Origin of the sequence: uncultured Porticoccus sp., assembly GCF_963975625.1 — a bacterium.
Lineage (GTDB): Bacteria > Pseudomonadota > Gammaproteobacteria > Pseudomonadales > Porticoccaceae > Porticoccus.
Genome location: NZ_CAXBHS010000009.1, coordinates 57672 through 115079 on the forward strand (window position 1 = coordinate 57672; position 57408 = coordinate 115079).

57 protein-coding genes (2 of these 57 running past the window's edge) are annotated in these 57408 nt (G+C 57.2%); 15 read left to right on the plus strand and 42 right to left on the minus strand.

Going from position 1 to position 57408, the window contains the following annotated elements:
- From AACZ64_RS09390 to AACZ64_RS09400, 3 genes are all read left to right on the plus strand, one after another.
- On the plus strand, positions 1-198 hold the end of the coding sequence (locus tag AACZ64_RS09390) for a site-specific integrase (RefSeq protein ID WP_293614253.1). 999 nt of this gene lie to the left of the window's left edge; 198 of the gene's 1197 nt are visible here — the last part of the coding sequence; its start codon lies beyond the left edge, outside the window; its stop codon occupies positions 196-198.
- Positions 199-329: 131 nt separating this feature from the next.
- Positions 330-926, plus strand: a complete 597-nt coding sequence (locus AACZ64_RS09395; RefSeq protein WP_293614252.1) for a DUF6088 family protein — start codon at positions 330-332, stop codon at positions 924-926.
- Positions 919-1950, plus strand: a complete 1032-nt coding sequence (locus AACZ64_RS09400; RefSeq protein ID WP_293614251.1) for a nucleotidyl transferase AbiEii/AbiGii toxin family protein — start codon at positions 919-921, stop codon at positions 1948-1950. The genes AACZ64_RS09395 and AACZ64_RS09400 overlap by 8 nt, the downstream gene beginning before the upstream one ends.
- Positions 1951-2249: 299 nt before the next feature.
- On the opposite strand, the gene AACZ64_RS09405 is transcribed toward AACZ64_RS09400, so the two are convergent.
- The 25 genes from AACZ64_RS09405 to ilvE form a co-directional block, all read right to left on the minus strand.
- Positions 2250-3098 (minus strand): phospholipase D-like domain-containing protein, encoded by an 849-nt coding sequence (locus AACZ64_RS09405; RefSeq protein ID WP_293614250.1) that lies wholly within the window; start codon positions 3096-3098, stop codon positions 2250-2252.
- Positions 3088-5313, minus strand: a complete 2226-nt coding sequence (locus AACZ64_RS09410; RefSeq protein ID WP_293614249.1) for a hypothetical protein — start codon at positions 5311-5313, stop codon at positions 3088-3090. Before AACZ64_RS09410 ends, AACZ64_RS09405 begins: the two co-directional genes overlap by 11 nt.
- 1 nt (position 5314) lies before the next feature.
- The gene (locus tag AACZ64_RS09415; protein WP_293614248.1) at positions 5315-9520 is read right to left on the minus strand and encodes a DEAD/DEAH box helicase; all 4206 of its coding nucleotides are present in this window, start codon (positions 9518-9520) and stop codon (positions 5315-5317) included.
- A complete protein-coding gene (locus AACZ64_RS09420) occupies positions 9517-12330 on the minus strand; it encodes a hypothetical protein (RefSeq protein ID WP_293614247.1) in 2814 nt (937 codons plus the stop codon). Before AACZ64_RS09420 ends, AACZ64_RS09415 begins: the two co-directional genes overlap by 4 nt.
- 37 nt (positions 12331-12367) lie before the next feature.
- A complete protein-coding gene (locus AACZ64_RS09425) occupies positions 12368-14101 on the minus strand; it encodes an N-6 DNA methylase (protein WP_293614246.1) in 1734 nt (577 codons plus the stop codon).
- An 86-nt stretch (positions 14102-14187) separates the two neighbouring features.
- On the minus strand, positions 14188-14508 hold the full coding sequence (locus AACZ64_RS09430) for a helix-turn-helix transcriptional regulator (protein ID WP_293614245.1): 321 nt from the start codon (positions 14506-14508) through the stop codon (positions 14188-14190).
- A gap of 149 nt (positions 14509-14657) precedes the next feature.
- Positions 14658-14927: a DUF2274 domain-containing protein gene (locus AACZ64_RS09435; RefSeq protein WP_293614244.1), complete on the minus strand. Its 270-nt coding sequence runs from the start codon at positions 14925-14927 to the stop codon at positions 14658-14660.
- Entirely contained in the window at positions 14924-16210 is a 1287-nt protein-coding gene (locus AACZ64_RS09440) for a TrbI/VirB10 family protein (RefSeq protein ID WP_339639925.1), read from the minus strand. The genes AACZ64_RS09435 and AACZ64_RS09440 overlap by 4 nt, the downstream gene beginning before the upstream one ends.
- A 2-nt stretch (positions 16211-16212) precedes the next feature.
- A complete protein-coding gene (gene trbG, locus AACZ64_RS09445; RefSeq protein ID WP_339639926.1) occupies positions 16213-17208 on the minus strand; it encodes a P-type conjugative transfer protein TrbG in 996 nt (331 codons plus the stop codon).
- Positions 17205-17909, minus strand: coding sequence for a conjugal transfer protein TrbF (trbF, locus tag AACZ64_RS09450; RefSeq protein WP_293614242.1), 705 nt, complete (start codon positions 17907-17909; stop codon positions 17205-17207). The genes trbG and trbF overlap by 4 nt, the downstream gene beginning before the upstream one ends.
- Before the next feature lie 12 nt (positions 17910-17921).
- Entirely contained in the window at positions 17922-19100 is a 1179-nt protein-coding gene (gene trbL / locus AACZ64_RS09455; protein ID WP_293614241.1) for a P-type conjugative transfer protein TrbL, read from the minus strand.
- A 46-nt stretch (positions 19101-19146) separates the two neighbouring features.
- Positions 19147-19911, minus strand: coding sequence for a P-type conjugative transfer protein TrbJ (trbJ, locus tag AACZ64_RS09460; protein WP_339639928.1), 765 nt, complete (start codon positions 19909-19911; stop codon positions 19147-19149).
- On the minus strand, positions 19901-22357 hold the full coding sequence (gene trbE / locus AACZ64_RS09465; RefSeq protein ID WP_339639930.1) for a conjugal transfer protein TrbE: 2457 nt from the start codon (positions 22355-22357) through the stop codon (positions 19901-19903). Before trbE ends, trbJ begins: the two co-directional genes overlap by 11 nt.
- 8 nt (positions 22358-22365) lie before the next feature.
- Positions 22366-22638 (minus strand): VirB3 family type IV secretion system protein, encoded by a 273-nt coding sequence (locus AACZ64_RS09470; protein WP_293614239.1) that lies wholly within the window; start codon positions 22636-22638, stop codon positions 22366-22368.
- Positions 22635-22976, minus strand: a complete 342-nt coding sequence (locus tag AACZ64_RS09475) for a TrbC/VirB2 family protein (RefSeq protein ID WP_293614238.1) — start codon at positions 22974-22976, stop codon at positions 22635-22637. Before AACZ64_RS09475 ends, AACZ64_RS09470 begins: the two co-directional genes overlap by 4 nt.
- Complete coding sequence (gene trbB, locus AACZ64_RS09480) at positions 22973-24001, minus strand: P-type conjugative transfer ATPase TrbB (RefSeq protein WP_293614237.1); 1029 nt, start codon at positions 23999-24001, stop codon at positions 22973-22975. Before trbB ends, AACZ64_RS09475 begins: the two co-directional genes overlap by 4 nt.
- Positions 23998-24504: a CopG family transcriptional regulator gene (locus tag AACZ64_RS09485; RefSeq protein WP_293614236.1), complete on the minus strand. Its 507-nt coding sequence runs from the start codon at positions 24502-24504 to the stop codon at positions 23998-24000. Before AACZ64_RS09485 ends, trbB begins: the two co-directional genes overlap by 4 nt.
- Positions 24501-26495: a conjugal transfer protein TraG gene (locus AACZ64_RS09490; RefSeq protein ID WP_293614235.1), complete on the minus strand. Its 1995-nt coding sequence runs from the start codon at positions 26493-26495 to the stop codon at positions 24501-24503. Before AACZ64_RS09490 ends, AACZ64_RS09485 begins: the two co-directional genes overlap by 4 nt.
- A gap of 217 nt (positions 26496-26712) precedes the next feature.
- Complete coding sequence (locus AACZ64_RS09495) at positions 26713-26994, minus strand: EexN family lipoprotein (protein ID WP_293614234.1); 282 nt, start codon at positions 26992-26994, stop codon at positions 26713-26715.
- A gap of 2 nt (positions 26995-26996) precedes the next feature.
- Complete coding sequence (locus tag AACZ64_RS09500; RefSeq protein ID WP_123182321.1) at positions 26997-27932, minus strand: LysR family transcriptional regulator; 936 nt, start codon at positions 27930-27932, stop codon at positions 26997-26999.
- 348 nt (positions 27933-28280) lie between these two features.
- Positions 28281-28592 (minus strand): DUF1330 domain-containing protein, encoded by a 312-nt coding sequence (locus AACZ64_RS09505; RefSeq protein WP_293614233.1) that lies wholly within the window; start codon positions 28590-28592, stop codon positions 28281-28283.
- Between the two features lie 515 nt (positions 28593-29107).
- Complete coding sequence (locus AACZ64_RS09510) at positions 29108-29764, minus strand: isochorismatase family cysteine hydrolase (RefSeq protein ID WP_293614232.1); 657 nt, start codon at positions 29762-29764, stop codon at positions 29108-29110.
- A gap of 13 nt (positions 29765-29777) precedes the next feature.
- A complete protein-coding gene (locus tag AACZ64_RS09515) occupies positions 29778-30224 on the minus strand; it encodes a PaaI family thioesterase (RefSeq protein ID WP_293614231.1) in 447 nt (148 codons plus the stop codon).
- 107 nt (positions 30225-30331) lie between these two features.
- Positions 30332-30838: a DinB family protein gene (locus AACZ64_RS09520; protein WP_293614230.1), complete on the minus strand. Its 507-nt coding sequence runs from the start codon at positions 30836-30838 to the stop codon at positions 30332-30334.
- Positions 30835-31764: a branched-chain-amino-acid transaminase gene (gene ilvE, locus AACZ64_RS09525; RefSeq protein ID WP_339639940.1), complete on the minus strand. Its 930-nt coding sequence runs from the start codon at positions 31762-31764 to the stop codon at positions 30835-30837. The genes AACZ64_RS09520 and ilvE overlap by 4 nt, the downstream gene beginning before the upstream one ends.
- A gap of 164 nt (positions 31765-31928) precedes the next feature.
- On the opposite strand from ilvE, the gene AACZ64_RS09530 reads away from it, so the two are divergent.
- The 6 genes from AACZ64_RS09530 to AACZ64_RS09555 all read left to right on the plus strand — a co-directional run bounded on the left by AACZ64_RS09530 (position 31929) and on the right by AACZ64_RS09555 (position 40335).
- Positions 31929-33356, plus strand: coding sequence for a PLP-dependent aminotransferase family protein (locus AACZ64_RS09530; protein ID WP_339639942.1), 1428 nt, complete (start codon positions 31929-31931; stop codon positions 33354-33356).
- Between the two features lie 226 nt (positions 33357-33582).
- Positions 33583-34650: an HlyD family efflux transporter periplasmic adaptor subunit gene (locus AACZ64_RS09535; RefSeq protein ID WP_339639943.1), complete on the plus strand. Its 1068-nt coding sequence runs from the start codon at positions 33583-33585 to the stop codon at positions 34648-34650.
- 13 nt (positions 34651-34663) lie between these two features.
- Positions 34664-37447: a ribosome-associated ATPase/putative transporter RbbA gene (rbbA, locus tag AACZ64_RS09540; protein WP_293614227.1), complete on the plus strand. Its 2784-nt coding sequence runs from the start codon at positions 34664-34666 to the stop codon at positions 37445-37447.
- Between the two features lies 1 nt (position 37448).
- On the plus strand, positions 37449-38570 hold the full coding sequence (locus tag AACZ64_RS09545) for an ABC transporter permease (protein WP_293614226.1): 1122 nt from the start codon (positions 37449-37451) through the stop codon (positions 38568-38570).
- 3 nt (positions 38571-38573) lie between these two features.
- Positions 38574-39575, plus strand: coding sequence for a lipid A deacylase LpxR family protein (locus AACZ64_RS09550; RefSeq protein ID WP_293614225.1), 1002 nt, complete (start codon positions 38574-38576; stop codon positions 39573-39575).
- A 130-nt stretch (positions 39576-39705) separates the two neighbouring features.
- Positions 39706-40335: a LysE family translocator gene (locus tag AACZ64_RS09555; protein WP_293614224.1), complete on the plus strand. Its 630-nt coding sequence runs from the start codon at positions 39706-39708 to the stop codon at positions 40333-40335.
- Positions 40336-40435: 100 nt separating this feature from the next.
- Here the strand turns inward: AACZ64_RS09555 and panB are convergent, their stop codons facing one another.
- From panB to AACZ64_RS09570, 3 genes are read right to left on the minus strand one after another with little or no spacing between them, the layout of a single operon-like run.
- Complete coding sequence (gene panB, locus AACZ64_RS09560) at positions 40436-41218, minus strand: 3-methyl-2-oxobutanoate hydroxymethyltransferase (RefSeq protein ID WP_293614223.1); 783 nt, start codon at positions 41216-41218, stop codon at positions 40436-40438.
- A 49-nt stretch (positions 41219-41267) separates the two neighbouring features.
- Complete coding sequence (locus tag AACZ64_RS09565; RefSeq protein ID WP_293614222.1) at positions 41268-41876, minus strand: 2-hydroxychromene-2-carboxylate isomerase; 609 nt, start codon at positions 41874-41876, stop codon at positions 41268-41270.
- A gap of 42 nt (positions 41877-41918) precedes the next feature.
- Positions 41919-42713, minus strand: coding sequence for a PhzF family phenazine biosynthesis protein (locus tag AACZ64_RS09570; protein ID WP_293614221.1), 795 nt, complete (start codon positions 42711-42713; stop codon positions 41919-41921).
- 175 nt (positions 42714-42888) lie between these two features.
- Here AACZ64_RS09570 and AACZ64_RS09575 point away from each other — a divergent pair, with 175 nt between their 5' ends.
- The gene (locus tag AACZ64_RS09575; protein ID WP_293614220.1) at positions 42889-44316 is read left to right on the plus strand and encodes a PLP-dependent aminotransferase family protein; all 1428 of its coding nucleotides are present in this window, start codon (positions 42889-42891) and stop codon (positions 44314-44316) included.
- Positions 44317-44508: 192 nt separating this feature from the next.
- Complete coding sequence (locus AACZ64_RS09580) at positions 44509-44673, plus strand: hypothetical protein (protein ID WP_293614219.1); 165 nt, start codon at positions 44509-44511, stop codon at positions 44671-44673.
- Between the two features lie 101 nt (positions 44674-44774).
- Here the strand turns inward: AACZ64_RS09580 and hxpB are convergent, their stop codons facing one another.
- The 11 genes from hxpB to AACZ64_RS09635 all read right to left on the minus strand — a co-directional run bounded on the left by hxpB (position 44775) and on the right by AACZ64_RS09635 (position 53238).
- Positions 44775-45425, minus strand: a complete 651-nt coding sequence (gene hxpB, locus AACZ64_RS09585; RefSeq protein WP_293614218.1) for a hexitol phosphatase HxpB — start codon at positions 45423-45425, stop codon at positions 44775-44777.
- Between the two features lie 179 nt (positions 45426-45604).
- Entirely contained in the window at positions 45605-47557 is a 1953-nt protein-coding gene (locus AACZ64_RS09590; RefSeq protein WP_293614217.1) for a relaxase/mobilization nuclease and DUF3363 domain-containing protein, read from the minus strand.
- A gap of 406 nt (positions 47558-47963) precedes the next feature.
- Positions 47964-48479: a S26 family signal peptidase gene (locus AACZ64_RS09595; RefSeq protein ID WP_293614375.1), complete on the minus strand. Its 516-nt coding sequence runs from the start codon at positions 48477-48479 to the stop codon at positions 47964-47966.
- A 35-nt stretch (positions 48480-48514) separates the two neighbouring features.
- The gene (locus tag AACZ64_RS09600; RefSeq protein WP_293614374.1) at positions 48515-49009 is read right to left on the minus strand and encodes a DUF2840 domain-containing protein; all 495 of its coding nucleotides are present in this window, start codon (positions 49007-49009) and stop codon (positions 48515-48517) included.
- A gap of 35 nt (positions 49010-49044) precedes the next feature.
- Positions 49045-49296: a chromosome partitioning protein ParB gene (locus tag AACZ64_RS09605; RefSeq protein WP_293614216.1), complete on the minus strand. Its 252-nt coding sequence runs from the start codon at positions 49294-49296 to the stop codon at positions 49045-49047.
- The gene (gene parA, locus AACZ64_RS09610; RefSeq protein WP_293614373.1) at positions 49293-49931 is read right to left on the minus strand and encodes a ParA family partition ATPase; all 639 of its coding nucleotides are present in this window, start codon (positions 49929-49931) and stop codon (positions 49293-49295) included. The genes AACZ64_RS09605 and parA overlap by 4 nt, the downstream gene beginning before the upstream one ends.
- A gap of 250 nt (positions 49932-50181) precedes the next feature.
- Positions 50182-51018: a replication initiator protein A gene (locus tag AACZ64_RS09615; RefSeq protein WP_293614215.1), complete on the minus strand. Its 837-nt coding sequence runs from the start codon at positions 51016-51018 to the stop codon at positions 50182-50184.
- Positions 51019-51032: 14 nt separating this feature from the next.
- Positions 51033-51323: a helix-turn-helix domain-containing protein gene (locus tag AACZ64_RS09620; protein ID WP_293614214.1), complete on the minus strand. Its 291-nt coding sequence runs from the start codon at positions 51321-51323 to the stop codon at positions 51033-51035.
- Between the two features lie 83 nt (positions 51324-51406).
- Entirely contained in the window at positions 51407-52198 is a 792-nt protein-coding gene (locus AACZ64_RS09625; RefSeq protein WP_293614213.1) for a DUF2285 domain-containing protein, read from the minus strand.
- A gap of 348 nt (positions 52199-52546) precedes the next feature.
- Positions 52547-52894, minus strand: coding sequence for a DUF2958 domain-containing protein (locus AACZ64_RS09630; protein ID WP_293614212.1), 348 nt, complete (start codon positions 52892-52894; stop codon positions 52547-52549).
- A 200-nt stretch (positions 52895-53094) separates the two neighbouring features.
- Positions 53095-53238 (minus strand): hypothetical protein, encoded by a 144-nt coding sequence (locus AACZ64_RS09635; RefSeq protein WP_293614211.1) that lies wholly within the window; start codon positions 53236-53238, stop codon positions 53095-53097.
- Between the two features lie 104 nt (positions 53239-53342).
- Between AACZ64_RS09635 and AACZ64_RS09640 the strand changes: the two genes are divergently transcribed.
- Positions 53343-53633, plus strand: coding sequence for a helix-turn-helix transcriptional regulator (locus AACZ64_RS09640; RefSeq protein WP_076517543.1), 291 nt, complete (start codon positions 53343-53345; stop codon positions 53631-53633).
- Positions 53634-53679: 46 nt separating this feature from the next.
- Here the strand turns inward: AACZ64_RS09640 and AACZ64_RS09645 are convergent, their stop codons facing one another.
- A complete protein-coding gene (locus AACZ64_RS09645; RefSeq protein WP_293614210.1) occupies positions 53680-53988 on the minus strand; it encodes a DUF736 domain-containing protein in 309 nt (102 codons plus the stop codon).
- 170 nt (positions 53989-54158) lie between these two features.
- Here AACZ64_RS09645 and AACZ64_RS09650 point away from each other — a divergent pair, with 170 nt between their 5' ends.
- A complete protein-coding gene (locus AACZ64_RS09650; protein WP_339639951.1) occupies positions 54159-54557 on the plus strand; it encodes a hypothetical protein in 399 nt (132 codons plus the stop codon).
- 431 nt (positions 54558-54988) lie between these two features.
- Positions 54989-55120 (plus strand): hypothetical protein, encoded by a 132-nt coding sequence (locus AACZ64_RS09655; protein ID WP_339639953.1) that lies wholly within the window; start codon positions 54989-54991, stop codon positions 55118-55120.
- Here the strand turns inward: AACZ64_RS09655 and AACZ64_RS09660 are convergent.
- Complete coding sequence (locus AACZ64_RS09660; RefSeq protein ID WP_022960138.1) at positions 55090-55485, minus strand: hypothetical protein; 396 nt, start codon at positions 55483-55485, stop codon at positions 55090-55092. The two genes, AACZ64_RS09655 and AACZ64_RS09660, sit on opposite strands and share 31 nt — an antisense overlap.
- Positions 55486-55715: 230 nt before the next feature.
- The gene (gene radC, locus AACZ64_RS09665; protein WP_293614209.1) at positions 55716-56222 is read right to left on the minus strand and encodes a DNA repair protein RadC; all 507 of its coding nucleotides are present in this window, start codon (positions 56220-56222) and stop codon (positions 55716-55718) included.
- Between the two features lie 768 nt (positions 56223-56990).
- Here radC and AACZ64_RS09670 point away from each other — a divergent pair.
- On the plus strand, positions 56991-57408 hold the 5' portion of the coding sequence (locus AACZ64_RS09670; protein ID WP_293614208.1) for a hypothetical protein. The gene runs 287 nt beyond the window's last position; only the first 418 of its 705 coding nucleotides appear in the window; its start codon is at positions 56991-56993; its stop codon lies off the right edge, out of view.

Sequence of the window (57408 nt, forward strand, 5' to 3'; positions counted from 1 at the left end):
CGGCATCGCGCTGCCACCGACATTGCCAATTCAGGTGTCCCGATCAAAGTGGGTATGGCGTTGACTGCCCACAAAACCGTGACCATGTTCATGCGATACGTTCATGTCGAGGATGATCCGGTGCGGGAAGCCGCCGAACTGGTGGCAAACCGACGCCAGATCATAACCGGGTTCAAATCAGGTAATACGGAAATCTAACAACACAGCACGCTGTACTGCCCAAATCATCGCTTCACGAAGCGCTCCTCCTGATAGTAGTTCCAGGTTATCTCGGTTCCATGATGTCAGAAACTGAGTTATACTTCTTACATCATGTAGAGGCGCCACCAATGAAGACTTTGCCAGAAACCATCCTTCGACGTGCCCGCTCCCTCCCCGAGGGTGGTGTGCTGTCGCCCAAAGAATTCTTGCACCTGGGAAGCCGGGCCGCCGTCGATCAGGCGTTCTCACGGCTGACCAAGGAAGGCAAACTGATGCGCGTGGCGCGTGGCACCTACGTTGCCCCGGTATCCAGCAGGTTTGGATCGCGCGCGCCCTCCCCTGAAAAAGTCATAAGCTCGCTGGCGAAGCGAAGTGGGGAAATCGTCGTTCGACACGGCGCCAATTCAGCCAACGCCCTGGGTCTGACCCAACAGGTACCCATCAAAGAGGTTTACCTGACCTCCGGCCGCACTCGAAAACTCAAGCTGGGCAAGGGGGAAATTTTGGTCAAACACGCCCCGCGCTGGATGCTGGTCCTGGGAACCCGGCCTGCCGGCGAAGCCGTGAGAGCACTGGCCTGGATCGGATCGGCACACGCCGATACATCCCTGGCATCGCTGCATCGCACCCTTCCCCCGGCTGAATGGAAGGCACTGGCCTCGGCTCGTGCTGCCCTGCCTTCCTGGATGGCACAGGCAATTGGGAAGGAAGCGGCACATGCCTGAAAGTTTTTTTGAGCTTAGCCAGAAAGACCAAAGAGAGGCGATTGAATACGCGCGAGCGGAAACCGGGCGCCCTGCCCATCTATTAGAAAAGGATATCTGGGTGGTATGGACACTTCGCACACTATTCGACGCGGCAATAGGCGCTGACCTAACCTTCAAGGGTGGCACATCCCTCTCCAAGGCCTACAAGGTCATTGACCGCTTTTCAGAAGACATCGACCTGACTTACGACATCCGCAAATTGATTCCCGACCTGACAGGTGAAAGCGGTGAGCTACCTCGCAGTCGCAGCCAGGCCGGCAAGTGGACGAAAGCTGTGCGTCATCGTCTACCCGATTGGATCACGACACATATTCAACCTGTCATAGAAGCCGCACTGGCCAAAGAGGGACTCCAAGCGCAACTTGAGCAGGGCGGCAAGGATAACGACAAACTGATGCTCCGCTACCCCGCCCTCACCAAGGGCACAGGGTATATTGCCCCGGTTGTCACACTGGAATTCGGCGGTAGGGCAACCGGTGAACCGCACGAAATACACTCCGTAGAATGCGACATTGCCGAGCACTTGGCTGAGATCGAATTCCCCAGTGCATCACCACAGGTCATGAGCCTGGCCAGAACGTTCTGGGAAAAAGCGACGGCTGCCCACGTGTTCTGCGCCCAGGGCCGTCTTCGTGGAGAGCGGTATGCTCGACATTGGCACGATCTGGCTGCGATCAGTCGAAGCCACCATTACACTACGGTCATATCAGACCACACTGTCGCGTCAACTGTCGCGCAGCACAAGGCGCACTTCTTCATCGAAAAAGACACAGAAGGCGAAGTCATTGACTATATCGCCGCGACAACGGGAAGGCTGAAAATTGTTCCAGACGGCGATGCGAAAACCGCACTTGCCAAGGATTATGAAGCCATGATGGCTGACGACGTCATGGTTGGAGAAGCACTGCCATTTGATGCACTGCTGGAGGCCTGTGCCGCCATCGAAAAAGCCATCAACGAATCCACAACAGGTACAAAGTAGAGATTGGGGGCGCCGTGAGCTATCGATATCGACGACCCAGCCTATGCGCGCAACGGGAAGTCAAATGTCATAACCGGAAACGCGGCCAACCTAGATACTGGTATAAAAACGACTTGCCGATAGACATGGCCCACTCAATCATCAACGAGGGGTCTAACCCATTGAAGGTAAAGGATTTAAAAATGGCTGACTATCGGCTTTACCGTCGGAAAAATACCGTCACGGTCCTACTTCAAACAAAGGTGCTTCTACTAAAATCCATACCTCAGACGAGTACTTTTCCCGTATAGCCGCTGACATTACGGCATCACGCTCGAGACTACCCTAACAGACTGAAGTATATCGGCAATGCGTTTCGCTGCGCCGCCACGTACATGTAAACCAAGCTCGAGCGAATATTCGAATGACCATCTGTGCATGTTGGATGACCCCACATAAGCCGATACGTTGTCTGCAAGTACCACCTTTGCATGAAACGTTTCATTACCCAAAGCGCCTGGCCGCTCAAGACGAAAGTTTAACACTGTGACACCCAGGTCATGCAACGCATCTTGTACGCCAGTAAGACCTGGCGGAGCATGGCCTTCTGAGGTCGCTCGTAGGATGAGACACATGTCCGACACATTGGCTCGTTCGAATAGGTTGAGCACGATTACAGCTCCAACATCATCAAGATATGGAGTCATGACAACAAAAGACGAGTGTGCAGACTCAGCTATAGCAGGTAGCAATTGCTTTGTATCCCTTAGCCCCCAACTTCCTGAGAGCATGCCCTCAAGCTGAACAGATACCTGACTTGGTGCCGGTGGCTTTGTTAGCACCACATCGACCCGGTCTTCGTCGCAATGAACCCTGCTACGGTAGAGATACGCGCCACGCAATAGTGGAGCAATCTGCGAAGCTAGAGATTTCTCATGCACGCGCCACGTTAGTTCTGTCGCTTTTGAAAATATTCCTACCGCCTGCCCAGCTATCAGAGCGCGTTCAACATCGCCTGCACGAGCGTGTGGTAAACCGATGCGCGTACAGATAGCCCTCAGTTCTAACGGCATATCAAGTGCATCAACACTAGCCATCTCACAGAGTGGAGCCCCCACCTCGCACAGAGGAGCAAGAGCATCGAAGGCGGCTAGCAGATCAGTTTTCATAATCTTCGTTGACTACTTCTAGAAAACCTCGGATCCGCTGTCCCTTGTGGGTTGCATCTTCCCGTGGTGCTGGTCCGCCTTTGAGCACGGCGCGTGACAATAGCTGGTTCTGCGCAACACACGAGGTCTCGGGAATCATTATGCAGTCCGGGCATGCTCCACCAGCACCATCGCAAAGTCTTCCAGAGTTGCAGCGGTGTGTAGAAGTCTCAAGCAACCGCGACAGAAAACGGTTGTTCTCGTTACGCCACAGAGAGGACAGGTTTCCAAGGTCCATCGTCGTACCATTCCGGTATACGACAAATGCCAGATCCAACGGGAAAATGTATTCACCCATCGAGCCTAGGTCCAGTCCAGACAGCTCCGCGACATTCTTCATAAGCACGTGTGCATATGTATGCAACAACGTGTAAACATATCGATAGGTCGATGCATCATCCTCTCTGAGCAAGGAGAAGTACCGTCCGAATGGCTGCGCCACTTGTAACAGTCGTCCACCCAACAGTAGCGACTCGTCACCGTCCCACTCTGGCAGATCGTGCACACCAACTGCCTGTAACCACGTGTATACGACTTTAGGGTCCAGCCGGACGTACAGAGCCTCATTGGCCTGGGTCACAACGTAAATCGGCCGCTGTCCATTGCGTAGAGGCTCAAATAGTCGTAACCGAACCGGCATATTCTGCCCACGTTTTTCAAAGGTGGGCGTTGTCGACACCCTCGTGTAACCGTGCGTGAAACGACACAAGTCAAATTCGCGAATCAGTCCGAGGTCGTCCAACCCGAGCTTATCCATCAGGTGTTGTGTCTCCGCTTCCTGGGCATGCTTGACAGTTGCATCCTTCGGCGCCAAGTCGTTATCGAGATGATTAAAGCGCACAAACGGAGATCGCCCCCCATCGGGTGCAGCCGAAAGTTTTCCCCGATTAAGTGCTTCATGTTCCACAGCCAAGACAAACGGATCGAACCGACTAGTATATTCACTGCGATTCGCCAGTTGCACCATCACGGCAGAAGGCAAATCGACGCTGGGTCGCACTAATGGTGGGTCGCTTGTAGTCCAGCGAGTAACCAGCTTTCGGAGCTCACCATTCATGAGATTGAGCACTTCAGTATCACCCCTGGCTTCAGCGTCTCTTCGCATGCGGTCGATAGTTTCGTAGGACTCCCACTCGCTAGCCTTGCCTGCCGCCAGTAGAGCCTCCTTCATCTCGTCGGGCGTAAGCTCCGCGCCACCAAAGTGAAACTTGGTCGCAATAAAGGCAGCCAACTCAGCATGCATCTGTGGCTCAAGAAGAGTTATGAGTTGGTGCTCCGTCTCAGGAAAGAGCACAAACTGCTCGGCTTGGGGATAATATGCTGATGACGCGCGGTAGGAGATTGGTTCCATGCGGCGCTCTCCGATTCGCGCACCAGCACGATCGCGGAAGACTCCTGTAGTGAATCGGTCATTCTGGCGCCATTCGTTGCTACCCTTATGCCCGCAAGTCGGATTAGCACAGTAGAAGTGCCACTGACCAATTCTTGGTGAATCGGTATTAAGTTTAAAGGCTTTACCCCCACATACCGTGCATTCCTCTCCATACAACCACGCGTCGTCGGTGCGATTGTTCCACTCCCAGCGCCCAGGGGTAGCGGGCATCCATTCACCTGACCAGTGCACAAAAATTACGTCAAGCTGGCGCCATTGGCATGGACCGGTTGCTCCCGCTGCAGTGCATTGAGTATTGCGGAGAGAACCTATGTTTTTGGACAGATCAGAGGCCGACTCGAATCTCTTAAACAGATGACACTTGTTACACACAAAGGTCAGCGGAGCAGGAGCATAGCCCATCCGAAGCGGACTTAGGAATGCTAGACGATCACCAGCAAGCGGCACCACAGAAGTACCACTGAGAAGCGCCTCATCGAGGCATTGATGCGGATCGATTTGTCGATCAGAGGTACTCATTGAGTAGGCGCGAGCGAACCAGCTCTGCCAGACCTCCTGCAGGCGAAGAATGATTTGCGCCTTGGTCTCAGGTCTGATCGGCGCATCGTCGACGGATGCCGAGAGGTCGGGAATTGATATACATGCGCCAAGCCCCCCTTCGAAGGTAAAGAACGCCCCAGGCGCGTACGCGGACCCCAGCTGGTTGCGCGAACGAGCCATCGTAGGAGCGCTAAGTGCCTTCTCGTCATCCTCCGATGCGAGAAATGTTCTTCTTGTCGCCATATCAGTCTCCTGCCTGTGAGTTATCCGTGCCATCGTTGTTAGCGACACCGTGACGAATCAAGTCCATCACCATCTGAACTTCGCCTGACAACTGCTTACGCCCTCCCCCGTCGCGGGATGAAACTTGAATGATGCCTCCTTGATCGACATCTCGTAGCGACGTCATCGGCTTTAATAACAAATCTGTCTGACTCTTGAAATAGCCGTCCATCGTGCCACTACCCCAGAGCGGGCTGCTCCATGTATCCACGATAAGGCTCCGCGTACGCTGGTCGATTCGTTGACGATAGTGATCTTCTCCTTCGGGAGCGAAACCACCTCGCAGACCTACCGCAAGTTCGATAAATCGGTTGATTTCGTCAATGAGAGCGTCTCCTCTTCTGGAGAGCTCTCTTCGCACATTCGGAATGATGGTGAAGTCCGGTGTCTTATTCTTTTCATTCTCCGGAAGACGTAGCAATTCGTGACTTGGCAATACTCCAAGCATATATGCCTGAAAAAGGCTCGGAAACACACGTTCAATGGCACGTTCTGCCCAGCGATCAATAGCCGCGGGCTGAACCATACGCTCAAGAAAACGATGGAAGATATCAAAGACATGGACAATATGACGGTCGCGACGGCGTTGTGGCGTTGGCAGCAATACAACGAAGCCGATATGCATACGCCCGACACGTGACGAGGCTTGGATGTATTCAGCGATATCTGAGGGCATACCGGCGAAAAACATTGAGTTGAACTCATCGACATCAACACCATGCGAGATGGCAGATGTGGCGATGACGGAGCGTAATTGCTCGCGGATAGGCGAAAGAGGCTGCCCCGGATCCACGCGCAGCTGAGCTGTGTCCACCACTGCCTGAATTTCACCCTGCTCCACTGAGCCTGTAATGAGTCTTGTGTCGATCCCAGCCAGTTCGATGCCTTCGTTGAGATGACGCTTACGTGTCTCCTCTGCCTCGGCGGCCATAATCTGATCGCCACCCTTTTTATTAGTTACATAAGTCAGTGCGATACGATGCAAATCGACGAGTGTTACGAGTTCCGAAGCACTTGCCGCCAACAGAACTTCCTTGTGTAGTCCTTGAATTGGCCCCGGCGATACGTGATCGGCCAGTTGCTGTTGCACTAACCTGAGCTGATGGTCATCGCCACTCACAAGGCTGTCGAACAGACGCGTGATGATCAAGTGGAAGCCTGAAAGAACCGCCACACTTGTCGAGGTGTGAGGCTTACCATTAGTCATGAACGCCGTATACACACGAGCTTGTTGGCTGGCAACTTCGATATTTGGATTGGCTCGCCGAGCAACTTCTTCGACGGCAGCCTCCGCAGGCTCTGCGTAAAAAGACCCGTATAGCGAAGGCCCTGGCTCAGGAAACTGCGTGGCTGGAATTGAACGTTGGTACAAGTGCTCTAGCTGCCGCTCCGGATCTGAAACCGTCGCTGATGCAGCGATAATCTTGGCTCGTCGACGTCGCCCTTGAGGATCAACTGCAACAAACTCACTCAGCGGCTTGCCTAGGTATTCGAAAACAGCATCTAGCGTCGACTCGAATAGCCCCGCGAAAGTACCCAATGACTCATCAAGTAGGTGCGCCTCATCCTGAATAGTAAGACTGGGAAAAGGGTCATGAAATATCCTCTGCCCCGATTTATAAGCGGGATACACACCCTCCATACCTTTGGTTTCTGGCCCCAGGGCAAGCTCCTTATTGTCAGGGATATAGAGACGCCCATTGGCAGGTTTGAACCATGGCGCGGCTCCGAACATGCCATAAATGCGTCGAATGGTCCGACTGGAATGTCCAATAAGTGCCAGTTTATCGACCGTACCGAGCAGTACGGATGGCGCTAGATCATAGATGTCTTCATCAACGATGTAGAACGGCAGCGGCTGCCATTGCCCCTGATTAGAATCGCACTGAATATCGGTACAGACGTGCCCAAGCGTCTGGTCACCGTGCTCAACAAACAGACGGAGCGCAGTTTCTTCCTGGCAAAACGGGCACTTGGGCAGCTTTCTCCAAGCGCGCAGTGCGGCGGAGTACTTCGCGTCGTCCTCCCGAAGTCCCTCCTCATCCGTCAACCCTGGCGGCGTAGTTGTGACTTGAGGGATGCTTTTGACGCCTTTTGTATTGTGGCGGTTCGGCGAACCTCCACTCCCTACCCAAAAACCGATGGACAACCTATCACCAGAGTATTCATACCGTCGGCGCACACGTTCAGCCCAAGCGAGCACACGAGCACAACGTTGTGCCTGCTGAATCGTGAGCAACCGCAATGGATAACGAATCAATGCGGTAACACCGCGTTGCTTCCCGCGTAGCCTGTCGAGCATCAGGTTAAAGACGAGCAAGCCGAAAAATGCCTCAGACTTACCTCCACCCGTGGCAAAGTACAGGAGGGTAACAGCGTCATCGCGACGCTCGTCGTAGAAATGGCTAAACTCTTTGATACGGGAGGCCAGCGCTGGGATATTAGCAATGATGAAGGCCAGCTGGAAAAGGCGCCACTCATTATTGTCGTGCTTGAATCGCGATTGCATGAAGTCAGCCATCGCTTCGTTCATTGCAAGCCAAGCTTCGTAGACGATAGCTTTTGGATTCGATTGTTGCCCTCGTTCTTGCCATACCGACTTGGACTCTCGTAAGCATTCAAGCCCAGCCGCGATCGAGTTCATTTCTGCTGCCCACTTGACAATATCCGACCGTAAAGCCTCCGTCTCTCGTGCGATGCCTTCGCTATCAGATGAATCAAGTCCTTCTTTAGGATTCACCTCACCAGGTAACGTATCCATCCATGCCTGCATGGCTGGCACGAGCGGCTCTATTCCTTTTAGGCCTTCAGGCTTCGCAAGCAGGCGCACTTTCCGTTTTACTCCATTGGCACTGGTCGGCACGATACGTGGCTGTATGTAGCGTGGAGTCCAAGTGGTTTCTAACACTGAAAGTTCAGGCTCTGATTCTACGCGAACAACCCCACAGTTATGTCCCATTGCCGGATAGTTAAGGTATTTGTTGAATCGGTATGAAGGCTTGATGCGCTCCAGCCTTAGCGAGTGGTGATCCGCCGATGGCAACTGAGAGCGCAGTGATACGAGAAAGACAGCTTCTTCGGTCTCGTCGACATGCTGGCGAGGAGCCTGGCTAACATTCTCCAGTGCTACAAACAAGTTGCACCTCGAACTATCAAGCCAATCAGTACTAAATTGAATATCCCAATTAAGCTGAATATTTGGAATAGCTATTGGTAAGTCAGACTTTCGGACTCTGTCGAGGAAGTCTAGCCAATTGGTGTACTGGCTAGCTGGAATGGTGAGCTGGCGACGATATCCCCACTCCTTTCCTCCTGTCTCTGGATCATCGCTATGAACCCATTCATCCAACCGTTTGACGATGGCATCGTTCATACGCCCAGCATGCTCATCGGCGTCGCGTTGAAGTTGAACACTGGATCTAGAGGTATCCAGTTCAAGCGCAGGGAGGTCAACCTCCAAACGCATCCACTTGTGAGGAACTGCTAGGGGTTCAAAATGTTCATCCTTGATTGGAGGCGTTCCAGGCGCGGTAACGGGAAATGCTTCTTTCAGCGTATCACCTGACTCGTCTCCTCCAGTATCGCCACCTGCTTCAGTTTCAGTAGCTTCCTGTGGTAAGTCAGAGGTCAGCAAATGCCTTGGGATACCCTTGGCAGCATATACTTCATCAACAACCTTTTTGCGAATTTCGAGCCAGCCCGGATGCTTCCACTTGGAAGTGTATGTGCCTTTGGCCTTCTCCCACTCTTCATCCAAACGTTTGTTACGCTCGGCTTTGAGTTCATCAATCACAGCTTGTCGCAACATGAAGACTGGCCTGCAGTTGGGGCGCTTGAGATCCTTTTCATGCGGTAAGACACGCACATACAATGAAAGCTGCGGCTGAATTGTTATCACCGAAGGAGATGTCGCATTTAGCTGCATCTGCAGCCCGTGTGATGAAACCCAGATAGGTGAAGTCACCTCGTCGTCGCCAGACGGGTTACGTTGCGGCAAGAGAAAACCAGAATTCAAGAGCGCCCTTGGGCGGGCTCCGAACAAATACTGCCCCGTGGAGCCCTGGCCGCTCAGTTGCGCATAAGTCAGGTTAAGAATGCTATCAACCACTGCTTCCTTCAAGGTGGATGAAATCTTGGCGGGGTCATCTCGGACTACAGATTGATTCATATATTCTGCTCCTTGACAGAGCTAATCCATTCGATGGTTGCCACGCTCTCACGAGCGTGATCGAACAATAGTGTAAGTGTCTGTCGTTTGATATTGGAGTTGGTCATGACTGACTCGGGCTGCAATAGCATATAAGCGTAGATATCTGAGATATGTCGACCATCCAGTCGGCGTGAGTTTCGAACAGCCATGATAACGCGCTGCCATTGATATGCTGCTTCCAAGGGAGAAAACCCTAAAATATCTGCAAATGCTTTGAAGGCTGCTTCACTTCGTGGGGCTTGTGGTCGAAGCTCCTCGAAAGGAGTATTTGGCGATTCACCCAGATCTATCCACTGTCGTATTGACGCCTCCTTCGGTAAATCAGTTTCCAACCTAGGATCAGTATCGAGGATTCGCTTACGCAGCTCCCTGGCGTTATCGGCAAGCGTACCTTCCGAGAATTTTTCAGTGAAGCGCTTTTGTACTTGTTCATGATAGCTGCGCAATGCCTCTTCAAATGTCTTATCTGTATGAATAGGAACACCAGCCTCACGTAGCACTTGCTCAACCATTTCACGCAGTTCAGCCGACATAACAAACAGCTTGTCACCCACTTCTAATGACTTGATTTGGCAGACTCTGAATCCCCGGTCTGATGAGTGCAATGATGTAGGATCGTAAACGTAGACCTCAGAGCTTTCTCGTCGATACTGAGTAGTGCCATTATCCAGTCGAATGATCCATGCATCAGGATCGATACCCTTGTATTCAGCGGATACCTCCCCGGAAAGATCTACACGAAAGGTAGGCAAAGTATAGTCACTGGTAGACAAAACTGATGCATCGTTCGGAAGGTCCTTTAATTGACGAAGAATTGATTCAATTCGCGGCTTAAAAGATCTAAATTCTGAGAAATTTTCAATAATGGGTTTTAGAGAGGCACGCAAAAACTGACCTGCTCGTTGTGTGAGGAGAATCACTGAGTGTGCAGGCACTCGATCATCGGTAAGAACTAATCTCAGACAAACTTCATTCAGACCTGCAAAGACAAGTGTAGACCTCTCACTCTGTCCCAGATGTTCTTCAAAATGTGTAGCTGAAATAAGATGAACGCGGTCTCTGAAGGCATCGAATAAGATACCCCCTGGATATTGACGGTACTCCGCTAGAAAGCGCTCCGCCAATCTACGATAAAGGGCACTGGTAAACACGACGGTGACCTCGTGCTTTTTTCCTTTAATTGCATTTGCTACGATCTCAGCCAATTTGTGAGCAAAAGGAGTTGCTTCTTGATAGCTGGCGAACAGCTCAGAGCCTTTATCTATACATTCCATCAATGCGGAACGGCTTTCTCCAACTCCCACGTCACGATCAAATTGGTTTAGCACACTAATTTGAGTAAGCCAATCAAAAGCTACTCGGGTGTGCGCAGCTACATCAGGCCCTGATAAGTATTCGGATAAGTGCTTTATACCGCATGGAAGAGCAGCAATACGTGATACATACGCCGCTGCATCCACTAGGGGTTTGGCTCCTTCTCTCCCCCCAGGAGTACCTCTAGCAATCCGCGTCAATTTATTGGCAACTTTAGCGACATCCGAATCGACAATATAGACTTCGAACTCCTTTGGAACGGGATGCAGGCATTCGTATACCCCTTTAGACAATAGCCCTTCAGCTCCGACAGTACTTGGGAAACCATCAATCTTAAAATGCTGAGGTGTTTTCCAACGTAGATCTGGCTCACGCTTATTGTTACGTTTCCAGAGTTCATCCTTCAGCTTATATGCCGAATGAGGCTCATCCGTGACAACAATCACACCGGGAGGTTTTTCATAAAAAACTTCTTCTAGCGCCATGCAGAAACGTGCAATTCTCCCCTTCCAACCGGGAGCCTCCAATCGAACAGCACGTGTAGCAGAAATTAGCACCACCTCAGGTGGAGAGAGACCAGCAAGTTCTTTGAGCGCCTTATTCAACTCCTCATCCGACATTCGGCCATCGAGCGCGAATAAAGCATCTGGAGCCGACCTCGGGGCCCCTATGACTTTGCACTGCAACTCCTTCAAGGACTTAGCATGTGCTCGCTTCACCAACTTAGTACGTATAAGCGCAAGCAGCTTGTCAGTGCAGGGTTCCCATTTTTCAAACTCAGGTGTAGCAAGAAAGCTAGGCAATAACTCTCCTATGGTTGGATTGAAATGCTTCCCCTCAGCATTTGGTAAACTGGCGTCACTGAAGGAGTAGAAGTAAGCATCTTTATCAGGAAAAGAGCGTTTAACTAAACTGTTGGGGGACACCTCGGCCAGTCTATTTGCTATATCTAGTACTGCAGTTCGATCGAAATGAATATGATTAAGGGGATAGAACACATTCGTCTTTACTGGAAAAAGAACCCCTCTGATGCCTTGTTTATCTCCTTCTTGCCAACGTGCCAGAGTCGCCAACGCATGCACTAATGTTAATGTCTTCAACGTAGCCGGCCATACAAGCGCAATGTGTCGTGAGCGATATTCGGCTGCATATAGATACAAATCTGCCAATTCAACTAATGTGCTGGATGGGGTACTCGGGAATTCATCTTCGTCTCGAAATAAATCTATCAACGAACTCTGGACTCGTCGAATAATCGGAGGTAAAGGTTTCGGCTTCTGTTTTTCTTTGCCCTCCTGCTTTTCCTTATTCTTACGAGATGGGCCTATCGTTTTTGACACAAGATCAGGATTGCGCTGCTTCTTTCTGGCGAGTAAATTCAGCGCGTTTTGTTTCGCCTCTTGCCGCTGCTTCTCCGCCTCCTTTAGATCTTTGAACTTGTCTTTACGCGCCATAGGACTTGTCCTGATATAGGGAGTAGCTTATGAGTGACTAATTTCCAAAAGCACTCTGTGCTGCTTCTTCGAAATCACGCCCCTCCGATAAAAGTTTTTTCAACTTATCGGGGTTTGGCAGAGGTAACTGCTTAAGCTCAAAAATAGACACATTCGTTGCTCCAGATATACACCTAAAACACCTATCGATTATTGATAAACCTAGCAAAAGGGACAATTGCGCAGGTGCCAATGCTGGCTCTGGCACAGTTTGTTCTAGGATGACCGTATGGTTTTCACCAACAAATCCACCGTAAGTCTCTAGAATTTCATCCGGAACAGTTGCTGCAATTAAGCGCCTCGACTGATCATTCGAGGTTACACGTTGCAAGATGACGCTAGGGTGTCGAACTATTGATTGGTGTGACTTCGAGCCTAGGTCCACAAAGCAAGGTTCCTTGTTGAGCTTAGGGGACCCATCGAACCGCAAACGTCCATCAGAAGCTATGTCACTGGACCAGAGGAGTGGAATAGCTGAAATAGCTTTTGCCTTAGCAACATTCTTTGCCGATAAATAGGTAGGACGCTGGTCACGGTTCCATACAAATGCTCCAATCCGAGCCTTATAGCCATAATCAACAATGGTAAACTTGGACTTCGTCGCTCGACGTAATAGTTCAGTATCACTTTCAGACCGAGGAATGGGCCATGCCGAACCAGAGTTTGGTAGCGAGCATTTCCCAACATTCACATACTTCCCATCTCGAGATACGACACATACCCTCGCAACTCCATCAACGGTATTTCCTCCTTCTTGGCGCTGCATAAGAGTAAGAGCGGTTTCCTGCTCAACGTCTATGAAAACGCCCAAACGATCACTCACCATGCCGATACTAAGCAATTTAGTATGGGATATGAGATAAGTGCGCAACTTTGAAAAATATTGTCCCGACAAAAAACTCGTGGGCGTCACCAGAGCACATCTGCCTTGAGGTGCGAGCAGATTTACGCAAAGCGCCATAAAAAGCGCATAGAGGTTTGGCTGAGCTTCGACGATCTTCGAATACCCATCGATATACATCTTCACTTCTTCAGATTTCATTTTACGAAACGGCGGATTGCAGACAACAACGTCCAACTTCCCCTCCAAGTGCGACATTTGGAGTAGTGAATCGGCGCATGCAATCTGAAATTTTGGGATAAATCCAGAGGTAATCACTTCCTCATGCAAAACCATGAGCAGAAAATGTCTTGAGAGCCGGCATAAGATGTTGTCTTTATCGGTTCCGTATAAATGCTTTTGAACATGCCTAAGAATTTGCTTCGGGCTTGCCCCTTTAGCTCGCAGCATATCTTGCATTCGCATGGCGATTGGAGTCAGGAAAGCGGCTCCGCCGCAAGCAGGGTCACAGAAACTATTAACAGTAAAATCGACCCCATCAGCCTCCAAATCGTCTAACAGACGTTTGGTAAGCGAAGGAGGAGTAAAGAACATTGCTAATTGTTTGCGATGCATATGTCCAACCAGTTGAGCATAAGCAGACGCCAACCAATATGTTGCTTCTGACAAGTCATACGATTTGATGAACTCAACAAAATCGACTACTGTGGCATCGTTCTGCAAAACGAGAGGGGCTGGCAATCCTGACCGAGGCAATCCTTGGAATGACAGTTTGCACCAGCGCGACAATGCTGCTCCGATTAAGGCTTCAGCTGTAACTTGACGTTCACACATGGTGTGATTTAGTAAACGAACAAATCGCTGGAAACGGGTCTTATTAGGTACAGCCATAGATTAGTGCGTCCAGTCGATTATTATAGATTCCATATCAGCTTCGCCCGGTGCTGTCAGAAAATTCCTGTACTACAACGAGAAGCTCAAACAATATCTGTCTCATTCAATACATTCCGTAACTCTTGTCCTGCTTTCTTTAAAACTTCATCGGCTCCATCTAACTCCCGCCTACCGGCATAAGCCAATGCCAACAATGTCAGGGGATGTACCTCCATCACCTGGCAGAGTTCGTCGATCTTGCTCAGTGTTGGATTCTTCAAGCCTCGCTCCAGAGAACTCAAATAGGTACGACTGGACACCTTGGAGAACGCTTCCTGGCTTAGGCCGCGCGCTTTCCTGATTGTCTTTAACGCCTTGCCTAATGAGTTCTCCGTTGCATTATCTCGGTTTCCGTATGACGCCATGCTAGTATCCGATTGCGCCCTATAGGGCTACAGACTATAGCATTCATTTAACCATGTATTCGCTTGAACTTGCACGTTCACCAAGCTCTGATAAGTCATTTTGTGCACAAATCTCCGCGCGACGAGCGGAATTTCGGACATGATTTTCCCTATGGCCGATCTACCGGCAGGCCTGCCGTCTTGATGGGAGTTGAGCGAGCGTCCTTCCTCCTACCCCGCCGAAACCCGCGATCCCGCGCCATAAACGCCTCCAGCATATGCGGTATCAACGTCACCGCATCCACCGGCTCGCCGTAGGTCTGGGCGTGCAGCTCGGCATAGCGCTCCAGATCCGCCTTCAGGGTCGCCGGGCAGGCAAAGGTCAGTTTGACGGTTTCGGTCTTGGGTAGCGGTCCCAGTCGCAGCTTGTTGGTGGTCATGGCGTAGTCACCCGCTGGTAGATCAGTGGTTGGTATGGCCGCAACACCAGGTCGCGGTTAACGATCAGGCGCACCGGCAAACCTGGGCGGCTGGTCAAGGTGGGCTGAATATTAAGGTTGCGGCGGGTGACCTCCTGGCCGACCTGGTTGATGCTGTCCTGCGCGCTGTCCCGCCCGGCGATGATGACGCGGTCGCCGTCCTGGCGATTCTCTGGCGCGGCCAGTTCGGCGCCCACACCGAGCAGGGTGGTCAGGGCGGCACCTGCGAACAGGCGGTCCCAGTGCCAGTCGACGCCGTCCTCCAGACCCGTGTAGCCAGCGGGGTCGGTACCGGCGAGGTTGTCGAGTTGGAACGAGGAGGTGTCCGGTAGGATGACCCGCTGCCAAACCACCTGCACCCGGGTCTGCCCGTAGCTCACCTGGCTGTTGTAACGTCCCAGGATGCGCGAACCTTGAGGGATCAGTACATGGCGGCCGGTGGCGGTGTCATAGACCGGCTCCGTAACGGTGGCGATCACATCGCCCGGCAGGTCGGAGTTGATGCCGGTGACCAGGGCACCGGCAATCACCGTGCCGGCCATTACTTGATAAGGGGACACAGGCGTTTGCAGATCCCCGGAATTACGGGTTTCTGTAAATGAGAAGTTACTGAGAAAGGCTTCCTTCTGTTCCTGGCGGTTCTGCAGGGCAATGGGGTCGGTCTCTCCGGGAGGCGCGCCCTGCAACATCGCCAAAGAATCGAGGGCGCCCAGGCCCTGATTTATCGGCAACCCCTCTCCTCCACCTGCAACAGAAGCTATGGTAGAAGACCGTGGTCGAATCGACCCGAAGAATACGGCAGAGGCTGCGGCCTCTTCCGCTTCCTTGAGGCGTGCCAGTCGGTCGGCTTCCGCCGAGTCCTGGCCGTCCCGATAACCCATGGCCTGCCGCTCCGCCTTCAGAATTGGCTCACCCAGGTCACCCGGCAGCGGCTTACCCAGACGAGGCACTTCAGGCGGCAGTTGCGAATAGTCCGCTGGCAAACGGGCCAGTCCTTCGGAATGAGCGACGCGCTCGACGTTGTACAATTCGTCCGCGCCATTCAGATCGTCCCGCTCGGGCACCCGCAGCGACCAGAAAAGGGCACCCAACACGGCGGTAGCGACACCACCGGAGATGACCGCCAGCATTCGCCGGTTCAGTCGCGTGACCGGCCGCGGCTGGGCACGCAGCGCCACCTGTTCCGGTGCCAATTTCGGCGATGGTTCTCGCTGTGACTGATTCGGAGTGCTGTCATCGTCCATGCTCACTCCCTCCGTACCCCATCGGTTCGCTCAATGCGTACCACCTCCCCTTCCTCGCCACCCAGGCGAAGTTCGGCGGCACCGAAAAGCCGGTCCACGATGTAGTAGGGCGAGCGAAAACGGTAGTTAACCAACTGCCCATCGCCCTGCGGGCCGATCACAAACAGCGGCGGCAGTTCACCCTGGGCGATCCCGGCTGGGAACTGGATATAGACCTTCCCACCATCATCGAAGGCTCTCAGCGGTCGCCATGACGGCTGGTCGCCAGTCAGGGCATAGCGGAATCGCAAATTTTCCAAGGACAAACCCCGGTCAATCGGCGCGGCCACCTCGGCCGCCTGTGAGCGACGTTGCAAGGCCAGCATACGATCCCTCGGGTAGTCCCAGGAGACCGAGGCCATCCAGGTGCGCTCGGTCGAGATCAACTCCATCAGATAGGTACGGCGATTGGTGGTGATCACCAGGTTGGTCCGGATGTCCACGCGGATGGGTTTGACCAACACATTGACCCGCTGCTCGGCTCCGGTGCCACTGGACGTATCCCCCACGATCCAGCGCACGGTATCGCCAGCGGCGACCGTCACCAGTTCCTCGCCGGGCTGCAGGGCAATGACGGTCACTCGCTCCGGGCTGGCATAGACCTGGTACAGCGCACCGTCGGCAAAGGGCCAGACCTGTACGGCATTGACATAGCCTTCCCGCGTCGGTGCCACACGCGCCTCCTCGTTAGCCTGGGTTATCTGTACCTGTGGGCCTTCGGGCACGACTTCCTCAGCATCCGCTTCTTCCGTGGGTAATGGCATCAGTTGCCCCGGCAATGGCAGGGGTTTTGGCACTTCGACCACTTCTATTGTTCTGTCGGGCTCCGGCAACAGGGTTGCCGCGACCGGTTCGTCCAGGGTAATTTGTGGCGGTTTTTGCGGCGTGGCACAGCCGACCAGTGCAAACGACCCCGCCAGCACCAGGACTCCTGTACACCTATTCAATGGATTGCTCATGGCATCTTTCCTTCAGTGGCCTCCAGTTCCCGGCTCCACGACAGGCCATTGACGTAGATGCCCAATGGGTTGCGGCGCAGCCGCTGCTCGGTGCGCGGGGTTTGCAGCACGACGGACACCACTGCCGTCCAGCGCTCAATACCGGCCGCCGCGCCGTTCACAAACCGGTGCTCGCTCCAGCGCACCTGAAAGGAGCTGTCGCTGGCGCGCACTACGCTGTTGATCTGCACCGTCACCGATTCTTGGCCGATACGGGCAAAGGGATCATTGCTGCGAGCGTAGTCGTTAAGCACCGCCGCCCCGCGATCGGTGGTGTAGTTGTAGGCGTCCAGCCAGTTCTGGCGCACCACCACCGGATCGATGGAGAGCGAGCGCACCAGGGTTATAAAACGGGCCAGGTGATGGGCGATCTGCGCATCGTTGGGCCGGTAGGGTGTGGTCGCCTCCCCCACAGCCCGCACCTGGCCGCCCGTGTCGACCTCAACGACATAGGGCGTGACAATGGACTGGGCCGAACGCCACACCAGTCCGCCGGCCATCAGCAGGGCCAGCGCCAGGCAGCCAAAGGCCATCAGCCGCCAGTTCTTCGCCTGCACCCGGGCCGAGCCTATGCGCTCGTCCCAGGCCTGGGCAGCCGCCTGATAGGGTGTGGCTGGCTCGGGGGATTCGGCATAGCGCGCATGGGGTCGCTTGAATCGCATGAAAAACTCTCCTTAGGAATCCGGGTCGTTCAGACTGGGGCCTGTTCCAGAACCGCCACCGTCACCACCGCGCAAGGTGTGGGCAACGGTCGTCGCGGTATGGGAAAGCTGCTGGCGACGTTGCAACTGCCTGGCCCAAGCCGGCTGTCCGCCCGACGCTGTCGTGTGCTTCGTGTTTGCGGCGGCTGAATCCATGACCGAGCTCGCCCCACTGGCCGTAGCCTTCATCGAGCTGGCACCACCTGTCGCCATCCGAACCGCGCCGGGAGCCATTCGCGCTCCGGCCACCACGGCGCCACCCACTCCAGTGGCAGCAGCACCCAGGGCCACGGCGGTCCCGGCTGCACCAAGCGTGGCACCCGCCATCGCTCCGGCGCCCAGTTGTGGTGAGCCGGAAACCAAGCCAGTGGCAATACCCGGCCCGAAGATTCCCAAGGCCAACAGCGCTAGGGAAGCCAGCATGATTACCAGTGCAAAATCCACAGAGGGTTCGGCGGGGGCAACCTGGAATTCGGCAAAGAGTCCGGTGCCGATGCCGACGATCACCGCCAACACCAGCACCTTGACGCCGGAGGACACCACGTTGCCCAGGACTTTTTCCGCGAGAAAGGCGGTCTTGTTCCACAATGCAAAAGGCACCAACACAAACCCGGCCAAGGTGGTCAGCTTGAACTCGATCAGGGTGATAAAGAGCTGGATCGCCAACACAAAGAAAGTCAGGATCACCACCAGCCAGGCCAGGAACAGCACCACGATGGGCGTGATATTGACGAACACTTCCGGGAAACCGCTCATCTCGCTGATTTGCTCCAAAATCGGCGCGCCGGCATCCACACCCACCTTGGCCAACCGGCCCGGTTGCAGGAATTCCGCAGCCGTCATGCCAGTGCCCGACGCCATCAACCCCAACCCGGCGAAGGAGCGGAACACGATACCCGCCAGCGTATTGAAGTTGCCGATGATGTAGGCAAAAGCCCCGACGTAGAGCACCTTGCGAATCAGGCGAACCAGCACGTCATCGGCCTGCCCGGTGGCATGGCTCAGAGCCCAGAATAGTCCCGCGATGGTCATGTCGATCACCACCAGGGTGGCGGTCAGGAACGCCACTTCTCCACCCAGCAACCCGAAACCCGAATCGATGTAGGTGGAGAAGACATTGAGGAAGCGGTCGATTACCGCGACATCATCCATGGCCACGCGCCTCCATCGGCACAGGTATCAAAGTCATCACGCTGCCTCAGTACCCGTAGAAGGAAACCGCTTGTGGTGTGTAGGCCGTGCCCTCCCCCAGGAATCGCCGGGTCACTTCCCGGCCGCGCTCGGTGGCGGCAGCCTGCCGGGCCAACTCCAGGGACGCGGCGCGATGCTGCGTCAGCTGTAGTTGCTGGGACTGGATGGACTGCTTGGCCTGCAACGCGAGTAGTTGGTTGGTGGCCTGCATCGCCTGCAGGGCACCGTTGGCTGATTGACTCTGATTCACCAGATCAGTCAACACGCCTTCGTCTGCAGACAGGTTCTGGGACACCTGCCCCTGCATGCGCATCGCCGTGTGCAGGCCATCCAGGGTGTGCGCCCAACGCTCGCGGGCATCCTGCGCCATGCGGTCACCGCTTACGGTAGCCGCGTATTCCTGCGGGTAGAGCCTGGCAAATTCCTGGTCAATGCGGTTTACCTCATAGGCCAAACCCTGGGCCTCGGCAATCAGACGCCCGGTGGTCGCCAGTGCCGAGCGCAGTCGATTCACCGAATTGAAATCAAGCCGCTGCAGATTCCGCGCCTGGTTGACCAGCATGTTCGCCTCGTTCTGCAGCTGCTGTACCTGATTGTTGATCTGCTCCAGGGTACGGGCCGCGGTCAGCATGTTCTGCGCCAGATTCGAAGGGTCGAGCACAATATCGCCGACACCAAACAGGGCCTGGGCGGGCTGGGCGACAGTGAAGGCAATGGCGCTGGCCAGCGCCACCGCGCGAAAACGGGATACCAACGGGCGTTTACGGTTCATGACGTTTCCTCCTGGGAAGTTCATCCAGAGACGTTCCTGCGGGTGAGTGGTGGTCAAGCAATTGCGCCGCCCAATCGATGCCGCGATGGCGCAGCCAGGCGACGGCAAAATCAGCTACCGGCATCGAGGCCAGCAGCGCATCCATCTCGCGCTGATCCTCGGGCGTCGAGGCGCCGGCAAAGGCGAGCGCCACCTGCCGCAGATCCAGGTCGAACAGACGATTGCCTAGGCGTGACTGGTAGTAGTAATCGCGCTTGGGCTCGGCAGTGGCGACAATCTGAATCTGCCGGGCATTGAGTCCGAAGCCTTCGTAAATGGAGCGAATCTGTGGCTCGGTGGCCTGGGGGTTGGGCAGGAAAATGCGGCTCGCGCAGCTCTCGACGATAGCCGGCGCGATGCTGGAATCCTGAATATCCGCCAGCGACTGGGTGGCAAAAATCACGCTGACATTCTTCTTGCGCAGGGTCTTCAGCCACTGGCGGATGCGCGCCGCAAACACCGGGTCGTCGAGGAATAGCCAGGCCTCATCCAATATCAGAAGCGTCGGCGCCCCGTCGAAACGCTCATCGAAACGTGCGAACAACACTCCGAGTACGGCCAGCACCGCCGCACGGCTGGCCATCAATTCCTCCATCTCGAAGCACTGCACATCAGCTATACCCAGGCGGTCATGCTCGGCGTCCAGCAGCTTGCCGTGGGCACCACCCAGCAGGTACGGGGCCAGCGCCTGACGCAGTGAATTGTCCTGCAGCAGAACGGAAAACCCCGTCAGGGTGCGCTGCTCCACCGGCGCACCGGCCAGGCTTTCCAGCGCCGACCAGATCGCCGCTTTTTCATCGGGGTCAAGGGTCACCCCTTCCTGCCGTATCCGCCCTTCCAGCCATTCCGCCGCCCAGGCGCGGCGCTCCTCCCGGTCGATACCGGCCAGGGGTTGAAAGGCAATCTCGCCCTCTGCACCCAGGTCATAGTGCTCGCCGCCGAGACCCAAAATGGTGGCTCGCAGGGAACGCCCCATATCGAAAGCGAAAATCCGCGAACCCGGATAGCGGCGAAACTGCAACGCGAGGGTGGCCAGCAATACGGACTTGCCCATGCCGGTAGGCCCCACCACCAGGGTATGACCGACATCACCAATATGGGTGACGAGCCGGAACGGCGTGGCGCCATCGGTGCGCGTGACAATCAACGGCGGGCCGTCCAGATGAACATTCTTCATCGGCCCCGCCCAGACCGCCGACACCGGCAGCAGGTGCGCCAGGTTCAGCGTAGAGACGATGGGTTGGCGCACATTGGCGTAGGCATTGCCCGGGATCGAAGACAGCCACGCCTCCACGGCATTGATGGTCTCGGGGATGGTGACAAAACCCCGCCCCTGGATGACCCGCTCCACCTGGCGCAGTTTTTCATCGGCGATGGCAGAATCAGTATCCAGCACCGTCACGGTGGCCGTGACATAGCCGAAGGCCACCTGATCACTGCCGAGTTCCTGCAGGGCGGCGTCCGCATCCCCCGCCTTGTTCGAGGCATCGGTATCCACCAGCGGGCTTTCCTGCTGGAACAGGGTCTCTCTCAATAGCGCCGCCACATTCTTGCGCTTGGCAAACCACTGCCGGCGCAACCGCCCCAGCTCCCGTTCCGCTTCCGCCTTGTCCAGGCACAGAAAACGCGTACTCCAGCGATAGCCAAAACCCAGCCGGTTCAGGTCATCCAGAATCCCCGGCCAGGTCGAGGTGGGAAAACCCCGCACCGAAGCAACCCGCAGGTGCGCCTCGCCCAGCATCGGCGCCAGGCCACCGGTCAACGGGCTGTCGGCCAGCAAAGCGTCAAGATAGAACGGTGCCTCCGGTACGGCCACCGGGTGACGGCGTGTGGAAACGGTGCCGTGCAAATAGGTCAGCGTCTCGCTGTCATCCAGCCAGGCCAGTTCCGGCATCACGCCATCGAGCAGATCGAATACGCGGTCCGTCTCCGCCGTAAATGCATCCAGTCGCTCACGCCAGTTCGCCCCCTGGCGAGACGTGTTTTCGTACAAGAGGCTGGTCGCCCGGGCGCGCGACTCTTCCGGCGGCAGGTATACCAGCGTCAGGTGGTAGGCGCTTTCGAAGTGGCTGTGGTCTTCCTCGAAGGCGCCCCGGCGTTCCTCCTCCACCAGCCAGGACAGTGGCTCGGGAAACTCCGACTGCGGATAGCCTGCCGCGGGCAAGCGTTCGGCTTCCACGAACAGGGCCCAGCCCGATCCCAGGCGCCGCAGCGCGTTATTGAGCCGCGCTGACGTGGCGATCAGTTCGCTTTGGGTTGCACTGTCCAGATCCGGCCCGCGAAAGCGCGCCGTGCGCTGGAACGATCCATCCTTGTTGAGCACCACTCCTATAGCGACCAGCCCTGCCCAAGGCAACCAATCGGCCAACAGGGCGGGACGCTTGCGGTATTCGGTCAGGTTCAACATGGCTGCCCTCACACATCCAGCAGAGCTTTGTGCTTAAGATGCCGCAGGAACACCGCCATAAACTGCGGGTCGGCCTGCGCACCCCATACCGCCAGGGAATGCCCCAGCAGCCACAGCACCAGGCCGGGCAACCACAGCTGCAAACCCAGCCCGACTGCGGCAGCCAACGTACCGTTAGCAATGGACACGGTGCGCGGTGCCCCACCCAGCAGGATCGGTTCGGTCAGCGCCCGGTGTAGCGGCACCTCGAAACCGTCGGCGAATACGGACACTCCGTTCATGCCACCACCGCCCCGCCGGAGAAGCTGAAGAAGGACAGGAAGAACGAGGACGCCGCAAAGGCGATGGACAGGCCAAACACGATCTGCACCAGCCGCCGAAAACCGCCGGAAGTATCACCAAAGGCCAGTGCCAGCCCGGTGGCGATAATGGCGATCACGGCGACAATCCGGGCCACCGGGCCTTGGATGGAATCGAGGATGGATTGCAGTGGCCCCTCCCAGGGCATGCTGGAACCCGCGGCCTGTGCCGTTGTCGCCACGCATAGCAACAACGCGGCAAACACCAGAGTATTCAAAACCGGATTTACAGAAATCCGCATTGGATGAACAGGGGTCATGAGGGTTCTCCAGATGAGGTTGAGGATGAGGATGAGGCGATTGAGGATGAAAGCGACGACGACAGGGATTCGTCGAGGTGATAGCCGTTGCTGTCGAAACCGGTGACCCGGGCCACAGTGCGCACCTTGCGGGCACGGCCGCGCCCCGCGATAAACACCACCACATTCACCGCCTCGGCAATCAAGGCACGCGGTGGCGTGATGGCAACTTCCAGGATCAGTTGCTCAAGACGAAGCAGTGCACCCTGAGCGGAACCGGCATGCACGGTGGCGATGCCGCCGGGATGGCCTGTGCCCCAGACCTTGACCAGATCCAGCGCCTCGCCGCCGCGCACCTCACCAACCACCACCCGATCCGGGCGCAGGCGCATGGTGGCCCGCACCAGCTCGGTCATAGACACCACGCCGGGGCGGGTGCGAAGGGGTACGTGGTCTTTTGCTACACACTGGAGTTCAACCGTATCTTCCAATACCAGCACCCGGTCATCGGTGGCCGCAATCTCCGCCAGCAGGGCATTGGCCAGGGTGGTCTTGCCGGTACTGGTGCCGCCAGCCACCAGGATGTTCTGGCGCTCCCGCACCGCACTTCGCAGAAATGCCGCCTGAGACTCCGCCAGCACACCGTCGCGCACATAGTCGTCCAACGGAATCACACCCACCGCCCGCTTGCGCAGGGCAAAGGCCGGAGCCGGTGAAGCAGGCGGCAGGACACCCTCGAAACGCTCGCCGGTTTCCGGCAGCTCGGCACTCAGCAATGGCCGACCACGATGGACTTCCACCCCCACGTGAGCCGCCACCAGGCGAATGATGCGTTCGCCATCGGCGGCGGACAGCGTTTCACCGGTTGGCGCTCGCCCCGTGGACAGACGATCCACCCATAAACTGCCATCCGGGTTGAGCATCACCTCCACCACATCGGGGTCTGCCAGCGCAGCGGCGATCAACGGCCCCATGACGGTACGCAGCATGCGGATGCGCCGGTCGAGTGATTGTGTCGAGGATGACGATGGGTGAGCCGCGTTCATGATTCGCCCTCCCCATCGTGCTGTTGTTGCTGCTCGCGCTCTTGAGCCTCAATCTGGGCGGCAATCTCATCCAGCCGCCGCGTATCGGGTTCCAATTCTTCAAAAACCTCCCGCACCAAACTGCGGCCACGCAAAATGTGGCGGCCCAACTGCTCGACGAATTGCTCGAAGCGCGCCCTGCCCTGGGCCCTGGCCGACTCCTGATGTGACTCCGGCAGCGGCGTGCTTACGGTCAGGTAGTAGCGCACATACAGCGCCACTGTCTCGATCAGGATGTTCTGGTCCCTCTCCAACTTCTCGAACTGGCGGGACAAACGATCCAGGCGTTTGGCCATGGCCGCTTCGCGCTTGTCGGCGGCATCCGGCGAGAGCCAGGATGCCAATGCTGCTGCAACGATGGACGACTTGGACACACCCTTCTTCGCGGACAACTCGTCCAGGCGTCTGGCATGGTCGCGCTCGATAAACAAATTCAGTCGGTGTCGGGAATGCAGTCGGCTCATAGGGCAATTCCATCGTCGGGGTCGAGGGCGGCCTGCCGTGCCAAACGTTGCAGGCGCGGGTCGAACTTGGCTGGCAGGGGCGCAATATCATCCCCGTCATCCAGCAGTGCCAGGTCATTGGTGGGTGGTTTGGTTTCCGGCTCCCAGCTCACAGTCTCCGACAGTTCCGGTTGTCGGCGCGGACCGCCATCATCACTTCCTCCGGCGTTATCAACCGCCTTGGAAGTCGTAGCCGGCACCGCAGGCACTGCCAGTTCGCTCCAGTCATTGGGGCGAACCTCGGGCACGTCGACATAACGGCCTTCATCCCGAACAGGCGGCGGCAGTACCCGACGGGTAAAATTGGCATCAAGGTAATAGCGCAGCTTCTTTGCCTTGATCGGCGGCTGACCCGAAACCATCACCACTGCTTCGTCCGGTGGCAGTTGCATCACCTCCCCCGGCGTCAGCAGGGGCCGTGCCGTCTCCTGGCGCGAGACCATCAAATGCCCCAGCCAGGGTGCCAGCCGGTGACCGGCGTAGTTGCGCTGTGCCCGCAGTTCGGTAGCCGTACCCAGGGTGTCGGAGATCCGCTTGGCGGTGCGCTCGTCGTTGGTGGCGAAGGTCACCCGTACATGGCAGTTGTCGAGAATGGCGTGGTTGACGCCGTAAGCCTTGTCGATCTGGTTGAGGCTCTGGGCGATCAGGAAACTGCGAATGCCGTAGCCCGCCATAAAGGCGAGTGCCGACTCGAAAAAGTCGAGCCGTCCCAGTGCGGGAAACTCGTCCAGCATCAGTAACAGTTTGTGTCGGCGCTCAATGCCGTCGCTGCCATCCAGGGATTCGGTCAGCCGCCGACCAATCTGGTTGAGGATCAGACGAATCAGTGGTTTCGTGCGGTTGATGTCCGAGGGCGGCACCACCAGGTACAGGGACACCGGGTGCTCGGCGGCGATCAAATCGGCAATGCGCCAGTCGCAGCGGGAGGTCACGGCGGCCACCGTGGGATCACGGTACAGCCCCAGGAAACTCATGGCGGTGGACAGCACACCAGAGCGCTCGTTGTCCGCCTTGTTCAGCACTTCCCGTGCCGCCGAGGCCACTACCGGATGCGGCCCGTCATCCAAATGCTTGGTAGTCATCATCCGGTGCAGTGTCACCTCGAAGGGGCAGGCCGGATCGGAGAGGAAGTTGGCGACACCGCGCAGGGATTTATCTTCTCCCGCGTAAAGCACATGCAGGATGGCGCCCACCAGCAAGGCATGGGAGGTCTTCTCCCAGTGGTTGCGGCGCTCCAGTGCGCCTTCGGGGTCCACCAGGATGTCTGCGATGTTCTGCACATCGCGCACCTCGTGGGCGCCCCGCCGCACTTCCAGCAACGGGTTATAAGCTGCCGAGCGGCCATCGGTAGGGTTGAACAGCAGGCAGTGGGAAAACCGCGCCCGCCAGCCAGCAGTCAGTTGCCAGTTTTCACCCTTGATGTCATGGATCACCGCCGAGGCGGGCCAGGACAACAGGGTCGGCACCACCAACCCCACGCCCTTGCCCGAGCGGGTCGGTGCAAAAGTCAGGACATGCTCCGGCCCTTCATGGCGCAGGTACTTGTGGTCGTGCTGGCCAAGAAAAACGCCGGCATCGCCGGTCAGGCCGGCACGCTGAACTTCCGCAGGATCGGCCCAACGCGCCGAGCCGTAGGTGGTCACCAGCCGCGATTGCCGGGAACGCCAGATCGACATCCCGATGGCCACCACCACCGCCACTAGGCCACTGGCCCCGGCGATGGCACCGCCGGTAACAAACACGCCGGGCGCATAGGCGTCGAAGAAGAACCACCAATCGAACAAGCGCCATGGGTGGTAAACCGGTTTATCGAGCAGTTCGAACCAGGGGGCACCCAAACGAGACTGGTAGCCCAGGGCGTTGGCCACCCACTGGGTGGCACCCCACACGCCGGCTATGACGATGCCGAACACCGTCAGCACCTGCCCGTAGAGTACCCCTGTCGCCCGCATATCCGCCTCCGAATTTGCCCTGGTTTCGCACGCACATGAGCGCGCCAACAAGTGTCAGATTCGGTGCTGGATCAGTGCCGGTCAAAGACTGTTATCGGCACAATGCTGAAGGGAAATGCAAGATTGCCAGGCAGGGGAAACACTGTAAAAACACCGCAAATAACAGCGTATTCCAACAAAGCGGGTTATCCAGCGATAACTTATCAACCAGTCGGCATTAAAACGCCGGTTTTTCCTTCGGCGGTGTGTACGGCACTTTGCCATCACCGAGGAAGGCCTTGTTGGTGGCCTCGGCTACTATGTTGCACAGTTTGTCGCCCAACTCCGCACGATTGAGCCGACACTGCTCACGCAGCTCCTTGCGCCGCCCGGGATCGGCCAGCAGCGATTCCACCGTATCGGTGAGAGGCACATCAGCGGATGGCTTTTCAATTGATGTGGGCTTCTCGCCGCAGGCACTCAACAAAGCAACAACCAGCAGTATGCTTAAACGTTTCATGATCAATTTTCTCCCTTGGTATCGGATGTGAACGAGTCCCCCTGGGGCGAGGGATCGCCGCTTATCGGAGTGACTCGCCCGATAAATCTTCGAAGGGTTTCGGAAGGCTCGGCATCACGCCGCAACAACCACGTTGTCAGCACCTGTGATCGTCCCGCCAGAGGCCGAGCCACCACTTCCTCTCGACGGGACGCGGCCAAGTGAGAAGCGCCCACCAGTGCCAGCGCATAACCCGCCGCCACCAGCGTCAACATCAGGTCGTGTGAGGAAACCTGCTCCACCACCAAAGGTTCTCGATCGGCGCCACGCAAGATACGACGGATCTGGTGGCAGTGGCCTTCGCATGACTGGGGATCGCAAGCGACCAGCGGATGACGCAGCACCTCGTCCAGTGGAATTCGCTGGTAGGCCAACAGCGGGTGCCTGGCCGGCACCGCCACGACAAGAGGGTCACTCCAGGCCGGCTCGGCCACAATACCATCCCCCACCTCGGCGGACTGGGCGAAGCCCACATCATATAGGTCGTCATGCAGACCCCTGAGCTGTTGCCCCAACGGCACTTCGAACAGACGGATATCGACTTGCGGCTCCTCCTCGCGACACTGGGCCAATAGCGCCGTGAGACGCGGAGGCGTGATGCCGTCGGATAGCGCCAGGCGCAATTGGTCATGAAAGCCTGCCGCGGCAGCTTGCACACTGCCCCGCGCCTGATCCAGGGCGGTAAAGATACGTGGCACATGGTCCAGGAAAAGCTGCCCGGCGCGGGTTAACCTCGTACTGCGCGTCGTCCGATTGAACAGGCGGACTCCCAGGTCTTCCTCCAGCTCCTTTATCGCCCGAGACAGGGGTGACTGTTCGATGTGCAGGCGTTCTGCCGCACGGGCGAAATGCAATTCTTCAGCGACAGCCAGAAAGCAGCGTAAGTGACGTAGCTCCATGCAATTTATTCCAACTTATAACCAATCTTTTTATCACTTTATGCTTCAAAACCAGGCACACTCTCCCTGCCATCAATAAGCCCAAAAAGAAGTGTATACCCAACACACCCTTGATTTTTTCTCTACAGTTCGCGAGCTAACTAACACACGAAATAAATCAGCATCCTCCAATCACAGAATTTATTGATAGATTCTGCTACTTTGAGCCAGAATGAATTTTTACCTGCCCCTGTTCTGAAAAAAGTTGAACTGAACCTTTAACAGAAAACCATTGGATATAGTCTTTTCATCGTCCGATACCGCGGGTAATAGAAAAGCCCTCTTAATGTGACTCTTGATGCGTTTTAACTATATTTGGTCCAAAGCAACATCATGCCCGTCCACTAGCATAAACCTCCCATGCGAGCCGTCTTTCCTGGCTTTTTTATAAGATTCATATTCATCACTATGGTAAAACTTCATCGCCACTTCTTTTGAAGGAAATTGAATAAGAACGACCGTTTGGGGAGCCCCCCCTTCACCTTCCAACAACTCCACTGATGGAGTTCTTGCCAAATATATACCCCCCAGATTCTCCACCAATGGCGTCACATTCTTAAGATAATCATTTACCCAATGATGATCAGAGAAATTAATCTCACCAATGGCGTAGCACTTCATTAAAAACTCCTTTGACTCATTGATGTATATTTTTCCCACACAACACTGCGCTCATCCTCGATTCATTTATCTCAATGCTCTGCGATCTATCCTGTATTAATAGTCACCGAAGAACACCAATTCTGTTCCCATTTCTTTATTCGGTCTTGTATGGGAGCACCATCATGATCAACCCTTAATGGCGTGGCGAAAACCAGCCTCTCAGGAAAACAGACACGGTTAATCGCCCCATAAATTTTTCCACCTGATTCAACCGTCACACAAACCAACATTCCGCATTTTCGACATTCATGAAAAACGGCGGTCTTCGTTCCCTGTTGGATTTGGCGATAGAATGAAAAATCCCTTATGTGTATTTCCACGGTAGTGTCAGATTGGAATACATATTGAGCATTGTGGGCTGTACAGTATTCACAATCACAAATGACGGGATGAACTTCGCTGGCACGGTCAAACTGCCACTCCACTTTCATATTCGTACATCGACAGTGCCCAATCACGCTGACTCCTCCAAATCATTCTTTACAAATGGATCCCCGTACCAACTGGTCCAGACCTTCAGAGGAGAAAAGTGTCACGCCAATATTTTCCATCTCTTCTTCCCCCTTGGGATAGAGCTGAGAAATCGCATCGGTGACCAGTATGATCCTGAAATCCCGCTCACTGGCCTCGTAGATACTGGTGCGGGGACAATTGGGATAGTTACAACCCAGAAACACCAAGGTATTGATGCCTCGCCCTCGCAGGAAATTTTCCAGTCCTGTCTGGTAAAAGGCGCCCCACCGGGGCTTGAAAAGAACAAACTCATTGTCACCAACTTCCTGAATACCACCCGACAACAATAACTGGGCATTCAAGCGGGTATCACTATTGGGCTTCAATGATGCAACAAGCTCAGCACCGTCACTTTCCGGTATCGCGATACGGGCACCTCGCTCAACCGCCGCACGGCGGCATAAGTCCACATTGGAGCCATCCGGCATGTACAAGCGGATAACATGGATAACCGGTAAGTCGCTATCTCGAAAAGACTGAATCACCTTTCTCATTGCCGGAACCGCTTCCAGCGTGCCTGGAATGCGGGCGGGGGCATCATCGAGCACAAAGTCGTTTTGTACATCGATGCTGATCAACGCGCTGTGGTTTAGGTCGGGGGTTGTGTAGCCATTCATTATTCTTTCCTGCCTACTCCTCAATTTTTGAAAATTGCAACATTGTCATGATAGTTGCCGTCATGGTCGCTACCGGTTTTTCTTCGCCATATTCCGAGCTGTACAACGCAGCTTCCACGACAGAAATTGTTTTGCCTGGCTTGACCACGGTTGCCTTCGCGGCAAAGTGATCCCCCTTGGCAGGGCGCAACAGGTTGACCTTGAATTCAACGGTGAGCACATCCGCCCCCTGTGGCATCAGTGTAAATGCGGCATAGCCACAGGCGCTGTCCAGGATAGTGGCGACAATGCCTGCATGGATATAGCCGTTCTGTTGCGTAAACCGCGATTGGAAGGGAAAGCGGATGGAGACGATTCCTGGCCCCTGAATACTCAGCTCCGCCTCCAGGGTTTGCATCACCGCCTGGCGGCCAAAACTCTCGAGTGCCTTGGATTCATAGCCTGTATCTTGCGCTTCCACCTTTTACCTCCCTGCCTAATTTTTCATTTGAAAATTTACTGCGTTTGGTTCAATGCCTGTCTCTCGAAAATGATGAATAAAACCAAAAGTGAGAGGGATCAATGTCGTCAATTCTCCTCCGGCATAAAGATCAAGTCAGTCACCCCGAAGTCCACACCCTTCTGGGACAGCGCCGCTGTCACCTGTCCACGATGGTGGGTTTGGTGGTTGAAGAAATGCACGATAGCCTGAGCGAAGTCCACATTCCGCTCGGTATTGCTCGACAAACTGACATAGTTCAACCGTTCGGGCGGCGGGGATAACGCAAGGCTTTGTGCCCAGGCAATAATGTCCCTGTCAGCTTTCTCCCGGGCGTGTCGCAACTGGGCATAATCACCGAACAGCTCCTGGGTCAGGCTTTTCACTGTGACGGGTTCGTTTTTGAATCGGGCCAGCCACATCAGGTCACAGACCAGCAAGTGATTGAGGGTGTTGTAGATGGAGCCGAAGAACAGGCCGCACTCCGACCGGCGCTGCTCCTGGGTCAAGGTCTCCGCAGCCGAATACAGACCGCCATTTATCCACTGGTTGTAGCGAGCCATGGTGTTGGCGTAGCTGGCCAAGTCGAAGGTCATTGTCTTTTCTCTCCACATTCGTCATCAATCAATGCCTGATAGGCAAGTGACAGACGCTGATATACAGGCCCGGGACACTGGGCAATCTGCCGACCATCGATTGTTTTAACTGGAATCAACCGCGCACCGCTGCCGCAGATAAAACACTCCTCGGCAGTGTAAAGATCGTAGCTGGTGAGGGACTTCTCGCGAGCCTCCAGTCCTTGTTGAGGCGACAGCTTCAAAATGGTTTCGCGGGTAATACCTTCCAAGGCACCGTCCTGAACTGGCGGCGTTAGCAGCGATCCCGCCTTGACGACAAAGATATTCTCGGCGCTGCATTCCGCCACATGACCAAACTGGTTTAGCAAAATAGCTTCATCAACTCCAGCGGCATTCGCTTCCGCTCTGGCCAGAACCGAATGCAGGTAATTCAGGGATTTGACCCTTGCATCCAGCCCCGTCCCGACTGCTCGCTTGATACTGCTGGTGATCAGGCTAACCCCCTGGCGCCGGGTTTCATCACTGACCAACGACAGTGATGCCGGAATGATAAAGACATTGGGCGCGGTGCAATTGCGGGGGTTCAGCCCCATATCCCCCTCACCCCGGGTCACTAAAATCCGCAGGTAACCATCGCCCATGCCCGAGCGAGCGATACAGGCCATGACTGCTTCTGCGAGGGTATCATCGGTATAGGGAACAGTGATCGCCAGTGCACTGAGGGAGCGGCGCAGCCGCGCCAGGTGACGATCCAACCGAAAAGGATGCCGGTGATAAAATCGCAGTCCTTCGAAGCAGCCGTCACCGTATAGCAAACCGTGGTCATAGATCGACACGACCGCCTGGTCAGCGCTCACCAGCTCACCGTTCTTCCAGCAAGAGTACTTCGTTTTTGTATGACACATGGATTGGGTCTGGGGTTGGGGTTGGGGTTGGACCTGCATCCGATATCACCTCACAGAGTTGACGCCCCCGTACCGTCTGAAAGATGACGATGCCATTGATGGGCTCATCGGAGTCAGGCTATTGAGGGAGCAATGCAGACAGTGTAATCTTTCCAAGAAAAGGGTACAGATACAGTTTATACCAATTTGAACGGGTACAGATTTTGGACGCACCACGCTTTCAACTCCATCGCTACGAGCAGCTTGCCGAACAGCTGACCAGGGAGATCCAGGCAGGACGCTACAGTCCAGGAGAAAAAATTCCCGGAACGCGTGTGCTGGCGGAAACCCATGGTGTCAGCATCAATACTGTCCTCCAGGCGCAGAAGCTATTGGAAAACCAAGGCATGATTGAAGCGGTTCCGCGCTCGGGATTCTTCGTCAAATGGCGCGGCGAAGACGCCGCACAGCTGGTAAAAAGCCCGGCCAAGGCCACGTTGAAACCGATATTGGTGAAGCGCCAGCGACTGGCGCTGGATTTGATCCAGGCCACTGGCAGCAAGACCATGGTGCAACTGGGGGCGGCCCTACCCCACGAGAGCTACTTCCCCGGACAGGATCTGCAGCGAATCGCCGCCCGAATCAGCCGAGCCGACGATACCGGCTTTATGCGCTACGAAGTCCCGCCCGGATTGCCATCACTCTGCGAATCCCTGGCGCTGCGGATGCTGAGCTACGGCTGTGAGGTGAGTGCCGCGGATATCCTCGTCACCAACGGCTGTCACGAAGCACTGATTATTGCCCTCAAGTGCGTGGCCGAACCCGGTGATGTGGTATTGCTGGAATCCCCCACCTACTATGGTTTGCTGCAGGTGATCGATACCCTGGGACTGCGCGCAGTGGAAATCCCCTGCCACCCCGAGTCCGGCATGGATCTGGACAAGGTCGAGGACGCCTGCCGGCAGTGGGACGTCAAGGCCTGTATCGTCGTCAGCAACTTCAGCAATCCGCTGGGGAGCTGCCCAGACAACAACCAAAAGCAGGCGTTACTGTCGCTGCTCAATAGCTTCGATGTACCGTTGGTGGAAGACGATATCTACGGTGACCTTGCCTTCGACGGTCATCGCCCCGCGCCCTACAAACACATCGATACGGCCGGGGAGGTACTCTATTGCAGCTCTTTCTCCAAATCCGTTTCCCCCGGCCTGCGGGTGGGGTGGCTATCACCCGGTCGCTATACGGAGAAAGCCGCCTACCTGAAATTCACCCAGAATATTGCCAGCGCTACATTGAACCAACGGGTACTGGATGAATACCTGCGCAATGGCGGCATGGACAGGCATGTCCGCAAAATACGCCGCCGTTATGCCGCGAATATAGGGCAATGCATTGACCTGATTAAAACGACGTTTCCACCCGGCACCCGAACCTCCCAACCCCGCGGCGGCTTTGTCTTGTGGGTGCAGTTGCCTGGGGAGTTCGATACCACCGAGCTTTACCAAAAAGCACTGGAACACAGGATCAGCATCGCCCCTGGGTATTTATTTTCCAGCGATCAACGATTCAAACACCATTTCCGAATAAACTGTGCTTTGCCGTGGGAACCAATTCTGTCCCCAGCCTTGCGCGCACTTGGACAATTGTTGAATTGACAAGTTTTCATGCAGCAGCTGCCACCAACTGTTCCAATGCCGCCCACAAGGGAACCCGGAAGTCATACTGCCCCTTTCTAAAACATTACGCCTGTTGTTACGTGCTCATTCCACAGAAATCGAGTATACCAGAGCGCCATGTTGTGGGAGGGTAACAATCCGCCGTGTATAATCTACCCAGAAAAAGAGGTGCCGCCACTTCTATGATACTCAAGGAAAGACCATCATGAATATACGCAGTAGAAAGTTCTTTACTCTAACTTTGCTAGCCTTTATAGCTGTGGTGGCGACGTTTGTCTGGCAACACTATCTGTCACCGGACCTTGACCAGGGACTGGCCTCAGGGAATGGCAGGGTGGAGGCGACAGAAATCGATATCGCCGCGAAACAAGCCGGGCGTATTCGCGATATTCTCGTGACTGAGGGGGATTTCGTTACTGTTGGCCAAGTACTGGCGGTAATGGATACCGAAAATCTTGAAGCACAGTTGCGGCAGGCCGAGGCCCAGCTGCGCCAAGCTGAAAGCTCTGTGGCCATTGCCCACAGCCAGGTGAAGCTTCGCCTGGCCGAGCGTCAGGCCGCTGTTGCGCTTGTGGCTCAGCGCCAGGCCGAACTCAACGTGGCAAAGAAACGCTATCAGCGCTCTGCCTCCCTAACCGAGCGTGGTGCCAGATCACAACAAGAAGTGGACGATGACTTCGCTACCCAACAGAGCGCCGCCGCTGCCCTGGCTGCCGCCGAAGCCCAGGTGGCGGCCAGTGATGCCGCCATCGAAACGGCACAGGCCCAGATCGCCGGCGCGGAGTCTACGGTTGCAGCGGCCGCGGCCAGTGTCGAGCGGATTGAGGCGGACATTGCCGACAGTGAACTCAAGGCCGTGCGGGATGGCCGGGTGCAGTACCGGATAGCCCAGCCCGGCGAGGTGGTGGCCGCCGGTGGCCGGGTTCTCAACCTGGTGGATCTGCGGGACGTCTACATGACCTTCTTCCTGCCCACGGCCATGGCGGGCCGGCTCGCCCAGGGCGCGGAAGTGCGTATCGTGCTGGATGCCGCGCCGGAGTATGTTTTCCCCGCATCGGTGTCGTTCGTGGCGGACGTCGCCCAGTTCACACCAAAGACGGTGGAAACCGCCAGCGAGCGGGAAAAACTGATGTTTCAGGTCCGCGCCCAGGTGCCCCACGATGTGCTCGACGAAAACCTGTTGCGAGTCAAGACCGGCCTGCCTGGGGTGGCCTACCTGCTGGCGGACAGCAAAGCCACATGGCCCGACCACCTTGCCGTGAAGTTGCCTTGAGGGTTAACAGCCCATGGCAACGACCAAAATGACCGACGCCGTTGCGCGGATCGAAGGCGTAACCCACCGCTACGGCAAAACCCAGGGGCTGGACAATGTCACGCTTTCCATTCCCGCCGGGATGATGGTCGGGTTAATCGGCCCCGATGGGGTGGGCAAGTCAAGCCTGCTGTCCCTGCTGGCGGGCGCCCGCCGGTTGCAGCAGGGCCGCATCGAGGTGTTGGGTGGCGATATCGACAGCGACAGCCACCGTCGGCGGGTATGCCCGCGCATCGCCTTCATGCCTCAGGGGCTGGGCAGGAATCTCTATCACACCCTCTCGGTCTACGAAAATGTTGACTTCTTCGGTCGCCTGTTCGGCCACGGCACGGCGGAGCGTGAGAAGCGTATTGCCCAGTTGCTTGAGGCTACCGGCCTTGCTCCCTTCGCGGATCGTCCAGCGGGCAAACTCTCCGGGGGGATGAAGCAAAAGCTTGGCCTGTGCTGCGCCCTGATCCACGACCCCGACTTGCTGATCCTTGACGAACCCACCACCGGGGTTGACCCTCTGTCACGCCGCCAGTTCTGGGCGCTGATCGACCGCATCCGCCAAGCCGCGCCGGGTATGAGCGTGGTGGTGGCCACCGCCTACATGGAGGAGGCCGCGCGCTTTGACTGGCTGGCGGCTTTCAATGACGGCCGGGTTCTGGCCGAGGGTTCGCCAGCGGAATTGCTGATGAAAACTGGTGCCGAAAGCCTGGAGGCGGCCTTTATTGCTCTGTTGCCCGAAGCACAGCGCGTTCGCCACCATCCGGTGACGATTCCTCCGCGCGAGGCGATGGCAGAGGAAGAAATCGCTATTGAGGCCCGGGAATTGACCATGCGTTTCGGGGATTTTACCGCCGTGGATCGGGCAACTTTTCGCATTCCTCGGGGCGAGATCTTTGGCTTTCTCGGCTCCAACGGCTGCGGCAAGACCACCACCATGAAGATGCTTACCGGCCTTCTGCCTGCAAGCTCCGGCCAGGCCTGGTTGTTCGGCCGGGAAGTGGACACCGGGGATATCGCCATCCGGCGGCGGGTGGGGTACATGACCCAGTCCTTCTCCCTCTACGGCGAGCTCACCGTGCGCCAGAATCTTAACCTCCATGCGCGCCTGTTCAGGCTGCCGGAGGATGAGATTGCCGGGCGGGTGGCGGAAATGGCGCGGCGCTTCGAGCTGGAACAGGTGCTGGACAGTTTGCCGGACGCTCTGCCTCTGGGGCAGCGCCAGCGGTTGTCGCTGGCGGTGGCCATGATCCACGGCCCGGAAATGCTGATCCTCGACGAGCCCACGTCCGGGGTGGACCCGGTGGCGCGGGACGGATTCTGGCGGATCATGGTGGACCTGGCGCGCAACGACGGCGTGACCATTTTCATTTCCACCCATTTCATGAACGAAGCCGAGCGTTGCGACCGTATCTCCCTGATGCACGCCGGGCGAGTGCTGGTGACCGACACCCCCGAAAACCTGATAGCCAGCCGTCAGGCGGCGTCACTGGATGACGCCTTCGTGGCCTATCTGGAAGATGAAGTCGCCCGCGACGCGAAGGGGCACGGGCAACCGTCGCCCGCCGATGCCGGCCTCGCCCGTGAGGTCGGGTCCGCGCCCGCGGCGGGAGCGGCCGACGGGCGGGGTCGCAAGCCGCACTGGTTCAGCCGCCGGCGCATGTACAGTTATACCCGGCGCGAAACCCTGGAACTGCTGCGGGACCCCATTCGCCTCACCCTGGCCATGGTGGGAACCCTTATCCTGATGTTTGTGGTGGGCTACGGCATTACCATGGATGTGGAAGACCTCACCTTTGCGGTGCTCGATCGCGACCAGACCGCCACCAGCCGCGACTATGTTCTCAACCTGTCGGGCTCGCGGTACTTTGTCGAGAAGCCACCCCTGGCCGGTTATGGAGAGCTGGAGCGGCGTATGCGCAGCGGTGAAATCAGCCTGGCCATCGAGATCCCGCCGGGCTTTGCCGCCGACCTGGCCCGAGGGCGGTCGGTGGAGATCGGCGCCTGGATTGACGGCGCCATGCCCAGCCGGGGCGAGACCATCAGCGGCTATGTGCAGGGCATGCACAGTCACTGGCTGGCGGGCAAGGCCCGGGAGGCCCTCGGTTCCAGCGCCCTGGCCCGGCCGGCCACGGTGGAGACCCGCTACCGCTACAACCCGGACGTGAAAAGCCTGGTGGCCATGGTGCCAGCGGTGATTCCCCTGTTGCTGATGTTGATTCCCGCCATTCTCACCGCCCTGTCGGTGGTGCGGGAAAAGGAGCTGGGCTCTATCGTCAACCTCTATGTCACGCCGGTGAATCGCCTGGAGTTTCTGCTCGGCAAACAGTTGCCCTATGTGGCACTGGGCATGTTCAACTTCTTTTTGTTGGCGCTCTGTGCGGTAGCCGTATTCCGGGTGCCCCTCACCGGCAGCTTCCCCACCCTGACGCTGGCAGCCCTGCTGTACGTGTTTTGCGCCACCGCCCTGGGGTTGGTGATGTCGACCTTTACCCGCAGCCAGATCGCGGCCCTGTTCGGTACCGCCATATTGACCCTGGTGCCCGCTGTGCAATTTTCCGGCATGATCGATCCGGTTTCCTCCCTCGAAGGCGTCGGTCGCCTGGTGGGGGATATTTATCCCGCCACCCACTTCCTCACCATCTCCCGGGGTGTGTTTTCCAAGGGGCTCTCTTTTGCGGATTTGCATACCTCTTTCCTTGCGCTGCTGGTCGCCGCGCCGGTGTTGCTGATGGCGGGCACGCTGTTATTGTCGAAGCAGGAGCGCTGATATGGCCCTGGCAAACATCCTGCACCTGGGCGTCAAGGAATTGCGCAGCCTCGGCCGCGACCCCATGATGCTGGTGCTGATCGTCTACGCCTTCACCCTGTCCGTGTACACGGCCGCCACCGCCATGCCCGAATCGCTCAATAAGGCGCCCATCGCCATTGTCGATGAGGACCGTTCGCCCCTGTCGGCTCGGATTGTCGATGCCTTCTACCCGCCTTACTTTTCCCAGCCGGTGTTGATCGACGGGCACAAGATGGACGAGCGCATGGACGCCGGCCTCGACACCTTTGCCCTCAATATCCCCCCTCATTTCCAACGCGACCTGCTGGCCGGCCGGCAACCGGAAATCCAGCTCAACGTGGACGCCACCCGCATGGGGCAGGCGTTTACCGGAAACGGCTATGTCCAGGCCATTGTCAATGGTGAGATCAGTGCTTACCTGGAACGCCACCGCAACCTCAGTACGCCGCCCGTTGATCTCGTACTGCGCGCCAGCTTTAACCCCGAACTCAACAAAGTGTGGTTCGGTTCGGTGATGGAGGTGATCAGTAACATCACCATGCTGGCGATCGTTCTCACCGGCGCGGCGCTGATCCGCGAGCGCGAGCACGGCACCGTCGAGCACCTGCTGGCCATGCCGGTGACGCCCTTCGAGATCATGGCCGCCAAGGTTTGGGCCATGGTGTTGGTGGTCCTGGTGGCCACCACGCTGTCTCTTTCCCTGGTGGTGCAGGGCTGGCTGGGTGTGCCGATCGAGGGGTCGGTGCCGCTGTTTCTGACCGGCGCTGTCCTGCACCTGTTCGCCACTACGTCCCTAGGGATTTTCCTTGGCACCGTGGCGCGCTCCATGCCCCAGTTTGGGCTGTTGCTGATGCTGATCCTGCTTCCGCTGCAAGTGCTTTCAGGGGGAATGACCCCCAGGGAGAGCATGCCGGCCGCCATTCAGTACCTGATGTTGCTGGCGCCCAATACCCATTTTGTCATGCTCGCCCAGGGCATCCTCTACCGGGGTGCGGGCTTCGCGGTGGTCTGGCCCCAGTTTGTCGCCCTGCTGTTTATCGGCGCCGGGCTTTTTTCGTTGTCCCTGGCCCGGTTTCGCAAAACCATCGGGGCCATGGCTTAGACTATGTGGAAAAATCCATACCTTTTACTCCTGGCGTCCACGCTTGCTGCTTCCAGCGGGGTGGTTGCGGGCACGGCAGCGCCTGTACCGGAACGTGGCAGTACCCTGAGTGTCGTCTACGAGAACGACACCTTCTACAACCGGGACAGCCACTACACCAATGGCGTGCGGTTGAGTTGGATCCCGGGCTCGGCCGAAACGCCTCAGTGGGCGCTCGATCTTGCCGGTGCTATTCCCTGGTTCCCCCGTGATGGTCAGGTGCTGCATGGCTACTCGTTCGGCCAGAACATGTATACCCCCAGGGATATCACCCTCGAAAACCCGCCGGACGGGGAACGCCCCTACGCCGGCTGGCTCTACGGCAGTGTTGGCCTTGGGGTGGAAACCGGCCTTCAGCTCGACCAGGTGGTTTTAACTGTGGGGGTGGTGGGCCCTGCTTCCCTGGCGGAACAGACCCAGAAGGCCGTGCACCGGCTGGTGAACGCCGATGACCCCAAAGGCTGGGATCATCAGTTGCGCAATGAACCCGGATTAATCCTGGCCTGGCAGCGTAACTGGCGCGCTTTGGTGGATACCACCCTGGTGGGCAACCAATTCGATATCACACCCCATATGGGCGCAACGGTGGGGAATATCCATACCTATGGCAACGCCGGGCTGACCTTGCGCTATGGCGACAACCTACCCCTCGACTACGGGCCGCCACGTATCCAGCCCGGCCTGACCGGTACCAGCAGTTTCGTCCCGCGCCCCGACATCGGCTGGTATGTATTCGCCGGGATAGAAGGGCGCGCCGTGGCTCGTAACATTTTTCTCGACGGCAACAGTTTTCGCAGCGGCTACAGCGTGGAGAAAAAGCACTGGGTGGGCGACTTGCAATTCGGTGCAGTACTGGTGTGGCGAAACGTCCGGCTGAGTTATACCCATGTGATACGAACCAGGGAGTTCGACAGCCAGAGCGAGAGCGACGATTTCGGTTCACTGGCTATTTCTCTACAGTTCTGAGGTAACTTCTCACTATCTAGGGCTTAGGGGCATTGAGTTGAATTGAATTGAACCGTGCACCCAAAATCAGGATAGCAGGTAAAGAGCAACCTGGAAGCATAGCGACCCTGCTCAACCCACAAGGTGTCTTTTGACTTTCTACAACACCATCGCCCTGGCAACGATCATCACCCTGCTCGCCGCCATTCCCAGTAGCAGTGTCGCCCTGGTGGTGATACGCGCCTCCACGATGGGTGTCAAACAGGGTGTTATCACCTCTCTGGGTGTCGTTGCCGGCGACCTCGTTTTTGTAGCAATGGCACTGCTCGGCTTGAGCGCATTGTCGGAACAGTTGGGGGCTTTGTTTGTGGTGATCCGCTACCTGGCGGCAGGCTATCTGATTTGGTTTGGCCTTAACTTGATCAGGAACCACGCTCACAGGGTTCCCCAAGGGGAGCCGAGCGTTCCACCTAACGGGGCGCGAGCCACATCAGCAAGCTTCCTGTCGGGATTTTTATTAACGCTGAGTGATATCAAGGCGGTGTTTTTCTACGCCAGTCTCTTTCCCGCGTTTATTGACCCCATCACACTGCGTAGCGTGGATATTGCCGCCATCTTTGGCATAACCCTATTCGCTGTTGGTGGCGTCAAGATTCTGTACGCAGTCTCCGCCAGCAAGATGGTGAAGCTATCCGGCAGATTGTATTTTCAAACCAAAGCAAAACCGGTAGCGGGCGCCATGATGATAGCCACGGGGGGCTATCTTCTCGTGAAAACCTGAGGGCTCAATGGGATCGCCCTAATTAAACATCCTTTGAGCCTGCGATATATTTCCTGCGCGAGGCTATTTCCGAAGCGATTCTGCTGATCCGACTCGGCGATTACTTTTTCGAGCCAGTGAATTGGATAATATTGTTAGGGAATTCCCTGGATTCTACCTCCCGAGAAAACCGCTGGGCCACCTTCTGGATTTCCCGGCCAACATGAGCGTATTGCTTTGAGAAAGGCGGCCAGTAGTCTCCAAGACCCAAGGCATCGTTTATGACCAGCACCTGCCCATCGCAATCCGATCCGGCGCCAATGCCGATGGTCGGGATGGTCAATGTCCGGGTAATACTGTTAGCCAGGTCGTGGGGAACATGTTCGATCACCAGCATAAAGGCGCCGGCTTCCTGAATCGCAGCCGCTTCCTTTTGAATCCGTAGCGCTTCCTCGGCGTTTCGCCCCACTTTGGCAAAGCTATTGGCGGTTTGTGGCAACAGGCCGGTATGTCCTACCACCGCAATACCCTCCTCCACCAGATACGAAATAATGTCGGTCTTGGGGCCTTCCAACTTGATGCTGTCTGCACCAGCAGCCAGCAGTCGTTTCGCGTTAGCCAATGCCAGCTCAGGTGTTTTGTCCGACTCGAAGGGCAGATCGCAAATAATATGAGTATTGAGTGCACCCCGGCGCACAGCACCTATGTGGTAAACCATATGCTCCACGGTCACCTCGCGGGTACTGTCAAACCCCATTTCCACCATGCCCACGGTATCACCCACCAAAATAATGGGGATGCCTGCCGCCTCAAGCTCCCTCGCCACCGGGCAGGTATAGGCCGTCAGCATGGTAATTGGCCTCGAACCTTTCATTTGCACAAAATCAGTTGCAGACAGTTTCATCGGTGCTCACTCCCATCAAGAAACGTTATCGGGTATTACACCGCAGAGATCATAATCGGGAATATCGTCCCATGGCAAAGTCGATGGCCTCCGCCAGTCGGTCGCCACCCCAGAACATTTCATCACCGATCATAAAGGTGGGTGACCCGAAAATGCCCAGTTCCACAGCCTGACCAGTCTGGTCCCTGAACTTTTGCTTACTCTCCTCCGAAAGAGCATGGGCAATAACGCCCGCGCTATCCACATTCAGTTGGTGGAGGATTTCGCCGATGACAGTGGTATCCGCGATATCCTGGTCATGGACGAAGTTGGCCCGGTATACCGCCTGGATAAACGCGGTTATCCACGGGGCGTCCTGGTTAAGGCAGGCTATGCGGCCTGCCAGCAGGCCGTTACGGGGGAACCGCGTAGGCTTATGAAAGGGAATGCCCTGCGCTGCGCACAGCCTTTCCATATCCCGCCACATGTATCGCCCTTTCGGGGGATAGAGATTGAAAGGCGAGTCGTTCCAGCCCTGTTGCTTGAAAATCACGCCCAGCATAAAGGGCCGCCAGTGCAGCAAAATATCGTTTGCCGCCGCCAGCTGTGTGGCCCGCACTACCGCCGGATAACTGTAGGTGCTGGCAAAATCAAACCAGACCTGAATCGTCGTTGCCATGATTACCTAAACCTCCTTGAATATGAAAAAACGTTGCGCCAATCAACCGTGGAATTCGCCCGTCAATACTGTCTTCGCCAAGCCGCTCAATATCACCCTGGAACCCGACAGTTCCATATCCACGATTCCGGTGCGGGCCGATGCCTGGTAACCCCGCAGCGTCCTGCGCCCGAGACGGTGCCCCCAATACACTGCCAGCAGGCAGTGGGCCGACCCGGTAACCGGGTCTTCCGGGATGCCAGCGGCGGGGGCAAAGAACCGGGAAACGCAATCCACTCCATCCTCATCCCCCGGCGACGTGACGATCAGGCCACGAAAAGGTAATGTTTTCAGAAAGGCCAGGTCAGGCTGCAGTTCCCGCACATCATCAGCCTGCTTGAACACGACAAGCACATCTTCACCACCCCGGCCAATCCATTCCGCCTGAACGCCCAGAATGTCTGAGATGCTCGCCTGCATATCCGGGGGAAGCTCCACGGGTGAATCCGCAGGCAGTTCCAACCTGATGACATGCTCCTTGCGAGTAGCAGAGAGCAGACCACTGCGGGTACGAAAGTCAATCATGTCACGGCCAACCCCGCGCTGCCAAAGCACATGGGCAGTGGCCAGGGTGGCGTGCCCACAAAGATTGACTTCGCAACTGGGCGTAAACCAGCGCAGTACCCATTCATTGGTTTGCAAATGCCAGGTAAATGCCGTTTCAGAAAGATTCATCTCGGCGGCCACATTTTGCATCCACTGGGGAGACTCCCTGCCGGTCAGAATGCAAACAGCGGCAGGATTGCCCGTGAACGGGCCACTAGTAAACGCATCGACAATGTAAAGGGGACAGGGCATATGAACTCCAGTGAAACCGTCGGGAAATTCTTAAAAGTCACTGTAAACACCCCTTTCTTTTCGGTACAGTTTCAAAACAATTATATTGATCCGTTACAGATTCACTTTTAAAAAATCTGTACCGATAAAAACAGGTTCAAACTGTACAGGTTAAACTCTATTGGAAAGCCCACAAATGGAAACACTGTATCAACAGGTCGCCGATGAGCTAAAGGCAGGTATTGAGCGGGGCGTCTACCAACCGGGCGACAAACTCCCGGGGGTACGCACCCTCAGCAAGCAACGTAACGTCAGCATCGCGACGGTCATCACCGCCTACCGTCACTTGGAGGATGCCGGCCTGATCGGGGCGCGCAACCGCTCCGGGTATTACCTGCGGGAAAAATCCCAGCCACTGGCCCCGGAGCCGTTGACATCCAGACCACCCAACAAGCCTGTGCCTGTCAACGGGCAGGCCCTGGTGCTCAATATGGGCAAGGCATCCCATGACCCATCGGTCATACAGCTGGGAGCTGCTGTACCCGATGCCTCGTTCCTGCCGGTTCGCGCCATTGAGCGGGCCATCACCCAGGCCGCAAGATTCCACCGGGACAGTGTTGCCGCCTACGAATTCCCGCCCGGCCTGCCCGCCTTGCGTCGACAGATTGCCCGGCGCATGGTGGAAGCGGGTTGCCCCGTTCACCCCGACGAGATCGTGATCACCAACGGCTGCCAGGAAGCCCTCTCCCTGGCGTTACGGGCCGTCACCAAGCCCGGCGACGTGGTGGCCGTTGAATCACCGACCTTCTACGGGCTGCTTCAGGTCATCGATAACCTCGGCCTGAAAGCCCTGGAAATCCCCACCCATCCCCGCACCGGTATTTCCCTGGAGGCCCTTGAGCTTGCCCTGGAACAGTGGCCCATCAAGGCCTGCGCGGTGACACCCAACTTCAGCAACCCCCTGGGAAGCTGCATGCCGGACGACCACAAGACCAGATTAGTGGAGCTGCTGGCCAGCCACGATATTCCTCTGGTGGAAGATGATGTCTATGGCGACCTGGGCTTCAGTACCGTGAGACCATCCATCTGCAAGGCGCTATCGCCAGCCGGAGATGTACTGTATTGCGGCTCGTTTTCCAAGACTCTAGCGCCAGGGTTGCGCATCGGCTGGATCGTACCGGGACGCCACCAGCAACAGGTGGAGTACATGAAATACGTGCTCAATCTTGCCACCCCCACAATCCCCCAGCTCGCTGTCGCCTCCCTGCTGGAGGGTGGCCAGTATGAACGCCACCTGCGCAAGGTGAAAAACGACTATGCGCTCGCCGTTTCTCGCATGTCGGGCACCGTCATGGCGCTGTTCCCGGAAGGCACCCGCATCACACGACCGGAGGGCGGGTTTGTCATCTGGGTAGAACTGCCCAAAGACGTCAACAGCCTCGAACTGGCCCAGCAAGCCATGGCGCGGGGTATCAGTATTGCCCCGGGGCCGATCTTTTCTGCGAGCCGGAAATACCGGAATTTCATGCGTCTTTCCTGTGCCTGCCGCTGGGATGAAACAGCGATGAAGGCCCTGTCCACCCTTGCGGCGTTAGTGACTCGAAAAGACGTTAATAGCATCTAGCCAAAGGCGACGTTGTGCACTACTGCATCGGTACAACAGGCACTATCCTTCATCAGGAATGCCCCAATCTGTTATGCATAACAGCTAATTTATTTGCATCTGTGTACTAGCACAATATGCGCTAACTGTCCCTATACCACCGGGGCGAATGCAACCAGACTTTGCCTGCTGATCCATCGCAGGGAGAGAACGATGCATAACGAGCATCCCCAAAAATCGCAAACTAAACAACGTTTACCAACATGGCTTAAAGGCCTGTTGCTGCTGACTGTTTTCATATTATTCGCCGCTCTCTTTATCCAAGATGTGACTGACACCACGCCACCCAAGCACCCTTGGTGGTGGTATATCCATTGACTACGAAAAGTTAAGGAGCGGAGGTTTGCTTCTAGCAACAAAATGCATTGAGCATGGCAATACTTGCGAACAGCAATTCTTTGAAAGTTATTTCAGAAACATTAAGCCATCGTCAAGCAATTAAGATTGAATTCCGAAAGACTTCGTAGCTTTATATCAGCCACATCATATTTCGGATTATCAAAATCGTGCCTCGGCGGCACGACAACCGCCTTTATGCCTGCCGACTTAGCCGCTAACACACCGGAAACCGAATCTTCAAAGGCAATGCAATTACTGGCATCGACCTGTAACTTAGTCAGTGTCGACAGATATACCGCCGGATCAGGCTTGCCACTTTCGACATGCTCAGAAGAGGAAATGCTTTGAAAATAATGGCCTATATCTAGCTTTTCCATCACGGATGCAACCAATCGAAAAGGCGAGTTCGTGGATAGGCCAATCCTGTACTGTCTTTTATGAAAATCGTCTAGTAACTCCCTGACACCAGCCATCGGCCGACCATCTTTTTTGATCAGTTCGTCAACACAGTCAATGACATCATTTTCAACTGCTTCGATGGATTTGTGCTTCCATGGAAAACGATCATACCAAAATTCAGTTACCTCTCTAGTCGTCATGGATGCAGTTTTTTCACAAAGCGAATCTGATAAATCTACACCCACCGAGGAAAACACCATTCTCTCGGCTTTAGTCCAAAATGGCTCGGAATCGATCAACAGACCATCCATGTCAAAAATTACGGCATTCATATTCACAACCCACTTATTTCTTAAATCGACAACCTACATGGTCACCACTCTGACGTTACAGTGGCTTTGAGACCGAGGTGGCTTTGTACAAACTTTGGCCGGGAAGCTATTTTCAGTGAACACTGATGAGATTGTCTACCCTTGCTTATTTTGTCTAACCTTCACGAGTTGCCGATCAGCTAACCGATAGATAATCCACGTTTCCACCCAATTTCCCATGAAGCTCTACCACCACTTACCGTCGCGGCGACCTGATGTCCCAGTCGCTGTTCAATCACCGGTTTCCAGGGCACCAGGCTGAATCCCATGCCATCGTCCAGCATGGCGAAGCGGCCACTTGTAAGCATCAGACTGCGGCGGTAGATGCCACTGACCCGCTCACCATTGGAGGGCTGTCGATACTCCAAGCCGGTTTCCGCTGTGATGCCCTGCGCAGTCCTGGCCAACTCCCGATTGCGCAGCGTCGACAGTAGATTGCGTGCGAGAATCACGCGGCGGCCTCGTTTCTCCGCGAGGCCTTCTTCCACCAGGAAGTCGGCTCGCTGTTGCAGGGCCTTGCCCACCTCGGCACCGAAGCCTTGACCACCACCGACATCCCTGCCGTTTATCAGTTGCTGATCCAACCAGGTGGCACCTATGGCCCGGGCCTGCCGTTCGATGGGAAGGTGGGATTTCAGGGTCACGGCAATACCACCACTGCGCTGTCGATCGTATTGCCGACCCTGCTCCGGTAGATCGGCCGGTACGCGCCAGACGTCGTCGCCCAGGCGCTCCACAATGCCAGCGCGGCGCAAGGAGGCTTCCAGTCGGCGGCGATGGGAGGTCAGTACGTCTTCAGGATCACGTCCAGGAGTATTCAAAGTCTGTTGAATCTGATCCGGGTTCATACGGTACAAACCCTCCTCGGCCAGTACGGCAATATCTCGATCCACTGCGCGGAGTTTGCCAACACCTGTTGCTTCAACCACGGCACCCATGGGGAACTCTCCCAGTTCCACCTTGGCAGGCAGCGCCACGTAATGGGCCTTGCCGTCGATGCCATCGAGCACCAGATAACCACGGTCGTTCAATTCGTCGGCGAGTCCCTTGGCCGCGACACGACCGATAATGGGTCTTTCATCCTCACCGGGTTCGAACACGTCCAGTTCACGCTGCCTTCCGCTCATGGCTCGCTGCATGGTGCGGATAATGTCGCCCCGCTCCCCCATCGTTCGCAGTGTCCGCTCCGCTTCTGGATGGAGCCTCCAGCCACCGGGCTGCCGTTCGCTCGCCAGCCCCATGCGCTGCAAACGCTGCAGCCGACCAATCAATAAAAGGCGCTGACGTTTCAGGTGTGGCTCAGCAAGCTTTTGCATATCGAGCAGGCCGTCCTCTGCCTCGCGCTTCAGGGTACGATCCAGGCCGGTCCAGCGTTCCTGTTCGACCTCCTGTTGCAGACTGTGCTGGATCTCCAGCTCGGTGCGCGGCCCCAGCCAACCGGTGGCCAGTTCACAGGCGCGTCGTCGCATGCCGTGGGCAATATAGTCACGCGAGATAATCAGGTCTTTGCCCTGGTCATCCCTGCCTCTCAAGACGATATGGGTATGGGGGTTGTCGGTATTCCAGTGATCCACCGCCACCCAGTCCAGTTGCGTACCCAGATCCTGCTCCATGCATTGCATCAGGTCGCGGGTATAGCGGTGCAGGTCTTCCAGCTCCGCCGCATCCTCGGGTGAAACAATAAAGCGGAACTGATGGCGATCCTTACGGCCGCGCTGCTCGAAGTCGGCGAGGTCGGTATCGTCACTCAGGGCACTGTAGGCCCTGCCCTGTTGCCCGTCACGGCCTACGCCTTCACGCTCGATATAGCGCAGATGGGTGATGGTGGAACGCTTCCCCGCTTTGGAGAGGTTCACCAGCCGGGTCTTGATGGTGACGCGCCGGGCATTGGGCGCCAGGGACTGCCCGGCAAAGCGGGCGGCAACATGGCCACGGCCCAGTCGCGCCCCTGGACGGCCACCTCCCTTGCGAGCCCGGGACCCCGCCTTGCTGGCTTGCTTGATGACCGAGTTGATAAAGGTTTGGCCGCGATTTTTCGGTGCGTTGGGCCTGACCTTGAACTGCTCGCCCTCGTCATTGCGGCGCCGACTCATGGGGAACCTCCAGCGAAGTCCAGCAATAGGGGGGGCAAGTGACACGCGGCTATACCAGTGCGGACGTGGCATTGGCACTTTCCACGGCACGCTACACACTCCAGGCGCGTGCCGCGTCCACCCCATGTGCAGACTGCCTTTTCGCGAGCCAAGGTGCCGCGACCTTTTATCTTGCCCTGCATTCTTCCCCGGCCTCTAGGCTCGGGGACGCGATGCCCCGGTGACGCTGCAATGCGTGACGGCCGGTCGCCGGCGAGCGTCGGCCCCGCCAACGGTGGAGGGCGCTCGGGGCAAGATATCTGCACAGGGGACTGCCGCATTTCGGTTGGCGCGACTGCACCCTTGCGACAGCGGCAGTAACACGAAAAGAGCATGACAATTGTTCCAACTTTCGCTTTCACGCTGGTCACTCCAGGTCGAGTCGGTGGGCCACGCCAATCACGTTTGCCCTATCGATAGGACCAAAATAGCGGCTGTCGAAGGAGGCCAGATTGGTGGTGCTGAGCAGGAATAGTTCGCCCTCAACAAGCTGACGGCATCGCGTCCAGGAAGGCAATGGGCGAGCCTGTGCATCAATGAGCAACACCTGGGCCACGGGTGCGCCATCAATGCGCACGCGGCCACTCTCAATACAGACATGCTGCGGTGCTGCCGCACCGACCCGTTTCAGCAGCGGTACATCCAAAGGCAGGTAGCCACGTTGATCCGCCAGTACCGCAACAGCATCAGGCAAATCAACCAACACAATGCTGTCCACCGGTATCGCATTTACGTCCGTACCAAGCAGTGTTATGTGATACCAGCCGATCGGCACACTGTCAGAGGCGTTGTAGACCACCCGTGCTTTTGACGGCGTGAATGCCGCCCAGACCAGTGCGGCCAAACCGGCTGCCATTAGCACCAGAACAGTGACACACGCCATGCGACGTGAACGGGAGTTCACAGCAGTTTCCAGTGTCATTGCAGCGCCCTCCCCGCCAACCAGGCTGCATGGCGGTTGGCGTCATAACCGGGTAGCGGCTGTCGTGCGGCGAGACGATTGCTCAACAAGCGCCAATACGTCGGAGAGACATCAGCAGGCTCAATGCATTGTGCTTCGATGACGTCGATCTGGGACAAGACTGCGCGCACATTTCGCTCGCCCTCGACGTTCAGCAGGATGTGTGCGCCGGGTCGCACACCACGCACCCGCTGCATACCCTCTTGCGGTCGGCCGCTTTGCAGGACCATCAGTTGCCAGCGCGTGGTGCCGTAGTCGTTCGACTCCCAACGGATGCGGCAAAATAGCTGCGCCGGGGGAAACACCGCGCAGCGTCGCCACCGATCAATCTGGTGAACCCGCAATGGGCAACCGAAGCGCAGGTACAGGTTGATATGTTGCTCGATGTAGAGCAGCGAGACGCGGGTCAAGGGTGCGTCGCCGTTCGGCGCGGTGAATGCCCGAGGCGGCATCGACAGCAAGTTGTTCGCGGGTGACTCGTCCAGCATCATGCGCCCTCCTCCGGAAACTCGCGCTCCAGCAATGCACGCAGCAATTCCGCCACCGTGGTGTTCCGGGTGAAGGCCGACACCTTGATACGGGCGCGCATCGCCGGCGTCACATCCAGTGTCAGCCGGGCGGTGTAGAGCTCTCCCTTTTGCACGGCGTTGGCATCGCCCTGGCGTATCCAGGCTTCGGCATTGGGATCGGCCGGCGGACGTGCGCCGATGGCAACGCGTTTGCAGCCTTTTCCACTCATGGCACCCTCCGCAGCAGTTCATCGGCCAGGACGGCAATCTCACGGGCCGCCATACTGTCCGGTGCAGTCTCCCGGGCCAGGCGACCTGCTGCCACGCTGTCGGCAAAGACGATACGCTGGCACACCTCGGTGGCCAGTGCCGGGAAAGGTTGTTCATCCAAAGTGCCACGGGCTTCGCGGCCGATCACCGTGCGCACCACGCGCCGGTTGATCACAAAAGCCGCGGCCAGGTGTGGCCGGAACACCTGCGCCTCGCGGATCAGTGCCACCATCTCGCCACTGGCCCACAGATCGTAGGGGCTGGGTTGCACGGGGATCAGCACCTGCTCTGCAGCCATCAGCGCGGAACGGGCAATTGCGGCAATGCGGGGCGGGCCATCGATAACGATGTGATCGCAACGCCGGGCAAGCTCCGGCGCCTCCTGGTGCAGGGTTTCCCGGGCGAGCCCCACCGCACTGAACAAACGGGGCAGCCCTAGCTGGCTGCGCCGCTGTATCCAATCCAGGGCCGAGCCCTGAGGATCGGCATCCAGCAGGATGACCTGTTGACCGCGCAGTGCGAGCTCCCCGGCGATATGGGTAGCGAGTGTGGTCTTGCCCACACCGCCCTTCTGGTTGAGCAGGGCGATGATCATGTCGGCACCTTCCCCGATGCATCGTACCGTTTGGGGAAACCCGTTCGATTTATCCACTGCCCCAAGGGGTAATAAATTGTTAAATCAATATATTGATTGTTAGGTATTACGTTAGAGAGAAGCGCAAGCCGCGTGGTCATTGAGCTGGCGGAGAATGCGTACGCCTGATGGCACGAGCTGCTTGCGCCCGATAGCACGAAGGCCAGTACGCCCGATAGCACGAGACCGTTCACAGCTTGTCCCGCAGTTATCAACGTGTCATGCGCGGCACAGGCCGAAACACCAGAATTTCCGGCGAACCGGGTCGGCGCTCGATGGACAGCACATACCCCGGCAGCGACTGCCGCATAACCAACGCGCGCAGATCGCAGGCAAAATCGCTGGGCCGAGCCAGGCTGCCCGACTTGCGGTGGAGGTACGGGAAATCGAATCGCCATCCCGCGGGCTGGCGGCCGCCGTGCTTGCGCACCAGGCGGTACAGCCAGCGCTCGATACCGCCGGTCAGCCGGAAATACGCCGGATCGATGGTAAGCACTAGGGCCTCGTCCAATACGCCAGCGAAGAACCAGTCCGCCAGGATCAGTTCGATGCCAAGCGGTCGTCCATGGACATCCGCGCATTCCTTCCACTCGTTGATCCACGAGAAACGGTGCAGGCGCCGCCCGGTGGTCTCGCGGATCGAGGTGGCCACCGTGGTGGATTGCAGGCGATCCAGCGCGGCCCTCAGGCGTTGGTAGTCGCGCCGCGATGTACCCCGCCCGATAAAGCGCAGGATCTCGTAGGGTGTGGCGCTCATTCGTCGTGATGGCCGGATACCTGCATCGCAGGCCTCGACAATCTGACTGGCCGCCCAGATCAGGATATCGGCATCCCAGATGGTGGCGATACCGTGCGCTCCCGTGCCCTCCACCCGCACGGTGACCGGCCCGGAGCGGAAGTCGATGGGCACGGTGCGCCGCGACTTGGCCAGCGAAAAGAACGGATAGGCCATCAGGTCCTGGGCGTCGCGGATCGCCATCTCCCCCGGCAAGGCGCGGAACAGATCGAGCTGTTCCCGCCCGTTGCCCGGGCTTGCGGAGCGCATCATGGTTGGACGTGCGTTCAGCGTTCATGGCGGCTGTCGCCGGCGTGGCGTTCGACATACTCGGGATCACAGGTCGCCTCGTAGCTGCGGGCATCGGCCCAGGCATCCAGGTCACTGACCGCGTACATCACCCGACGGCCGAACTTGCGAAATCGCGGGCCGCCGCCAATGACGCGCTGTTTTTCCAGCGTCCGTGGTGACAGGCGCAGGTAGTCCGCGGCCTCATCGTTGGTGAGATAGCGGGAAGGAGGAACGACTTGCTGCGTGGCAGCGGGGGCGGCTGAAGGCCGTAGTGGCGTGGGTCTCATGACAGGGTTCTCCATCGGTCTTGGTCGGTGGCCACGTTGTTGTGGCCGGATGGAGACAGTCTGGAGAAAGCGAGACTCCCTGCTCAGGGACGATCTGTGGGTGAACCGGAACGTCCCCCTTCAAGGGAAGGTGATACCAGCTTGCGGTAACCGCCCCGCATCAGGCCACGGCCGCGACGCACCAGGCGGCGCACCCGGGCACGGAGCGCACTGTCAGCATGCCATTCACGGGCAACGGTGGTCGCACCAAAAAGTACAGCGGCCACGGCGCGTAGGGACGCGCCGGCCAGAACCCCGTCGAGGGCCTGCAGGGTGTGAAGCTCCAGTAGTTCGGTCGCCGAGGGACGGGCACAGGCCACCGCGTTGGTCACCGCGCCCACCACCAATTTTTCGGCTTCGTTGGCCAGGTTGCGGCATGCCGAGGCGCGCGCCGCGCAGACGTAGGCCATTCCCTCCCGCAGGCCGGGTGCAATAGCCAGGCGCAGACAATTGCCGGCCCAGCGTGTGGCCACCAACAACCGACGCCCGTCATGGACCAGGCGCTTGCGCCCGGGAAGCCGCCACAGGTCGAAGCCCTCGTCACCTAGTGGCGGATCAAGATCGGGATGGAGTTGGATCATACCGGCGTGATCGGGACACCACACAGGCTGTGCATCTCGCGCATCCAGGGCAGGATCTTCCAACAGGCGCAGCCCCCAGCGTGCCGCCGCATCGGCATGACGACGACGGCCCGACCAGTCGCGCCGGTAGTCGGGGTGACGGCGCAGGTACTCCCAGGCCAGTGCCGGCCCATCAAGATGCAGGACGTAGAGATAGGCGACACCGGGGTGCCAATGCTCGCCGGACTTGGCCACGACGCGGCTCCTCCCTGTCATTCAGCGGGATACGTCGCGCGAAGTCGGCGGTTCTGTCGGAGGGAGCTACTGCGTTATCGGCGTATAATCCTGCCTGCTTCGTCAAGGGCGTGCGTCAAGTCCGATTGGCTCCTGGGCATTGTGCGGATCGTCCGAATGCGACGGCTACGCGAAACCCTTTTCCGCGAGCACCGAATACCCTGCCCCATCTCGCCACAAACATCCTGACTCTTTTCGTCTTGGCTGCACGCTACTGGAACAACAATACGGAGTATTGCGCCTGAGGTCTGGCGTCAGACCGAAAAAGTCACAACAATCCCTTCAAGGCAGTGCTGTTGCCAGCCCGCGACAGCGGGCTGGCAGGGCCGATCAATCCAGGATCGACCCGTTCTCGCGGGCCATCGCCGCGTACTCAGAGAGGGTGCGCCTGGATATGAAGTGCAGGTCACGCTCCACCGGTAGGCCGAGCGGCCCGCGGATGGTGGACAATTCGGAGAGACGCACACTGCCCAGTTCCGGCATGCCCAGCCCCAGGTCGCACAGGCCGAAGGCGGTATCCCCGTCCTCGGGATCAAGTTCCGTCAGCAGCCAGGTGGCCTGGGCATCCGGCGTGAACAGCTTGACCACCGGCGGCGGATCAATGTCCCGACCCTCGGCGTGGGCCTGGCCGTTGGCCAGAAGTTGGGTGCGTTGTTGTTCGGTGATGAGTGTTTTCATGGTCGCTTCCTCTGATGGGTTCGCTCCACGGCGGAGCGAGGCGACACCAGGCGCGGACAGGCCGCGTGGCCGTCATACCCCAACACGGTCCGGTGCGGGCCGGGGTTGACGGCAAGCGGCGAGCGCCAGGCTCGCGCACTGTTCGCTGTGGAATGAACCAGGAAGGCGATCCTGAAATGCACGAAACCGGACTTGCGCCTTTACCACAAGGCACGAATGCGCAAACGGGGTTTTGCCCAAAGATACAAAGCAGGATCTACGGAAATCAGCAAAACCACGAATCCGGCAAATCGTAATCCGGCATCCCCACCAAAGCGGTTTTCCACATTTACGTCTGTACGCATAAAAAGAGGCCCTGTTACTAAACCCCTTCCATCATAGGCTGAAAACTACAAATGAGTTATCTTTAACGTGGTTTTTATTATGCCGCGAGACGACGCTCTCATGTATGAAGAAGCGTCCAATCCAACGCGGCCGCCCAACCGGCGCCACCACCTATGAAGCCGAGCCGGCACGGGCTTTCGGCGAGGCCGTGCGTGCCCTGCGCACGGAACGGGGCGTGGCTCAGGAAACCCTCGCCCATCTGGCGGACGTGGAACGCTCTCACCTGGGGAAAGTCGAACGCGGCGAGCACATGCCGACGCTGGCCCTGATTCTCAAAATCGCACGGGCACTGGAATGCAGCTCCGCCGAACTGATGGCGGACACCGAGCGACGCCTGGCGAATCCCGAATCCTGACACACGGAAAACCCCGCCACGAAGGGCGGGGCGCAAGCCGTGACGATCACTCGCCCTTGTTCCGGGACCACAGCAGGTTGTGCTTTCCGTCCTCGCCCTCGATGAGGCGGGCGTAGACGGTGGCGGGGAATGAGGGGTCGTCCAGGGTTACCGACAGGTAGGGTCGCTCCGCCTGGCTGACTTTCTGCCAGGCCGCGCCGACTTCCAGGCCGTTGGCTGCCTGAAGGCGGTAGTCGGGAGCGTTCTCGCTGCCCTTGTCGTTGGGGACAAACTTGAGCTTGACGTTGAGCGCCAGGGTGCGGAGGATGCCGGTGAAGCCGTCTTTCTCTGCGGTGAAGGTGCCGATGTTGGCCATGATGTGTACTCCTTTCGGGTTGCCAAGGTCGCGCCCATCGCGTCCTTGTTGTGATCCGGCCGGCGTGGGTCGGGCGGGCCGCACCGCGCAGCGGCCGCAACAGCGTGGAGGACCGGGAGGCGCAAAGAATTTGTTGCGCGAGGAAGGCGCCCAGCGCCGGGGAACATTCTTTGCGCCGGAGGGTTGCGGCCATTGAGCCCGAGGCGCAGCCGCACCTTCGCCAGGATTCAAAACGAACCAAGGACGCATTGGGCCGACCTGACCCAAAAGGGGTAATGGCCTGCCCGGTATTCCGCGGCACAGCGATACCGGTATCCGTTGTCACCCGTTCACGTCAGTCCATGGCTCCAGGACATGCGAAGAACGTCCTCCATCCTTCGCAACCGATGTTGCAGCTCGGACCGGACAGTCACGCCAGGCAGGCCTCCCCCGCATTGGTGATACACACCCGCTCACGGTTTATGCCCCATCACCAGCATCCGGGGCTACCGGGCAACACACAACCCGTCACGGCAAGGTGGATCCGGTCACGGCATGTCGCTTTCGCCAGGGTGGGCATACAAGACTGAATCGACTTGATACCACCGAATTCCCAGATTCGGAGCCCACTTGCCTTGTCACCCCATAAACCAACCCAGATATCTACTCAAATGTCTGGCGGCTGTGTTGCCACCGTCTTTCCCGAGTTCATCGCCCGCGACGGCGGAGAGCGCGCGGACGGGTGCCGTCCAGGAAACCAGCGCCGGGTAACTTCAGCCGACAGGCACAGGCGAGGACACGCCCGGCGCGCCTTGACTGCACACGACCGTGGGCTACAGTCGCGGACAAGGTGATGAAATAAGGGGGACGGATGGACAGATTATGGTCTTTACTGTGTACCGTTCACACACAGCGCTGCAGGCGCGAAGGCCGATCAGGTGCAACCTGTTCGGCAGCTTTCAGGGGCGCCAAGCGCGGCGGGGATCGGTTGCTAACCGTTCCCCTGGAGTGCAAGCACAACGTGCAGACCCACAGAGCCGGAGACATCGACACCGGGCGCAGCACAAAAAAAGCGCCGTCCCCGGTCTACGTGGACGACGCTTTCGATGCTTGGTCGAGCGATCAATCCGATGCCGGTGCCACCATCGCCTGAAGCTGCTCAATGATGCCGGGTTCGACAAAGACGCAAGCCTGATCGGCGGCAAGCGGTATGTTGAACACGCCGGCGAACACGTCGCGTTTCAGGTGGGCCAGACGCCCCGTGCGATACGCCGCTTCCGGCTTCAAGCGATCGGTGCCTGTCGGCTTGCCGCTACGCTCTGGATCGCATTCGACCAGGGCGACAAAGCCCTCATCGAACAGCCGCCGATGTTCGTCGCACAGGCCCCAGCCTGTCGATGTGTGGCGTTCCAGGCTCGCGCGCAAGCGCTTGTCGAGCAGAATGTTACCGGTATCGAAGGCGGTGCCACAGACCAGGCAGACGTGACGTTCCAGCGACACATGTGATTTGTCGTTCATGATGACGATCTCCAGTTGCTCGGGCGGAATTGCCCAGAACCGGCGTCAGCACGGCGCAGCGCAAGCAGTCACAGGGCCACAGACGGCTACGCCCGCAAGCGTGCGCAGCACGCGAAGCCCTTGACGGCGAGAACGCCGTGATACGGTGTAAGGGAGCTGCAAGATCGCCCCACCTCACCCGCCCCTCAAGTAGCAGCGAACGCAGCAAAAAAGGGGCCGAAGCCCCTGTCCTACAACAGCCCCCTCTCAGCGAATGACGATGTCTGTTCACCGCCGACGACGATATGGTCCAGGGTGCGTACATCTACCAGTGCCAGCGCCTCTTTCAGCCGCTGGGTTATCGTCCTGTCCGCCTGGCTCGGCTCGGGATTCCCGCTCGGATGATTATGCGAGAAGATCACCGCCGCAGCATTGACCTGAAGCGCCATCTTCACAACTTCCCGCGGGTAGACCGCCGCACCGTCGATAGTGCCGCGAAACAGCTCGGCGTACTCGATCAGGCGGTGCTGCGAATCCAGGAACAGACACGCGAACACCTCGTGGTCGAACCCTGCCAACTTGGCACAAAGGAACTCCTTGACGATGGCCGGTGACGTGAATGAGGCGCCACGCTGGATCTTCTGGTCGATCACCTGGCGGGCAGCCGTCAGGATCTGGTCGGCTGTAGCCGGCAGGTAACGCCCCTGATCATCACGTACCAGCAGCGAGGAATCGGAAATAAGAGAGAATTGAGTCATGATCGTGCTCCGGTTGCTCGGGCGGAATTGCCCGGAACCAGCGTCAGCACGGCGCAGCGCAAGCCGTCAGGGGTGACCAACGGCCGCAGGATGCAAGCGCGCGGAGCGCGCGGAGCACGCGCAGCCCTTGACGGCGAGAACGCCGTGGTACGGTGAAGGGAAACAGCAAGACCGCCCCACCCCACCAGCCTCTCTCGGCCTGGCAAGCGGAGCGCGCAGGCCCTACGGGCCGGAGGCGTCAGGGATCAAAGCCGGATGGCCGCGATTCGACACGAAGCGCGGGGCGCAGCCCGCGAGCCCGACGGCGGTACGTCGGGACGCAACTGCGTGTTTTACTGATCCACTGCAGGCAGCAATCTCGATCGGGATTGAGGCATCCCATCCTGATACCATTGTCGAGTCATCGAGAGGAGGCATTGGCGAGACTAGAAGCAGGAACCCGGACGTTGAAAGAATCGTCCATATGTGCGATTACATCGAGCAAAACCTTAATGAGGACGTCACACTCGACGCCCTTAGAAGTGGAGTGTCTTTCCAAGTAGAATACAGGTAGTAGGAAGCTACCATTAAAGTGCCGTAGTCCAAACTTGACCTGACATATTTCGTCAGATGGCGTTGTCCACTATCGCCAACAAGCGGCAAATTCAGCTACGTTAACCTTTCGAAAACTAAAGACCTGAAGCGGACATGGATTAAAGAAACTGCCCTTTGAATTAGGCAGCGCAAAGAGCGCGGCAGAAACGAATATGACATTGTGGGTATGAAGAGATGAATTGGAAAGAGCTTATTCAATACTCAAGCGTGCAGTTACGAAAGCTTGACGCAAACGGGGTACCATGTGGTATCGGATCAGGATGTTTAATAGATTTTAAACAGCGCCGTTTACTGCTTACTGTATTTCATGTTGCAGAGAAATCGTCTAATTGGTGTGCCCAGATAAAGTTCAATGATGAAAAGCAGCAGACTGAAGTACTATTTTTGAATAAGTTTTGTTATATCAGTGATTTTGACTCATCCAAAAAATCGATTAAAGATGTTGAATTCTCTTTCCATCCAGTGCGCCACGACTTTAAATGTTACTTTCATAATAGAAATTGGAAAGGTCAGACTTTTGAGTTGAGAGAAAGACCTATATTGCGAGCCGATGATATTGGCGATCCAGATAAAGAAACAATTTACGGTTTTT

Bases quoted from the DNA above. Each gene is read 5' to 3' on its own strand.
- AACZ64_RS09630 (WP_293614212.1), bottom strand. From the start codon at position 52,894: ATGAAAACACTCATCACCGAACAACAACGCACCCAACTTCTGGCCAAC.
- rbbA (WP_293614227.1), top strand. From the start codon at position 34,664: ATGGCAACGACCAAAATGACCGACGCCGTTGCGCGGATCGAAGGCGTA.
- panB (WP_293614223.1), bottom strand. From the start codon at position 41,218: ATGAAACTGTCTGCAACTGATTTTGTGCAAATGAAAGGTTCGAGGCCA.
- AACZ64_RS09470 (WP_293614239.1), bottom strand. From the start codon at position 22,638: ATGAACGGAGTGTCCGTATTCGCCGACGGTTTCGAGGTGCCGCTACAC.
- AACZ64_RS09600 (WP_293614374.1), bottom strand. From the start codon at position 49,009: ATGCCGCCTCGGGCATTCACCGCGCCGAACGGCGACGCACCCTTGACC.
- AACZ64_RS09605 (WP_293614216.1), bottom strand. From the start codon at position 49,296: ATGAGTGGAAAAGGCTGCAAACGCGTTGCCATCGGCGCACGTCCGCCG.
- AACZ64_RS09550 (WP_293614225.1), top strand. From the start codon at position 38,574: ATGTGGAAAAATCCATACCTTTTACTCCTGGCGTCCACGCTTGCTGCT.
- AACZ64_RS09590 (WP_293614217.1), bottom strand. From the start codon at position 47,557: ATGAGTCGGCGCCGCAATGACGAGGGCGAGCAGTTCAAGGTCAGGCCC.
- trbB (WP_293614237.1), bottom strand. From the start codon at position 24,001: ATGAACGCGGCTCACCCATCGTCATCCTCGACACAATCACTCGACCGG.
- AACZ64_RS09510 (WP_293614232.1), bottom strand. From the start codon at position 29,764: ATGAATGGCTACACAACCCCCGACCTAAACCACAGCGCGTTGATCAGC.
- AACZ64_RS09500 (WP_123182321.1), bottom strand. From the start codon at position 27,932: ATGGAGCTACGTCACTTACGCTGCTTTCTGGCTGTCGCTGAAGAATTG.
- AACZ64_RS09475 (WP_293614238.1), bottom strand. From the start codon at position 22,976: ATGACCCCTGTTCATCCAATGCGGATTTCTGTAAATCCGGTTTTGAAT.
- AACZ64_RS09440 (WP_339639925.1), bottom strand. From the start codon at position 16,210: ATGGACGATGACAGCACTCCGAATCAGTCACAGCGAGAACCATCGCCG.
- trbF (WP_293614242.1), bottom strand. From the start codon at position 17,909: ATGCGATTCAAGCGACCCCATGCGCGCTATGCCGAATCCCCCGAGCCA.
- AACZ64_RS09580 (WP_293614219.1), top strand. From the start codon at position 44,509: ATGCATAACGAGCATCCCCAAAAATCGCAAACTAAACAACGTTTACCA.
- ilvE (WP_339639940.1), bottom strand. From the start codon at position 31,764: ATGCAGGTCCAACCCCAACCCCAACCCCAGACCCAATCCATGTGTCAT.
- AACZ64_RS09485 (WP_293614236.1), bottom strand. From the start codon at position 24,504: ATGAGCCGACTGCATTCCCGACACCGACTGAATTTGTTTATCGAGCGC.
- AACZ64_RS09420 (WP_293614247.1), bottom strand. From the start codon at position 12,330: ATGGCGCGTAAAGACAAGTTCAAAGATCTAAAGGAGGCGGAGAAGCAG.
- trbE (WP_339639930.1), bottom strand. From the start codon at position 22,357: ATGTTGAACCTGACCGAATACCGCAAGCGTCCCGCCCTGTTGGCCGAT.
- AACZ64_RS09535 (WP_339639943.1), top strand. From the start codon at position 33,583: ATGAATATACGCAGTAGAAAGTTCTTTACTCTAACTTTGCTAGCCTTT.
- AACZ64_RS09505 (WP_293614233.1), bottom strand. From the start codon at position 28,592: ATGAAGTGCTACGCCATTGGTGAGATTAATTTCTCTGATCATCATTGG.
- hxpB (WP_293614218.1), bottom strand. From the start codon at position 45,425: ATGAATGCCGTAATTTTTGACATGGATGGTCTGTTGATCGATTCCGAG.
- AACZ64_RS09415 (WP_293614248.1), bottom strand. From the start codon at position 9,520: ATGAATCAATCTGTAGTCCGAGATGACCCCGCCAAGATTTCATCCACC.
- AACZ64_RS09400 (WP_293614251.1), top strand. From the start codon at position 919: ATGCCTGAAAGTTTTTTTGAGCTTAGCCAGAAAGACCAAAGAGAGGCG.
- trbG (WP_339639926.1), bottom strand. From the start codon at position 17,208: ATGAGCAATCCATTGAATAGGTGTACAGGAGTCCTGGTGCTGGCGGGG.
- trbL (WP_293614241.1), bottom strand. From the start codon at position 19,100: ATGGATGATGTCGCGGTAATCGACCGCTTCCTCAATGTCTTCTCCACC.
- AACZ64_RS09520 (WP_293614230.1), bottom strand. From the start codon at position 30,838: ATGACCTTCGACTTGGCCAGCTACGCCAACACCATGGCTCGCTACAAC.
- AACZ64_RS09660 (WP_022960138.1), bottom strand. From the start codon at position 55,485: ATGAACGACAAATCACATGTGTCGCTGGAACGTCACGTCTGCCTGGTC.
- AACZ64_RS09615 (WP_293614215.1), bottom strand. From the start codon at position 51,018: ATGATGCGCTCCGCAAGCCCGGGCAACGGGCGGGAACAGCTCGATCTG.
- AACZ64_RS09625 (WP_293614213.1), bottom strand. From the start codon at position 52,198: ATGACAGGGAGGAGCCGCGTCGTGGCCAAGTCCGGCGAGCATTGGCAC.
- AACZ64_RS09495 (WP_293614234.1), bottom strand. From the start codon at position 26,994: ATGAAACGTTTAAGCATACTGCTGGTTGTTGCTTTGTTGAGTGCCTGC.
- AACZ64_RS09570 (WP_293614221.1), bottom strand. From the start codon at position 42,713: ATGCCCTGTCCCCTTTACATTGTCGATGCGTTTACTAGTGGCCCGTTC.
- parA (WP_293614373.1), bottom strand. From the start codon at position 49,931: ATGATCATCGCCCTGCTCAACCAGAAGGGCGGTGTGGGCAAGACCACA.
- AACZ64_RS09620 (WP_293614214.1), bottom strand. From the start codon at position 51,323: ATGAGACCCACGCCACTACGGCCTTCAGCCGCCCCCGCTGCCACGCAG.
- AACZ64_RS09640 (WP_076517543.1), top strand. From the start codon at position 53,343: ATGAAGAAGCGTCCAATCCAACGCGGCCGCCCAACCGGCGCCACCACC.
- AACZ64_RS09645 (WP_293614210.1), bottom strand. From the start codon at position 53,988: ATGGCCAACATCGGCACCTTCACCGCAGAGAAAGACGGCTTCACCGGC.
- AACZ64_RS09425 (WP_293614246.1), bottom strand. From the start codon at position 14,101: ATGGCTGTACCTAATAAGACCCGTTTCCAGCGATTTGTTCGTTTACTA.
- AACZ64_RS09565 (WP_293614222.1), bottom strand. From the start codon at position 41,876: ATGGCAACGACGATTCAGGTCTGGTTTGATTTTGCCAGCACCTACAGT.
- AACZ64_RS09430 (WP_293614245.1), bottom strand. From the start codon at position 14,508: ATGGCGTCATACGGAAACCGAGATAATGCAACGGAGAACTCATTAGGC.
- AACZ64_RS09595 (WP_293614375.1), bottom strand. From the start codon at position 48,479: ATGGCGTGTGTCACTGTTCTGGTGCTAATGGCAGCCGGTTTGGCCGCA.
- AACZ64_RS09435 (WP_293614244.1), bottom strand. From the start codon at position 14,927: ATGACCACCAACAAGCTGCGACTGGGACCGCTACCCAAGACCGAAACC.
- radC (WP_293614209.1), bottom strand. From the start codon at position 56,222: ATGACTCAATTCTCTCTTATTTCCGATTCCTCGCTGCTGGTACGTGAT.
- AACZ64_RS09575 (WP_293614220.1), top strand. From the start codon at position 42,889: ATGGAAACACTGTATCAACAGGTCGCCGATGAGCTAAAGGCAGGTATT.
- trbJ (WP_339639928.1), bottom strand. From the start codon at position 19,911: ATGAACCGTAAACGCCCGTTGGTATCCCGTTTTCGCGCGGTGGCGCTG.
- AACZ64_RS09490 (WP_293614235.1), bottom strand. From the start codon at position 26,495: ATGCGGGCGACAGGGGTACTCTACGGGCAGGTGCTGACGGTGTTCGGC.
- AACZ64_RS09405 (WP_293614250.1), bottom strand. From the start codon at position 3,098: ATGAAAACTGATCTGCTAGCCGCCTTCGATGCTCTTGCTCCTCTGTGC.
- AACZ64_RS09635 (WP_293614211.1), bottom strand. From the start codon at position 53,238: ATGCGTACAGACGTAAATGTGGAAAACCGCTTTGGTGGGGATGCCGGA.
- AACZ64_RS09410 (WP_293614249.1), bottom strand. From the start codon at position 5,313: ATGGCGACAAGAAGAACATTTCTCGCATCGGAGGATGACGAGAAGGCA.
- AACZ64_RS09545 (WP_293614226.1), top strand. From the start codon at position 37,449: ATGGCCCTGGCAAACATCCTGCACCTGGGCGTCAAGGAATTGCGCAGC.
- AACZ64_RS09395 (WP_293614252.1), top strand. From the start codon at position 330: ATGAAGACTTTGCCAGAAACCATCCTTCGACGTGCCCGCTCCCTCCCC.